Raw genomic sequence first — 56,108 nt, forward strand, 5'->3', positions numbered from 1 at the left:
CCTGGGCAGGGACGGGGCCGGCCGCGTCGCCTTCGGCGGGGTGGCGCCGAAACCCTGGCGGGTGGAGGCGGCCGAGGCCGACCTGCCGCGGGGCGCCAAGGCGGTGACCGAGCAGGTCTTCGCCGGCGCCGCGCCGACCCACGCGAACGCCTACAAGCTGACGCTCGCCGAGCGGACCCTGTCCGCGGCGCTCAACCAAGCGAGGGCCTAAAGCCATGAAGTTCGATCAGCCCGCCGGCCAAAACCCGATCGACCAGCTCAAGGTCGTCGGAAAGCCGACCGACCGGGTCGAAGGACCGCTCAAGGTCACGGGGACCGCGCCCTACGCCTACGAATGGCACGATCCGCACGCGAACCTCGCCTACGGCTTCATCGTCGGCGCCGGCATCGCCAAGGGCCGGATCGCGACCCTCGACGTGGCGCGCGCGAAGGCCGCCTCGGGCGTCGTCGCCGTCGTCACCCACGAGAATGCCGGGCCGCTCGGCCAGGGCGAGTTCTACGTCCACCGCTTCCTCGCCGCGCTCGTCGTCGACCACTACCACCAGGCCGTCGCGGTCGTCGTCGCCGAGACCTTCGAGCAGGCGCGGGCCGCCGCGGCCCTGGTCCGGGTCACGTATGTCGAGGAGCCGGGCGCCTTCGACCTCGCCGCGCAGGAGGCGACCGCGCCCGTGGCCGAGCAGGGCCCGTTCGGCGGCAAGCCCGAGACCCGCGTCGGCGACTTCGAGGCCGCGTTCGCGCGGGCACCGGTCCAGCTCGACGCGCGCTACACCACCCCCGACCAAGCCCACGCGATGATGGAGCCGCATGCCACCATCGCCGCCTGGGACGGCGACCGGCTCACCTGCCACACTTCGATCCAGCAGATGAACTGGGGCGTGCGCGACCTCGCCAGGACGCTCGGCATCCCCCGGGACAGGATCCGCCTCGTCTCGCCGTATGTCGGCGGCGGGTTCGGGGGGAAGGGCACCGTCCAGTCCGACCTCGCGCTCGCGGCGGTGGCGGCGCGGGTGGCCGGCCGGCCGGTCAAGCTCGCGCTGCAGCGTGCGATGATGTTCAACACCACCATCCACCGCCCCGCCACGATCCAGCGCATCTGGATCGGCGCGACCCGGGACGGGCGGATCACCGCGATCGGCCACGACAACCTCAACGGCAACCTCGCCGGCGGCCGGACCGAGCCGTCGACGGCGGCGACGCGCGCCTTCTACGCCGGCGCCGACCGGATGACCCGCCAGCGCCTGGCGGTGCTCGACCTCGCCGAGGGCAACGCGATGCGGGCGCCCGGCGAGGCGCCGGGCCTGATGGCCCTCGAGATCGCCATGGACGAGATGGCCGAGAAGCTCGGGATGGACCCGGTCGCGTTCCGGGCGCTCAACGACACCCAGGTCGACCCCGAGCACCCGGAGATCCCGTTCTCGACCCGGCCCTTCGTCGCGTGCCTGCGCCTCGGTGCCGAGCGCTTCGGATGGGAGCGCCGCCAGGCGCAGCCGGCCGGCTTGCGCGACGGGCGCTGGCGCGTCGGGTTCGGCATGGCCGGGGCGATCCGCGCGGCGAAGATCGCCCGGTCCGCCGCCCGCGTGCGCCTCGACGCACGCGGCGTCGTCACGGTCGAGGTCGACATGACCGACATCGGCACCGGCAGCTACACCATCGTCGCGCAGACCGCCGCCGAGATGATGGGCGTCACGCCGGATCGGGTCGTCGCGCGCCTCGGCAATTCCGATTTTCCGGAGACGCCGGGCTCCGGCGGCCAGCAGGGGGCCCCTTCCGTCACCGCGGGCGTCTACGCGGCCTGCGTCAAGCTTCGCGAGGCGGTGGCCCAGCGGCTCGGGTTCAACTCGGCCGACGTCGCCTTCGCCGAGGGCGAGGTCCGCTCCGGCAACCGCGCCGTACCGCTCGGGCGGGCGGCGGAAGCCGGCGACCTCGTCGCCGAGGACACCATCGTGTTCGGCGATCTCGCCAAGCGCTTCGCGCAGCAGACCTTCGGCGCGCACTTCGCCGAGGTCGGCGTCGACGCCGACACCGGCGAGATCCGCGTCCGCCGGATGCTGGCGGTGTGCGCGGCCGGGCGCATCATCAACCCCAAGGCCGCGCGCAGCCAGATCATCGGCGGCATGACCATGGGGATCGGCGCCGCCCTGATGGAGGAGATGGTCGTCGACATGAAGCGCGGCTTCTTCGTGAACCACGATCTCGCCGGCTACGAGGTGCCGGTGCACGCCGACGTGCCCCATCTCGAGGCGGTCTTCCTCGACGAGGTCGACCCGACCATGTCCCCGGTCAAGGCGAAGGGCGTCGGGGAGCTCGGCCATGTCGGCGTCGCCCCGGCGATCGCCAACGCGGTCTACAACGCGACCGGCGTGCGGGTGCGCGACTACCCCATCACCCTCGACAAGCTCCTCGACCGGATGCCGGACTCGGCCTGACGACGCCTCGGGATGCGGGACACGACGATCCGCGCGCCCGGTGTGCGATCGATCCGCCGGCCCGAAGCCTGGCGGCCCTTCGAGAGGCCATCCGCCAGCGGCGCTCCGGTGGCGCCCCCTCGACCGTCCATCGCGAGAACGGTGCGAAGGTCGGCCGGACGCAGGCTTTCGTGCCGGCGGCCTGGGAGCGCGGTGTGCGACCCGGGCCTATCCCCTCCCGTCAGAGGCTCGGGTGCAGGCCGCGGACCGGGCTCACGCCCTCCAGCAGCGCAGCGGCGTGCAGGATCGTCGCCTCCGCCTGCCAGCTGCCGACCAGCTGCACGCCGATCGGCAGGCCCTCGCGGCTGGTGCCGAACCGCATCGACACCCCCGGCAGGCCGGTGACGTTCAGGGGCACGGTCGCGCCCTGCAGGTAGGTCAGGTCGACGGTCTCGCCGTCGACGACGAGGTCCCGGATGCCGTGCTTGTGCGCCGGCACGGGCAGCACGGGCGTGAGGAGCACGTCGTAATCCCGGAAATAGGCGGCGTAGCCGTCCCTCAGCCGCTCGGCCGCCTGCTCGGCCGCGACGTAGTCCGCCATCGAGGTGTCGGGCAGCGACAGCATCGTCCGCGCCATCCTGTACATCCGATCCTCGTGCCCGGCGGTCGCCTCCCGGAAGGCCGGCTTCATCTCCATGACGTGGAGCTTGTTGAACACGTCGAGGGCGAAGTCGCGTTCCAGGGCCGGGATGCGGACCTCCTGCACCGGGTGTCCCTCGCCCGCGAGCGCGTCCGCCGCCGCCCGGACGGTGGCCGCGACCTCCGTGTCGATCGGCCCGAAGCCCGGCCCGACCATCCAGCCGACGCGGAGCTTGCGGCCCGGTGCGATGCCGGCTCCGGCGTCGAACGGGCCGCCGTGCGAGGCGAAGCCGTCGAGGCCGTCGGGACCGGCCAGCTGCGCGAAGGCGAGCGCGAGGTCGCGGATCGAGCGCGCCATCGGGCCGACGTGCCAGAACCGGCGCGGCGCCCGCGGCCAGATGCCGGTCATCGGCACGCGCCCGTGCGTCGGCTTCAGCGCGACGATGCTGGTCTGCGCGGCCGGGCCGCGCACCGAGATGGCGAGGTCGGTGCCGAGGCCCAAGGGCGACAGGCCCGCCGCGATCGCCGCCGACTCGCCGCCGCTCGATCCGCCGGGCGTGCGGTCGAGGTCCCACGGGTTGTTCGAGCGGCCCGAGAGCAGGTTGTCGCTCTCGATCCAGTAGGAGAACTCCGGCAGGTTGGTCTTGGCGAGCAGGATGCCGCCGGCGCTCTTCATGCGGGCGACGCTGGTGGCGTCGGCGTCCGGCCGGCGGCCCGCGAAGATCGGCGAGCCGCGCTGGGTGAGGACGCCTGCCGTGTCGATCGAATCCTTCACGGTGAAGGGCACGCCGTGCAGCGGCCTGAGCTCCTTGCCGGCCATGACCGCTTCCTCGGCCTCCCGCGCGGCGGCGAGCGCGCCCTCCGCGAGGGTGACGATAGCGTTGACCTTGGGGTCGACCGCCGCGATGCGGTCGAGATGGGCCTGCACGACCTCGACCGGCGAGACCTGGCGGGTGCGGATCAGCGCGGCGAGGCCGGTCGCGTCCGAGAAGACGATGTCGGTGGTCATGATCTGAGAGCCTTCGCGATCGCCGATGCGGGCATGGTGCCTCGGCCGGGTCATGGGGAGGGCCGTGCGGTGCGCCGGCCGTGCGATGGTCGGGGGCGGGCGCCGCGGGGGACGCCCGACCCGTCAGCGGTTCGCGAGGCGTGCGACGAGCGTTTCGGCGGCAGGACCCGAGGAGGCGGGGTTCTGGCCGGTGACGAGCAGGCCGTCGGTGACGACGAAGGGGGCCCAGTCGGCACCCTTGGCGTAGAGGCCGCCGTTGCGTGCGAGCTCGTCCTCGACCAGGAACGGAACCACCCGGGTGAGGCCGACCGCCTCCTCCTCGGTGTTCGCGAAGCCGGTGACGTTGCGGCCCGCGACCAGGGGCGTCCCGTCGCCGGCCTTGGCATGGCGCAGCACGCCGGGGGCATGGCAGACCAGGGCCACGGGCTTGCCGGCCGCCAGCGTGGTCTCGATCAGCCGGATCGAGGCCGGGTCCTCGGCGAGGTCCCAGAGGGGGCCGTGCCCGCCGGGATAGAACACGGCGTCGAAGCCGTCGTGGCCGACGCCGACGAGCCGGCCGGTCTCGGCCAGCACCGCCATCGCCGTTGCGTCCGCTTCGAAGCGGCGCGTCGTGTCGGTCTGGAAGCTCGGCTCGGCGCTCTTCGGATCGAGCGGCGGCCGGCCGCCCTTGGGCGACACCAGCACCACCTCCGCGCCCGCATCCTTGAACACGTAGTAGGGGGCGGCAAGCTCCTCCAGCCAGAAGCCGGTCTTGCGGCCGGTGTCGCCGAGCTGGTCGTGGGAGGTCAGGACCATCAGGATCTTCATGTCGTTCTCCGGATCGTTGGCTTGGGTGAGGGGAGGTTGGGCGAGGGGAGGTTGGGCGAGTGAAGGTGGGGTGCGAGGACGTCCTCGAGGGGGACTCCCCGCGCGGGGGCCGGCATGGGGCGGGCCGGCGCTACCGCGCCTTGGCGGTGCTACCGCGCCTTGGCGGCGCGTTCCGCGGCCGGGTCGCGGGCCGGGGCCGCCTGCGCGGGGCGGAGTTCCGCATTCGTGCCGCGGACCTCCTCGAACCGGGCCATGCGGACGGCGCCGATGGCCCCAGGGTGATCCGCTCCTGCGCCGTCGCGTCCGTGGTGGCGCCCGGGAGGGCCGTCAGGCCGGCGGCTGCGAGGAGGGCGGCGGCCAGCGTCTTGGTGTGGTGAGGCATCGGTTTTCTCCTTCCGGTTCGCGTTCCCCCCGCCGGCCCAGGGGAATGATGAGGATCTGAGTAGACCGGTCGTCTTGGTTTTGCGCAGCCACGCGTGCCGTTGCCGGCGCCGAGGGGATGATCAGTGCGACGCGAGGCCGAGGATGCGCCGCGTCGTGCCCAGGGCGGCCTCGAACGGGGCGTCGGTCCGCCCGATCTTCGCCATCAGGCTGGCGCCGAGCCAGACGTGATACAGGTCCTCGGCGGTCGTGTGCGGCTCGCTCGCGATCGTGAGCGAGCCCTCCGCCACGCCGGCCGCGATCGCTCGCGACAGGCGTTCGATGATCCCGGCGGTGCCTGCCTTCAGGGCGAGGCGCATGGCCTCGGACAGGTCCGAGACCTCCGCCGCGAGCTTCACCGCCAGGCACCTGCGCCGGTCGTCGATGCCCCCTTGCGTCGCCTGCCACTTCCGCCAGTAGGTCATCAGGCGGTCGGCCTGGCTCAGGCTCGGCTCGGCCAGCATCGCGTCGAGCTCGGCGAGGTAGGTGTCGAAGTAGTCCTCCAGAAGCGCCTCGCCGAACGCCTCCTTCGAGCCGAAGTAGTGGTAGAACGATCCCTTCGGCACGCCGGCCGAAGCGAGGATCTCGTTGAGCCCGACCCCGGAGAACCCCTTCGCGCCCACGAGGCCGTAGGCGGTGTCGAGGATGCCCTGGCGGGTGTCGGTCTGTGCGGTGACGCGTGCCATGACCGGGATATAGCTCGGATTAGACCGGTCGTCTAGTCGGGCCGAAAAGATTTTTCCCGGCAGGGGACGCGGCGGGCGAGACGAAGTTCGGGGCGAGCGTTCGAGGCGGGGGCCGGAAGCGTTCCGGCATCGGCTGGAGCAGGCCCGTTCGCTCCGCCGCCAAGCGAAGGTGGCCGCGCTGACCCTTCGGCAGAAGGCGGAGCGGGCTCGCAGGCACGCCGTCTCCCCTCCGGAACCGCGACCGCGGCGTACGGACCGGTCGTTGGCTGACGTCGGAACCGCCGCGCCCGCCGACGCTCCATCCCCGTCCCGACCGCCCGCATCCGAGCAGGGTTCGGCCGGCCGGATATTGCCTTCCGCCATGCGCGATCGGACTTGGCGCACCGAGGATTCCGATCGCACCCGGATTAGGAGGTTTTCGTCGGGTGCGGTATCAGAGTTCGCGGCTTCGAACTCTTCGGAGCGGCCATCGCCATGCCGGAGTGCTCCGCAGCTCCTCGTCTTGACGACCTTGAGACGGACATCAGGAGCGTATTCGATGATCGGTGACGGCAGGCCTCTCGCCATCCTCATCGCGGAGGCGGACCAGCTCGTCCGCATGGTCACCGCCGACATGCTGACCGATCTCGGCTACCGGGCCATCGAGGTCGGCACCGCCGCTGAGGCGCTGGCGGTGCTCCAGGGACCGGACACCGTCCGCATGCTGATCACGGGGCGCAGCATCGTCGGCGACGGCGTCGCCCTCGTCCATCTCGTCCACCACCGCTGGCCCGGCGTCGGCATCATCGTCACCTCGGGCGCGGGCGCGGATCTTCGCAGCGCGCTGCCGCCGGGGACGCGCCTGCTCAGCAAGCCGTACAAGTTCGCCGACCTCATCCAGGAGGTCGAAGCCGGCCTGGGGCAGGTGCGGGACGAGCCCGCGACCGCGCCCGTGCTGCCGAGCGGCGTGCCGCCCCACCGGGGATTGGAGATGGGCAACGGCGTGGGCGCCCTCGCCGCCCCCTCGACCGAGCCGGACAAGTCCTAGCCGCCGCCCGCGGGATGCCCGGTCCGGATCGCCCGCCGCAGCGAAATTTCCCACGGCAGCCCCGTGCGCGGCCCGAACAGGATGCCCGTGAGGGCAGCCCGGTGCTCGATCGGACGACGCCCGCCCTGCAGCCAACGGAACGCGCCGTTCGCCGCGGGAATGCCGGCATAGGCGGCCGTCTGGATGCCAAGGTGGCGCACCGTGCTCACCGGCTTCGTGCGACGCGACATCGATCATCGTCGGGTCGCCGATGCGGTCGATGGCCTGATGCTGCGCGGCGACCCCGGCTTGCGCGGCGGCGGCGGTCGTGACCTGATGACCAGCCGGGTGATGCGCGCTCGGCCCCTGGTCGCGGAGCGGACATGCAGGCGTCACCCACTCCCTCCGCGGGCGTCGCCGATCAGTCGCGCCGCGCCGCGGTCGCCGCCTTCATCGGCACGACCATCGAGTGGTACGACTTCTTCATCTACGGCGTCGCCGCTGCGCTGGTGTTCGGCCCGCTGTTCTTCGCGGGCGAGACCCCGTTCCTCGGCACGCTGTCCGCGTTCGGCGCCTTCGCGGTCGGCTTCCTGGCGCGGCCGGCCGGCGGCCTCATCTTCGGCCACCTCGGCGACCGCTTCGGGCGCAAGCGCGCACTCATCGCCACGCTCGTCATGATGGGGCTGGCCACCAGCGCGATCGGGCTGCTGCCGACCTACGCCTCGGCCGGCATCTGGGCTCCGGTTGCCCTGGTGCTGCTGCGCCTCTTCCAGGGCATCGCGGTCGGCGGCGAGTGGGGCGGCGCCGTGCTGCTCGCCGCCGAGCACGCCCCCCGCGGGCGTAGCACGTACTTCGCCTCCTTCGCCCAGCTCGGCAGCCCGGCCGGGCAGATCCTCTCGCTGCTGGCGTTCCGCCTGGCCGGGCTGATGGACAAGGAGGCGTTCCTCGCCTGGGGCTGGCGCCTGCCGTTCCTTGCCAGCGTCGTGCTCCTGGCGGTGGGGTTCGTCATCCGGCTCGGCGTCGCGGAATCGCCGGCGTTCCAGGCCGCGCAGGCGGCCGATCGGGAGGCGCTCGCCCGGGCGGCGCCGATCCCGGAGGTGCTGCGCACGCAGCGCGGCCCGCTGCTGATGGCGATCGCCGCCAACACCTTCGCCATCGCCTCGGTGTATCTCTACCAAGTGTTCCTGATCACCTACGCCGTGCAGTACCTGCATATCGAGCGCGCGGTGATCCTCGATGCCCTTCTGATCACCGCCGGGGTGCAGTTCGTCGTCCAGCCGGTGGCCGCGCGCGTGGCCGAGCGGCTCGGCGACGAGAGCCGCTTCCTCCAGCTCTCGCTCCTTTGGTGCATCGTCACGCCCTACCCGCTGTTCCTGTTGCTGGAGACGCGCTCGTTCGCCGCGATCACGCTGGGCCTGTGCCTGATCCAGCTCGGTATCGCGAGCTTCTACGCGGTGGTGGCCGGCTACGTCGCCGGCGCCTTCCCGACCCGGGTGCGCTACACCGCCATCTCGATCGGCTACCAGTTCAGCGGCGCGGTGGCGGGGGGCCTGACGCCGATCGTCGGCACGGTGCTGGCGGAAGCCTCGGGTGGGGCGTGGCTGCCGATCGCGCTGTTCGGCACGACGCTCGCGGGCATCTCGCTTCTCGGCATCACGCTGCTGCGGCCGCATGTCCGGGCGCTGCGTCGCTGGGGCGAGGATGAGGCGGCGACCTGATCGCGGCTTGCCGGTCCCCGTTTCGCTTCGCCGCGCCGCTCGTTCCGCAGGACCGCCACCGTGATCGTGGGCGATACGTCATGTCGTCCGGCGGCAGGCCGGCCGGCGTCGCGGGCGAGGGCGCCGGCGACCCGTGAGATCCATCGCGGGGGACTCGCCTCGATCCGGCCGGAAGGGGGCCGGCCATCCGAGCCTCGCTGTTGTCGCAGCCGGGCTCTTCGGAATGGCGGCAGGACGCCTGCGGTCAGCCTCCGAGCGCGGCGGCGCCGCGATAGGCGTGTGCGGCGTGGCGGGCGGGCAGGCGGTCGCCCTGGCCGAACAGCTTGTTTCTGAGCGAGCCCGGCGTGTAGGCGGTCTTGTACAGGCCGCGGTCCTGGAGCTCGGGGATCACGAGGTCGATGAAATCCGAGAAGCTTTCCGGCACGACGAGGCGGCTGAGGTTGAACCCGTCCACCTCGCCCTCCTCGACCCAGGATTGCAGCTCGTCGGCGATGGACGCGGCGTCGCCGGTCAGCACCGCGTAGCGGCCGCCGAGGCCCATTTCCGAGAGCAGGTCGCGCTTGGTCAGCCCGCGCTTGGCCGCCGCGGCGGTGGCCGACTGGATCGCGTTGCCCGGGGCGTAGGGGATCGGCTCGTCGAGGCCGTAGCGGGCGAAATCGATGCCGGTGGAGGCGGAGAAGTGGGCGAGCCCGGCCTCGGCGCTGGCGTAGCGCATGTACTCGGCGCGCTTGTCCTCCGCCTCGGCACGGGTGCGGCCGGGGATGGCGGCGATGCCGATGAACACCTTCACGTCCTGCGGGTCGCGCCCGGCGGCGGCGGCCTCGGCGCGGATCGCGCGGACCGAATCGCGGGCCGACGTCTTGTCGCGCGCCGAGATGAACACGCACTCGGCGTGCCGTCCGGCGAAGGCCCGGCCGCGGCCGGAGGCGCCCGCCTGGTAGAGCACGGGCGTCCGCTGGGGCGAGGGTTCGCACAGGTGGTAGCCGTCGACCGCCAGAAACTCGCCGCGATGGGAGACCGGCCGGATCAGCGCCGGATCGCTGAACACCCGCGCCTCGCGATCCCGGCGCACCGCCGCGTCGTCCCAGCTTCCTTCCCAGAGCTTGTAGAGCACCTCGAGATACTCGTCGGCGTAATCGTAGCGCCTGTCGTGCGCCGGAAGCGCCTCGCCCCGGCCGCGATGGGCGCTCTCGAGGTAGCCGGTGACGATGTTCCAGCCGACCCGCCCGCCGGTGAGATGGTCCAGCGTCGAGAGGCGCCGGGCGAAGGTGTAGGGCGCCTCCGCGAAGACGTTGAGCGTGATGCCGAAGCCGAGATGCTCCGTCACCGCGGCCATGGCCGGAACGATCAGCTTCGGGTCGTTCACCGGCAGCTGCACGGCTTCCCGCGCCGTCACGTCGATGCCGCCGCCGTAGATGTCGTAGACGCCGAGGATGTCGGCGATGAACAGCCCGTCGAACAGGCCGCGCTCCAGAAGCTTCGCCTGGTCCGTCCAGTAGCGCAGGGTGTTGTACGCGGCCGAGCGGTCGCGCGGGTGGGTCCACAGGCCGTGGTTGATGTGGCCGACGCAGTTCATGTTGAACGCGTTGAGCCGGATCTGCTTTCGGCCGTCGCTCATCGCGCCCGGAGCCTCCGCACGACGCTGTCGCCCGTGAATTGCACGAGGCAGACGAGAACGATCAGGATCGCGATCACCACCGACATCACGGTCGTGTCGAAGCGCTGGTAGCCGTAGCGGATCGCCACGTCGCCGAGCCCGCCCGCGCCGACCGCACCGGCCACGGCCGAGGCGCCGATCATCGACACGACGGTGATGGTGAAGCCGCCGACGATCCCCGGCAGGGCTTCGGGCAGCAGCACGTGGAGCAGGATGTGGCGACGGCGGCAGCCGATGGACTGGGCCGCCTCGACCAGCCCGGGATCGACCTCCCGCAGCGAGACCTCGGCGATCCGCGCGAAGAACGGCGTCGCGCTCACCGCCAGCGGCACGATGGCGGCCCAGACGCCGATCGTGGTTCCGACGACGAGCCGGGTGAACGGGATCAGCGCGACCAGCAGCACGATGAAGGGCACGGCGCGGAAGCCGTTCACGACGAGGCCGACCAAGCGGTTCGCCGGCGGCGCCGGGAAGATGCCGCCCGGCCCGGAGGTGACGAGGAACAGCGCGAGCGGGATGCCGGCGACCACCGCGATCCCCGCCGAGACCCCCACCATGAACATCGTGTCGAACGCCGCCTGCCAGAGGCGGTCAATCATCTGCGGCGACATAGCCGATCCCCTCGACGGTTTCCCCGATGGCCCTCAGCCGGGCCTCCGCCTGCATCCCCTCGGCGGCGATCAGCAGGCGGCCGACGGCATGCCCCTGGATGCGCTCGACGCCCGCCTGCAGAAGCCGCACCGATCCCCCCGTCGCCGCGACGAGGGCCGACAGGTCGGGCGCGGAACGCCCGGCATAGGTGATCCGCAGCACGGCCTGCGCGCCCGGCGCGGGATGCGACAGGAGCCGCTGCGCCAGGTCGTCCGGCACGTCGCGGGTGAGGGGCGCCAGCAGCGCCCGGGTCGCCGGGTGCTCGGGCGCGCCGAACACGCGCCAGACCGGGCCGGATTCGGCGATCCGCCCGGCTTCCAGCACGACGACGTCGGTGCAGATCTCGCGGATCACGCTCATCTCGTGGGTGATGAGGATGATGGTCAGGCCGAGCCGCCGGTTGATGTGCCGCAGCAGGCCGAGGATCGACAGGGTGGTCTCCGGGTCCAGCGCCGAGGTCGCCTCGTCGCAGAGCAGGATCTCGGGGTCGCTGACCAGGGCGCGGGCGATGCCGACGCGCTGCTTCTGCCCGCCCGAGAGGCGCGACGGATAGGTCTCGGCCTTGCCCTCCAGGCCGACGAGGCGCAGCGCCTCCGCGACCCGCCGGTCGACCTCCGCCCTGACGACGCCGGCCACCTTGAGCGGCAGGGCCACGTTCTGCCGGACGGTCTTGGCCGACAGGAGGTTGAAGTGCTGGAAGATCATGCCGATGCGGCGGCGCAGGGCCACGAGACCGTCCGTGCGCAGGGCCTCGATGGGCTCGCCGTCGACCAGCACGCGGCCCGATGTGGGCTCCTCCAGCCGGTTGACAGTCCGGAGCAGGGTCGACTTGCCGGCACCCGAGCGGCCGATGATGCCGAAGATCGCGCCGGACGAGACGTCGAGGCTGACGTCGTCGAGGGCGCGGACCTCGCCGCCCGCGGAGCAATAGGTCTTCGCGACGTTCTCGAACCGCACCGTGCCGACGCCGCGCCGGGCCGCGTCTTCCCGGGCCACCGGGACCGCGTTTGCGCCCGTCGCCTTCGGCGCGGCCGGATCGATCGATCCGAGACTGTCCAGAGCCAAGCTCGCCATCGTCAGTTCTGCCACGCGAGCAGGTACAGCTTGTCGCTGCCGGCAAAGGATTTGTCGATCTGCTGCTTCACGGCCTCGGAGTTCTGGAAGATCTGGACGAATTTCCGGATCGTCGGATCGTCCTTGCGAGCGGCCTTCGTGACGAAGCTCACCGCGAAGAGCTTGTCCTCGATCCCGGAATAGATCAGCCCGCTCGTCGGATCGAAGGCACCGGCGGCGACGATGAAATGCGGATACCCCTGCGCGAGATCGACATCGCCGGTGATCCGCACCAGTTGCGGCCCCTCGACCTCGGTGAATTTCAGCGTCCTCGGGTTCTCGACGATGTCGTCGACGGTGCCGAGGAAGCCGACATCGTCCTTGAGCTTGATGAGGCCGGCCTTCTGCAGCAGCAGCAGGCCTCGGCCCTGGTTCACCGGATCGTTGGCGATGGCGACCTTGCCCCCCACCGGGACCTGGTCGAGGCTCTTATGCTTGAGCGAGAACAGGCCGATGTTCTGCAGGATGCCGAGCCCGACGATGTCGAACCGGTAGCCCTTCTGCTTCGCGGCGTTCTCCATGAAGGGACGATGCTGGAAGAAGTTCAGATCGATGTCGCCCCCGTCGAGGGCGACGTTGGGCGTCGTCCAGTCGCTGAACTCGATCACCTTCACGTCGATGCCCTGCGCCTTGGCCTCCTTGGCGGCCGCGGTGACGGCGTCGCTGTAGGCGCCCGGCACGGTGCCGATCTTCAAGGTCTCGGCCTGGGCCGCCATCGCGCCCATGGACAAGAGAACGACGGCGAAAGTCTTCAGGAAGCGCATCGGTCGTGGACTCCTGTCGCTCGGCCCGGCGAAGCCGGGGCAGCGGGCGGGGATGAGGGGGCAGAGGGTCGATCGGTGGGCCGGAGCGGCCTCGCCTGGGCCGTGCCGGTCAGGACGGGCGGACGGGGACGACCGAGCCGCGGTAGCGTTTGCGGATGAAATCCGCGACCTCGGCCGAGGTCAGCAGGGTTCCGAGGCGCAACACGCGGGGATCCTTCGCCAGGCCCTCCGTCGTGACGAGGACGTTCGCGTAGGGGTTGCCCTCGGCCCGTTCGAGCGCCAGCGCATCCCGCGCAGGCTCCAGCCCCGCTTCCAGCGCGTAGTTGCCGTTGATGACCGCGAGCGCCACGTCGTCGAGGGAGCGCGGCAGTTGCGGGGGCGCGATCTCGACGAACCGGAAGCTCTTCGGGTTCTCGACGATGTCGTCCACCGTCGCGTTCACGTCCGCCTCCTTCGCCCGCAGCCGGATCAGGCCGTTGGCCTGAAGCAGCGACAGCCCGCGGTGGGTGTTCGAGACGTTGTTCGACAGGGAGACGACCCCGCCGGCCGGCAGGTCCGCGAGCGCCTTGGCCCGGCGGCTGTACAATCCCAGTGGCTCGACATGCACCGCCGCCACGACGGCGAAGCGCATCCCCATGGCGGCCTCCTCCGAGCGGAGGAAGGGGACGTGCTGGAAGAAGTTGGCGTCGGCGTCGCCGTCACGCAGCAGGGCGTTCGGGCGCAGATCGCCCGAGATCTCGATCACCTTCAGCGGCAGGTCGGGGGCGAGCGTGTCGCCGACGAATTCGAGGATCTCCGCATGCGGCAGCGAGGAGGCCACGACCCGCAGGGGCGCCGACGCGGCGCGGGCCGGCCCGACGCAAAGGGCCAGGGCGCCGGACAGGAAGACGCGACGGGTCGATGCAGGCACGGCGCACGCTTTTCGATGGAATTTCGATGATGAAGACTGGTCTTGGTATCTCGAAACGAAGGTCTCGCATCAAGAGCAGCGATTGCCGAATTTCGGCCCGTTCGAAGGGGATCGTCGCCGTGTTTCGCGGCGGGAGGATAGCGATGTTCTCCCGGCCCCTTGCCGCGACGGGGCTCACGCCGAAGCGGCGGCCCCCGTCGCGGCGAAGCGGCTGGCAGGGCGCGCGAGGCCGAGATGATCCCGCAGGGTGGTCCCGGCGTAGTCGCGCCGGAACAGGCCGCGCCGCTGGAGGATCGGCACGACCGCGTCCACGAAGGTCTCCAGGCCGTCCGGAAGCACGTCCGGCATCAGGTTGAAGGCGTCCGCCGCGCCGGCCCGGAACCAGGCCTCGATGTCGTCGGCGATCGCCTCCGGCGTGCCCGCGACGATGCGGTGGCCGACGCCGCCGCCCAGGGCCCGCAGGAGCTGGCGTACCGTCAGCGCGTCTCGGCGCGCGAGCGCGACGGTGCCGAGGAACATCGTGTGGTTGGCATCCGGCGGCAGCGGCAGCGGATCGGGCAGCGGCTTGTCGAGGTCGAGGCGGGCAGGATCGATCCGCAGCGTGCCCGCGAGGCGCGCGAGGCTGTACTCCACCGGCACGAGGTCCCAGAGCGCGTCCTGGCGCCGCCGCGCCTCGGCTTCGGTGGAGCCGATCACGGTGGCGAGGCCCGGCAGGACGACCAGCGCGTCGGCCCCCCGTCCGTAGCGCGCTGCCCGCGCGCGCAGGTCGCGGGCGTAGGCGGCGCCGTCCTCGATCGTCTGGGCCAGGGAGAACACCGCGTCGGCGGTGGCGGCGGCGAGCTCGCGCCCATCCTCCGAACCGCCGGCCTGGAAGGTCACCGGGCGTCCCTGCGGGCTGCGCGGCACCGTGAGCGGCCCGGCGACCGAATAGTGCGTGCCGCGATGTTTCACGGCGTGGACCTTGGCGGCGTCGACGAAGCGGCCGCTCGCCCTGTCGCCGACGAACGCGTCGTCCTCCCAGCTGTCCCACAGGGCGTGGACGAGGTCGGTGAACTCCCGCGCCCGGGCATAGCGCGCGCCGTGCGCCGAGGCGCCCGCGAAGCCGAAGTTGCGGCCGGCGGCGGCATCGGCCGTCGTCACCACGTTCCACCCGGCCCGGCCGCGGCTCACGAGGTCGAGGCTCGCGAAGCGGCGGGCGAGGTTGTAGGGCTCGTTGTAGGTCGTCGAGGCGGTGGCCACGAGGCCGACATGGCGCGTCGCCGCCGCCACGGCCGCGAGCACCACGGTCGGCTCGAGGGCGTTGAACGGCCGGTGGTCGATCCGGTCGTTGATCGCGGGCGTGTCGGCCAGGAAGATCGCGTCGAGCTTGCCGCGCTCCGCGATCCGAGCGACGCGCACGAAGTGGTCGATGTCGACGAAGGCGTCTGGCCGGCTGTCCGGCAGGCGCCAGGCGGACGGGTAGACGCCCGAATGCAGCAGGTTGACGTTGAGGTGCAGCTGGCGGCCGCTCATCGATGGTCTCCGGTTCAGCGCACGCGCGGCAGGATCTGCTCGGCGAAGCGGCGCATCTCCGCCTCGAACGGCTGGAACTGCAGCATGAACAGGTCGATGCCGGCGGCGTGGAAGGCGCGGATGCGCTCGGCCACCGTGTCGTAGCTGCCGACCAGCCCGGCGGCGGTGCCGCCATTGGTTCCGACGTGCCGCGAGGCGGCGGCATCGGTCTTGGCGAACATCACGCTCGCCTGATCGGTCCGGGCGCGGGTGTCGGCCCGCAACGGCGCGTCGCGCTCTGCGAGGGCGAGGAGGCGGGCATGCTCGGCTTGCGCCTCGGCATCGGTGTCCCTGGCGATCACGAAGGCCGAAAGCCCGTAGCGCAAGGGGCCGTTGGCGGCGGGACGCTGGCGCAGGTCGGCGATCAAGGCCGCGACGTCCCGCAGCGGTTGGCCGTTGATGAACCACACGTCGGCGTGGTCGGCCGCCAACGCCCGGGCCGGCTCGGATTCGCCGCCGAGATAGATGGTCGGCCGCGGCCGGAAGGTGCCGGCCGGGCGGAGCCGATACTCCTCGACCTGGAAGTGCGCACCCGCGAAGGTCACGGTCTCCCCGCGCATCAGCCGGTCCACGAGGCCGATCCATTCGCGGCCGTAGGCGTAGCGGTCGTCATGGGCCGGAAAGGGCAGGCCGGCCCGCTCGAACTCCGCCTTGTTCCACGCATTCACCAGGTTCAGGGCGAAGCGCCCGCCGCTGATATGCTCGATCTGCAGCGCCATCTTGGCGAGCACCACCGGGTGGTACAGTCCCGGCTTGATCGCCGCGATGATCTCGATGCGCCGGGTCAGCGCCGCGAGCGCCGCCGCTCCGGTCCAGGCCTCGAGCTGGTCGCGCCCGGAATCGTAGGGGTTCATCGTGTGCTGGGCGACCAGCACCGCGTCGAAGCCGAGCGCCTCCGCCTCGAGCACCAGGGCGCGGTTGCGCTCCCAGCCGGCATCGTCCGGCTCGTCGGGATCGTGGTGGGAGGCGCGGGAGCCGTGGACGGCGGCCCAGATGCCGAAACGGGGAGCATGGGCCACGGCGTCAGCCCCGGCCGACGGGGGGCTGGAAGATCGGCACGTCGGTGGCGTCGATCCGGCGCGGGATGAGCTTGGCCTCGTAGAACACGTCGGCGATGGCCTGCTGCTCGCCGAGCTGGGCGCGCTCCACCGGCTCGACGGCGTAGGTCCGGCGGCTGTTGGCTGCGGCGACGACCGCGGGCGGCAGGTCGCCCCAGATCGGGGCGAGCAGCGCCACGGCCGCCTCCGGGTTCGCCTTCATCCAGGCACCGGCCTCCACCAGGGAGCGGTAGACGGTCGCCACCACCTCGGGCTGTGCCGCGACGAAGCTGTCGTTCGCCAGATAATAGCGGTGGTAGCTCGTCAGCCCGCCGCCGTCGGCGATGACCCGCACCGGGCGCTTGGCCTCCGCGAAGGCCAGAAACGGGTCCCAGATCGACCAGGCGTCGAGGCTGCCCTGATCGAAGGCGACGGCTCCGTCCGGCGCCTGGAGGTAGGCGGGCTTGATGTCGGCGAACGTCAGGCCGGCGCGCCTGAGCGCGGCGGCCAGCACGTAATGGCTCCCCGAGCCGCGGGAGACGCCGACCGTCTTGCCCTTCAGTTCGGCCACGGTCCGGATCGGGGACCCGGCCGGGACGATGATCGCCTCGGCCGCGGGCGCGCCCCGCTCGCGGGCGTAGAAGGTGAGCGGCGCCTTGGCCGACTGGGTGAAGATCGGCACGGCGTCGGCGACGTCCGCATGAATATCCACGGCGCCGGCATTCATCGGCTCGATCACGCTGGTGAACAGGTGCCAGGACGGCGTGAAGCCCAGCGGGGCGAGCCGCTCGGCGAGCGTGCCCTTCACCTTCAGCACCGTGAACAGCACCGACGAGCGCTGCATGCTGATCTTCACCTCGCGCGGCGCCGCGCGTACGGCCGGCGCACCGAGCGCCAGGGCAGCGGCTCCGCCGAGCCCGGTGCGGAGGAGCGAACGGCGGGAGGGCGCGATCCGCCACGGGGTCTCGTCGGTCATCGAAGGCTCGCACATCGGCTGGAAGGCGGGAGAGAGGCCGATACGGCGGCGGCCACGCCGTCTCGGGCCCGCCCGCCGCTCGCCGGCTCGCGTATTGAAGTCGAGCGAGGGCGTCGGATCAAGAAACCACGGTTTCGATTTTCCCCGGATGCGTGGAAGCGCCTTCTTCGATCGGCTTGTCGGAGAGTATAGGTCTCCTGTCTGTTCGTGAGCGGCCGTATACGGGCAACATCGAGATCCTGCCGAGCGATCGGTCCGAGCTTGATGATCCGGATCTGGACCGGGAAACCGTCTTCTTTCCTGTCGGCACAGATCGAAACGAAATTGCCTTGCTCTCCACAAAGCCAGGGCAGACGTTCCAAAAACATGTGCTTGCACGATGCTCGGCTTGAGATCGGAGGGCAATTCATCGATTTATCGGTCGCTCTGTCGCGCAGTCGGCCGGAATCGGGAAATCGTGTTCATGTCACAGACGGATGCAGGCTGGGGTGCGGGGCCGAGCGGGCGCTACGACGAGCTCGCGGACCGGTTCCGCCCGGTCCTCGCCGAGATCCGCGCCACGGCGGTCGAGCGGGACCGCAGCCGTCGCCTGCCTCATGCCGAGATCGGCTGGTTGCGGGAAGCCAACTTCACCACCCTGCGCCTTGCGCCGGCCGAGGGCGGCCACGGCGCGAGCCTGCCCGAGCTGTTCGCCCTGCTGGTCGAGCTGTCGGCCGCGGATTCCAATGTCACCAATGCGCTCCGGGCCCATTTCGGCTTCACCGAGGATGCGCTCTGCTCGTCGTCGCCGGAATGGCGCGCGGCCTGGATCGGGCGGATCGGAGCCGGCGAGACCATCGGCAGCGGCGTCTCGGAAACGGGGCCGGCCAAGGTCGGCGCCTTCGACACGGTGGTGCGCCGGCGTGACGGCGCCCATGTGGTGGATGGCCGGAAATTCTACACGACCGGCTCGCTCTTCGCGGACTACATCCACCTCTCGGCCGAGGACGAAGCGGGCGGCCCGGTCACCGCGGCGGTGCCCGTGCGCGCGCCCGGCGTGACCATCGTCGACGATTGGGACGGATTCGGGCAGGCGCTCACCGCCAGCGGCACCGCGACCTTCGAGGGCGTGGTGCTCGATCCGGGCCTGATCAAGCCCGATCCCGCCCGCTTCCCCTATGCCATGGCGTTCTTCCAGCTCGTGCACCTGGCGACGCTGGCCGGCGTCGGCCGGGCTGCGGCCGACGACGTGGCGCGGCTGGTGGCCGAGCGGACCCGCGTCTACAGCCACGGCAATGCCGGGCGGACGGCCGACGATCCGCAGATCCAGGCGGTCGTGGGCCGCGTTCGGGCCAACGCCTACGCGGCGGGCGCGATCGTGCTCAAGGCCGCCGAGGCGCTGCAGAGGGTTTACGACGCGCACCGTGCCGGATCGCCGGATGCGGAGCGACAGGCGACGCTCGCCGATGTCGAGGTCAACCAGGCGGTCGGCGTGGTCACCGACCTGATCCTGACCGCGACGACCTGCCTGTTCGACGCGCTCGGCGCCTCCGCGGTCAAGGTCGGAACCGGGCTCGATCGCTACTGGCGCAACGCCCGCACCATCGCCTCGCACAATCCGCGGATCTACCGGGACCGCTCCGTCGGCGCCTTCGCGATCTCCGGCGCGGCGCCGCCGCGCCAATATCGCGTCGGATCGGCGTGAGGCGGCGACGGGCATGGGACGCCGCGACCGCATGCGCCTGGGCGCGTTCCTGTATCCCGGCGGACACCATGTCGCCGCAGGCGGCATCCGTCGTCGCAGGCCGATGCCGGGATCAACGCCGCCCATGACCGGCAGATCGCCCGCACGGCCGAGGCGGCGAAGTTCGACCTGATCTTCCTCGCCGACGGGGTCAGCGTCCGCGGCGACGACCTCGAGGCCCTGAGCCGGACGGCGATCCGCTATGTCGGCCAGTTCGAGCCCTTGACCCTGCTGTCTCACCTCTCGGCGGTCACGGAGCGCATCGGCCTCGTGGCGACCGCGTCCACGACCTACAACGAGCCGTTCCACGTCGCGCGCAAGTTCGCCTTCCTCGACCATCTGAGCGGCGGCCGCGCGGGCTGGAACCTCGTCACCTCCGCCGACCCGCGCGAGGCCTGGAATTTCAGCCGCGCGAGCCACCTCGCCCATGCCGACCGATCCGCCAGGGCGGAGGAGTTCGTCGATGTCGTGCGCGGCCTGTGGGATTCCTACGCGGACGACGCCTTCGTGCGCGATCGCGAATCCGGGCGCTTCTTCGATCCCGAAAAGCTGCACCTCCTCGCGCACGAGGGGGCGCATGTTTCGGTGCGCGGCCCCCTCAACGTGCCGCGTGCGCCGCAGGGGCATCCGGTCGTGGTGCAGGCCGGCTCCTCGGAAGCCGGCAAGGCGCTCGCCGCCCGCACCGCCGAGGTGATCGTCACGGCCCAGCAGGCGCTGGAGGACGCGGTCGCCGGGAGGTGCCATTCCGGACAGCCTAGGCCGCCAGCCTGCGCGCTTGCGCGGCGGTCGGATCGACCGTCAGGGCGATTTGACCCGATGGCGGGGCGGTCTGCACCGTGCTTTCGGCAGCGGGGCTGACGCCGAAGGTCGACAGCGCCGCGACGAGCTGCGACGCCTGCGTCTGGGTTCCGGGATCGATGGCGGCCGCGCCGTTCGAGACCGGCGACGGGTTCGTCCGGAACCGCAAGGCGACGTCCGCGATGTCGCCGCGAGAGCCGTCGGCCCACGTGAACCTCCCGTCGGCCAAGATCGTGTTTCCGTGATCGAGGCGACCATCCGGCGTGGCGTTCAGATCGATAGACACGATGCCCAGATCGCCCAGGGAGTGGAGCGAACCGGGGTCCGATACCGCGGTCCCGGACGCATCGACCCAGACCTTCAGGTTGCTCCAGCCCGCATCATGCGCATCGAGCACGCTGTCGTGGTTCGTATCCGCGGCTCGTAGGGCTTCGAAGGTCGGCACGAGATCGGCAGCATCGGTCGGGGTCTGGGCGCCGCTCGGAAGGTCGACGAGATAGCCTTCGCCTGGCGTTCCCCATCCTGTCTGAACCCGGCGGCCGTCGTTCCCCATGTCGAAGCGCGCGGGCGAATGGTCGGCGTTCACGGTCTGAACGCCGCCGTGGGCGAGGTCGAGGATCAGCGGGTCGCCGAAGCCACCAAAGAAACCTCCGTCGTCCCCGCCGTCCGCACCGATTGACCCGTCCGAGCCGTCCGTGCTCCCGGGGCTGATGGAGCCGTCCGACCCATCCGAGCCGTCCGCGCTGCCGGGGTTGATGGAGCCGTCCGACCCATCCGAGCCGTCCGAGTTGCCGGGGCTGGTGGAACCGTCCGAGCCGTCCGCGCTTCCGGGGTTGATGGAGCCGTCCGACCCGTCCGAGCCGTCCGCGCTTCCGGGGCTGGTGGAGCCGTCCGAGCCGCCTGGATCGTCTCCTTGACCAGCGCTGCTTGGATCATCGCCGCTATAGTATCCGTTGTCGAAAGGCGCGTTTCCTTCGTAATCGCTCATGAAGTCATCCGGAGACGTGATCTGGTCCCCCGGCGCCGATGAGTATCCGTCGCCCGTTCCGTTGAGAGACGCCTGCGTTTGGGGGCCGAAAAAGATCCCGGTGGTCTGGTGATCGATCGCATCCGAATTCTCGCGGTCATCGCTGACATTGAGTGTATCGGGATTACCGTCTGTATTTCCGACGTAGATGCGTTCGTCGGCGCCCCCGTTGATGGTGTTTCCCCCGCCATGGACGGCAATGCTGTCGCCGGTGTTGAGATTGATCGTATTACCAGAGCCGTCGATGTTCGCGGCCGAGTTGGCGGTGAGGTTGATGCCTTCACCCGATCCGCTGATGACCTCGTTCACGCCCCGGGCGCGGTGTTGACGGTCGAGCCGCTGTCGCCGAGCGTCAAGGTCTGCTGGTTGTTGATAAGGCCGACAGTGCCGCCACCGTTGACGGTTGCGGTGGTTCCGTCGCCCTGAATGTTAACATTGTTGCTGCCGCTGTCGCCGGTCACGGTCTCGCTTTGACCCGCAACACCGATTTTACTGCCAGTGTTTGGCGTTAGATCAATCGTATTGCCCGTGCCTGCAACTGTTGCTGATGATCCAGAGTTAAGCGTGAAAGAAGCATACTGTGCGTTGATCGTTCCGCTTTGCCCGTCAAATGCTAGTTGACTAGATTTTTCCACAGTTACATCATCAAAATCGCCGATCAAGCGGCCGACGATCCAGCGCTAAAATTTACCGAAGCATTGTTGGCCGTAATATTTGCATCCTGACCCGTAACAGTGACACTATTTCCGTCGTTGGCGAAACGAGACTGGACTTCGTTTACAACCTGATCATTGTTTTTCATAATTGAGTCTACATTTGTCGATCCATCGGCGTTGTAATGAAACATATCATTCATCGTAGTGTTGCTTGAGGGCATATAAGTAGTTCGGGACGCTATGTTGCCCGAACCGTCATAATTAAATGTTAGAGTCCCGACTACGGTTCCTGCGCTATCGGATAGAGTCTCTGTCATTGTGGAGCCATCGGATGATACATTTACCCCCCCACCTGTCTCCAGCAGCCTGAGCCGAGTCGATACCAGGAACCAATTCTGATCTATTGTTGTTTATAATGTAGGAAAGAGGATCATCTATTGCTTTCTGTGGAATTTTTACATTTTCTATAGATTGACCCTGGAGATCTTGCTGAGGATCGACGGATACACCAAGTTTTTGTAGGGCGTTGTTTAAGAGCGCGTAAAACAAAGGATCGTGTTTTTCGCTATCGTTTCCAAGTCCGGGCCATTTGATGTGACCGATTTCGTGAATAAGGGTGTTTAACAATGGTTTATTGTCGGGCGGATTGGAATTGAATACAATGGCCATTCCACCCTTCTTCTGATCAAAGGCCCTATATCCCCCCGAAGCAAATGCTTTCCTGTTACCATCGCTCACCGCCGGACGAGCAAGATTATCAGTAATCGTTATCGCTCCAGATAACGGAGATCCCTGCATATTCAGAAATTTCATGGCCCTAGGCAAAGAATTGAACGTGTCAACTAATGTCTGCAGAGTGTCCTGGTGAAGTGCATTGGGGTCTACAACTAAGCTAAGCTGTCCCATTTATTTCTCCAGTTCTGTTCCAAGGAAGATATAGCTAGTTTTTATGCTAATTTTTAGGAATTTTTCGACCAATTTCCTGAATATGAGCATTTATTTATTACTAGAATTAAACTACTTTTAAAGTAATAACTGCATTTTTTGTTCATAATTTGCACCTTGTATTTGTCTCTGATGGACCACTCACCCGTTTCTTCACTGCCGAGTCCGTTTCTCTCTATGAAAGCGCCGTGCACCGAACCATTTCGTGGAAAGCATATTGTTGCAGAGCTAAAATCCTCCGGGTTTAAATTGCCTATCTTCTTTTTGACCCAACACCCATTTATTCGGCTTGTGGCTTTATTTGCCGCGGAATAATTATTACCGTACGCTCGAAATGATGTAAAATTAATTGACAGTAATAGGTTTGTTGATATGAATACATTCAATAGGCGTTTTTTATTCGCGAACATCGAGGTATTGCACGTCATTGCTTATGCCTTGCTTGCATTAAATCTTTGTCAATGGGGTCGATTAGGGGCCGAATTACTTGACGGCGACTACATGTGGTGTCGGCCTACCCCGTCATCCTAGCCGAAGCACCACGTCCGTACCCTCCGTGCGGACCTGCGCGCGATCCAAGGAGCCGAGGAGACGGTAGCCCTGTCCCTCGCGGTCGCCCGACAGGCTGTAAAGTTGCGCCCGACTGATCGTCGGTAACACCTAGTAGCTTCTGTCTATTGTTTGTAGAATTGTTATATAACACGCTATAGATGCTGATAAGCAACGGAACAGGTAGATCGTTTGGGTTGTCGGTTGCAACCACATCGTTAGATCCGCGATGAGATCCGTGCTCGGTTATGACAATCGAGCGGTCGACCCAAGCATCGGTGTCGATCAGCTTATGAGCATAATTCGCCTGTGCATCTTGGTGGCTCCCGCTAACGATGATTTTGACCGGGCCGCCATCAACAGTTTGTGCCATTTTCTTCTCCTAACAATGAGGTTCAATTCATCCTGCAGAGTCGATTTATTTGATTTCTTTCAACGTCTATTCTTTTTATTTTTCCATCAGGGCTTCTTGTTGCATGAATAATAAAACTGCCTCCCACTATATCTGTCACTACTATGTATCTGCTGATGGAGGAATCATCCGGCAATTGTTCGATGTGATCATATGTTTCCATAAAAATCCCTTTGACATTCTCGACTGAATACGTCGGCTTGCCTCTGACAGTAGTTATTACAGAACTTTCATCAGAAATAAGTACTTTAAATACCTCATGTCCATCCAGCTTGTAAATGAATATGTTCTTATCTTTCTTCGGGGAAAAGCTTTTGATTTTGGATACAAATTCCTTTATGTCTGTGCATCTATCAAAGATTATTTCCGCATGCGATTTTGAATATGAGGATGATATTGTGAAATAAAACACGATGAATAACACGTGCATTGTCAACGTACGGAAATAAGCGACCTGTCCTCTGGCTCTATCGTTCATGTCCTGCCTCCGAGACGTGTTTCTCGATGGGATCGACGAGGAAGGCGATGACCCGGCGCTTGCCCGTGGCGATGTCGACCTGCGCCGTCATCCCCGGCCGCAGCGCCACCTCCGCCCCTTCCGCGCGGACCTGCACCCGACACCGAAGCCCGCAAGTGCCGCAAGGCCTCGCGCTGGCGCTCCTTGCGCAGGCTCTGGTCGGCCACCGCCACCTTCTGGAGCGCCTTCACCCGCTGGTCGGCCGCCTCCTTCAGGTGATACTGATGTCACCGATCAAAGTAATGACATCGGCGACTTGAGTATTAACGGAAGCGCCTTGATTATGGCCTGCAATCAATTTGTTTATTTGGAGATCGGCCGCTACCATACCAACCGTACCTGCTGTCAGAGGAGCTACAACAGTAAACAATTCTGCGCCCATTGCTGAAAGATGAGCGCTATTGGTCGACTGCGATAGGGTATCTGAACCAACGCTTGTGGTCGAGTCGATCCCACCAGCCGCACCGGTGATCCGACCAATGACATCAATTGATGGCATTTTGATTTTCCTGTGAGATGGGCGCTTAGATTATGATGTAGATCTTTGTTGCACGGTACTATCGTCTTCGTATTGATTTGTTTTATCATTTGGTCATAAAAAATTTTTAACAAGAACCATCATAAAAACTATGGCCGAGTTCAGAACTATGAAATATGTCATCGGCCTTTTGTTATATTCTTTCATTATGCTTGACACCAACTCTTCGTGTCTTGTCAGTATAAGCCATAGCGACGCGACAAAAGGTAGTATATCTACGCATGATAAAATGATAGATAAATCCGCATAGTAGTTTCTCTGGCCATTATTGATTTTACTGAAGTAATAAGCTGATGTAAGGAATAGTGGCATCAGAATTATGGAAGTTGTAGTTGCCAACTTTAGGACTATGAAGTTCCGCATGTGGGTCATCATTTGGACTAAGTTAAATTTATTTAAGAATCTGCTTGTGGTTTTTGCTAGATTTATTTATCGTTCATGTCCTGCCTCCGAGACGTGTTTCTCGATGGGATCGAGGAGGAAGGCGATGATCCGGCGCTTGCCCGTGGCGATGTCGACCTGCGCCGTCATTCCCGGCCGCAGCGCCACCTCCGCCCCTTCCGCGCGGACCTGCGCCCGATCCAGCGAGACGAGGAGACGGTAGCCCTGTCCCTCGCCATCGCCGGATGCGGTCGGCGCTGGCGCCTGCCCCTGCGGCTTCGGCGCGACGCTCGCCTCGCGGCTCACCAGCCGGACCGCGCCCGGCACCGTGCCGTACCGCGTGAACGGGAACGCCTCGAGCTTCGTCTCCGCCCGCTGGCCCTCGCGCACGAACCCCATCTCCCGGTGCGGCAGGAACGCCTCGACCTCCAGGCGCGCCGCGTCCGGCACGATCGTCATCAGGCTCTCGGCCGCGTTCACCACGCCGCCGAGGGTGTGCACCTTCAGGTCCTGCACCACGCCCGACACCGAAGCCCGCAAGTGCCGCAAGGCCTCGCGCTGGCGCTCCTTGCGCAGGCTCTGGTCGGCCACCGCCACCTTCTGAAGCGCCTTCACCCGCTGGTCGGCCGCCTCCTTCAGGAACTGCGCGTGCACCTGCGCCCGCTTCTGCTCCAGTCCCGCGATCTCCGCACGGAGCTGATGCGCCTGCTCGGGCAGGGATCGTTTCTCGGTCTGCTTGTCGATCAGGTCGTACTGCGCCTGCAGCAGATTGAGCTTCGAAGCGTTGCCGCGATCGTACAGGCCCTTCTGCGTCGCGTAGCGGTCCTCGGCCAGCGGGGTCAGCTCGGTGTTCCTGGCCGTCTCGAACGCCTTCGCGGCGAGGGCCGCATTCTTGTCGGCGATCTCGCTGCCGAGCTCGGCCAGGGCCGCGCGGTGCTCCCTCATCTGCAGCCGCACCTGCTCCTGCGTCGCCGCGAGCAGGGCCGGCTCCACCTCCGCCAAGGGCGCGATCACCGGCTCGGGCGTCTCGCTCAGGAGCAGGCGCGCGGCCTCCGCGTCGAGGAGCGCCTGCATCCGCTCCATGCGGGTGGCTTCCAGGTCCGCCGAGGCCTCCGTCGGGTCGAGGTCGACCAGCACCTCGCCCTCCGCGACATGCTGTCCCTCGAGCACGTGGATGCCACGCACCACGCTCGTCTCCAGCGGCTGCACCAGCTTGACCTCGCCGACCGGCACGACGCGCCCCTGCGCGGTGGCGACGATCTCGATCTCGCTGAAGCAGGCCCAGCCGACGGCGCCGGCGACCAGCGCCATCAGGACCCAGCCGGTCGCCCGCAAGGTCGGCGAGGCCGGCGTCTCCAGCAGCTCGAGGTGGGCCGGAAGGAAGGCCCGCGCCGTCGCCCTGCCGGCCTCGGGGATCGGAAAGGGGTGAACCTGGCCCATCGTCAACCTCCCGCCACGGCGACGAGGCCGGCGTAGAGCCCACCGGGCCGGGTCGCGAGATCCTGGTGCGTGCCCTCCTCGGCGAGCCGGCCGCGGTCCATCACCAGGATGCGGTCCGCCCCGCGCACCGTCGAAAGCCGATGGGCGATGATCAGCACCGTCCGCCCCCGGCAGATCGCGCGCATGTTGGCCTGGATCGCCCGCTCGCTCTCGTAGTCGAGGGCGCTCGTCGCCTCGTCGAAGATCAGGATGCGCGGATCGGTGGCCAGCGCCCGGGCGATGGCGATCCGCTGGCGCTGACCGCCCGAGAGGTTGGCGCCGCGCTCCTCCAGGACGGTGTCGTAGGCCTGGAGCAGCTCCAGGATGAAGTCGTGCGCTCCGGCGAGCTGCGCCACCGCAATCACCCGCTCCATCGGCAGCGACGGATCGGCGAGCGCGATGTTCTCGCGCACCGTGCGGGCGAACAGCACGTTCTCCTGCAGCACCACGCCGACCTGCCGCCGCAGCCAGGCCGGGTCCATCAGGGCGAGGTCGACGCCGTCGATCAGCACCTTGCCGCGCTCGGGCACGTGCAGGCGCTGGATCAGGCGCGTCAGGGTCGACTTGCCCGAGCCGGAGCGCCCGACGACGCCGACCACCTCGCCGGCCCGGATCGCGATGTCGACGGCGCGCAGGACCTCGGGGCCGTCGGGGCGGTAGCGGAAGCTCGCGCCCTCCAGCCGGATCGCGCCGCGCAGCGGCGGCAGGTCCTGGCGGGTGCCGGTGCCGGCGAGTTCCGTCGGCGTGTTCAGGATGTCGCCCAGGCGCTCGACGGAGAGGCGGAACTGCTGGAAGTCCTGCCAGAGCTGGGCCAGCCGCAGGACGGGCTGGTTGACCTGCCCGGCCAGCATGTTGAACGCGACCAGCGCCCCGATCGTGAGGGCACCGTCCATCACGTCGTGCGCACCGAACCACAGCACGATCGCCGTCGTCAGCTTGGCCACGAGCTGGATGGCCTGGCTGCCGGCGGCGGCGAGCGACACCACCCGGAACGAGGCGGCGATGTAGGCGGCCAGCCCCTCCTCGTAGCGCCGGCGCGCCTGCGGCTCGATCGCCATGGCCTTCACGGTCTCGATGCCCGCCAGGCTCTCGACGAGGAACGATTGCTGCGCGGCGCCCTGCCGGAACTTCTCGTCGACCCGTCGCCGCAGCATCGGCGTGAGAATCAGGCTCAGGGCGACGTAGAGCGGCAGCCCCAGCACGACGATCAGGGTCAGCCTCGGGCTGTAGCTGGTCATCACCGCCAGGAAGACGAACGAGAACACGAGGTCGACGGTCAGCGTCATCGCCGACGAGGTCAGGAACTGGCGCACGTTCTCCAGCTCGCGCATCCGGGCGACGGTCTGCCCGGTGGCGCGCGCGCCGAAGTACGCGATCGGCAGGTCGAGCAGGTGCCGGAACACCTGCGCGCCCAGCACGGCGTCGAGCCGGCTGGTGGTATGCGCGAAGACATGGGTCCTCAGGTAGCCGAGCACCGCCTCGAAGCCGGTGACGGCCACGAGCCCGAGCACCAGCACGTCGAGGGTGGTCAGCCCCTTGTGCACGAGCACCTTGTCGACCACGACCTGGAAGAACAGGGGGGCGGCGAGCCCGAGGAGCTGGATGACGAAGGAGACCGCCAGGATCTCGCCGAACAGGGCCTTGAACCGGGCGGCGGCCGGCAGGAAGCAGGCGAGGCTGAAGCGAGTCTCGTGCGGGCCGGGCGCCCCGTCACGGCTGGTCAACAGGACGAGCTCGCCCGACCATTCCTGCGCCAGATCCGCATCGGTCCAGACGGCGGGCGCCTCGCCGGGCCGCTGCACCAAGGTGCGATCGTCCTGCCGGCGGGCCAGCACGAAGAACCGGCCGTCGCGGGATCGGCCGATGGCCGGCAGCGGAAGCGCGGCGAGGCGGGCCGGCCGCGATCGAACCGCTCGGGCGCGGAAGTGGCTGCGCCGCGCGGCCAGGACCAGTTCCGATAGCGTCAGAGGCTGTCCCGGGCGTCCTGTCTCGTGCGCGATCCGGGACAGGTCCAGCGGTCGCCGATGAACCGCGGCGACGATGGCGAGGGCGAGGCCGCCCGTGGCGATCAGCGCGTTTTGCTGCTGTCCGGTCCGATGATCGTCGGATGAATGCGCGGCTTGATCGAGCAAAACCGATGCTCCCCCTCGTCTAGGAACGTTAGCCGGATATCTAGGAGCGCTATGGCATATGTAGGCTCTTTTTCGCAAAAGTCATGGTCATGAGTCAAGGTCGCGAGAAACTTTGTTAACGATCAGAAATAACGCCTAAATGAATGCAAGATTCTATTTCGAGGAGATTCGGATACAGGCTTCCCGCTGGCATTCGGCGCATTCCGCGACGCGCACATGGCATGCGCGCTTCTCATGTCGGCCGACGCCCATCATTCAAAAGGCATTATTCAAGTGCGGATATAAGAAAACATGCTTGACGTGGGCGGGATTCGATCCTAGCCCTTCCCGGCGGCGTGAGCTTCGATTGCTTGGATAAGGGCAGGATCCTTATGCAAATCACTGGCGCAATTGGTCGGCTGGACACTATCAACGCGGATCCCGGTAGTAGATCCTTCGTCGATACGGATACGGTCTCCGCGGTCCTCTCGATCCTCGCGGCCGCGCATCGACGCCCGATCGGCATCGCTCGCATCGGCCGCGACGACGGACGCCTCGGCCAGCCTCCTAACCTCCAGGAACGCGTCCCGGCCGCACCCTGACCAGCGACCCGGCGAGGCCCCCGACGGCCAGGAGCGCGGACGCGCTCGCGCGGGCCTGGTCCGGCGATCTCCTCCCCCTCGGCGCACGCGAGGGCACGGCGGGGGCGCCTCGATCTTACTTGGTTCCCGACCGCAACTGCTTGGTTCGAGGCGCGGTCGACGAGGTCCGATCACGCTCGACGTGCTGATCCTCGGCTTGGCCGCGTTCGCCGTCGTCGAACTCAGGTTGTCTTCCTTCGCACGAATAGGGGGCAGCGCACACAGGCATGGAGGCGTGAATCGATGGAACGATGGGAAGCGTCACTCATCGGCTGCTGGCTTGATCCGGGTTCCAAGAAACGGATGGACGTTGGGCCATAATAATAAGACGCATCGATCCAGCAGAACTCTATACTCTGATGGCGCGAGCGGTGCGCTGAAGCGGCTTAGCGTAGAGCGATGCCGTCGGGCTCCGGTACCGCCGCCCCAGCTCACGTTTCATGCGGCAGGCGACGAGCCTTGCCATTTCCTCACAACCGGGTGCGCGACATATGGCGGAGAGCAAGCATGAGCAGTAAGCATTCGTCACGCCTGAACGCGAGAAGACGGCGCGGCGCGATATATCTATGTCTTTACTTGATTTCTGCCAGTGCAACACCGGGCCGCGCAGAGGTGAGGGCAGATGACGCAACCCGGCACGAATCGATCACTCCGGAAACATTTGAAAAGGAATACGTCGAATTAAAAGAGACAAAGCATTTGAGAGCGACGCACAATTCCGAGACTTTCGATATCGTCATCGACACATATGTCAAAGAAATCTACAATAATCACAGCTATAAGATTCATATATTCAGCACCGAAGCCGAAGGTCGCAGATACATTATACCATTCGATCAGCCGGATCATTCATCAGAAGATTTCATCGGCTCTGCATTGTATGACAAATGTCAGGGAAGCGAGGTCAGATTCAAAAACTCTGATGGTCAAATTCGCATTCTTGAGATCAAGCCCATATGGTCTGATCGGCATCAAGCAAGATATGTACTAAGTCAACTTTCATTTGAGGACGGCAGTATCGCGGGCATCACAAAGATGTACTTCTCCGTCGTGGGGGAGGGGCAATTTACACACCAATGCAAAGATGAGGAATAGGCAGGAGAATTAGGCAATGTCATATATCGCAGCCATGCAGGGGCCGGTACCTCACGGGTTTATCTTTATGGGAACGGCAATGTCGACATTCTCAGTGGAGGAACGAGGGCCGCAAGAGCCTACGATCCGAACGACACCTGCGCGCCTTACGAGCCCGGCGATCCGGAGCCCGGAACGCCTTTCGATCCCGGTGTGCCTGCATTCCAGGTCTCCCGAAGCCGGGCTCCGGTTGAGCGCCGAGGATGGCAGCTACCGGATCGCGGTGGGCCCGGACGGGAGGGCGTGAACGTCGCAGCGCACACCATGCCATTGCATCCCGGAACGGCGGCCCAGACGGATACCGGAACAGGTCAACGGCCTGCGACCGCGGTCCTGTTCGATCCGATCGCGAAGCATCTCGCGGAGGCGGGCATGAGGGACAAACCTCACTGCGCCGTGAATGCTGATCGCTGATGTTTTAGACAGGCGCGAGAAGATGAGCATCATCAAAAAGTTTAATCAAGGATTCATTCTGAGTTCTATAGCGATAGTAATTCTATTTACTGTTGTATATAACTTTTACGGGCTGATCGGGTTGTTCGTGGGGACAGTCAGATCTACCGAAGACAAAACAAGAGATGCAATGTTCGATAAGGCAATCGAGCAAATTTCTGATGACAAGAGCAAAAAAATCGAACTTTACGATGTCGATCTATCGCACTATTTCGCAAATGTAAGATCCGGCCTAACCGATAAGGAGTACGAAAACTATATCGATAAGCGGCTCGGATTAAAAAGAGGTCCGACAGTATCGGAATACCTCGGATATTCACCGGTCTACCAGCTCTTTGGAGGTATCTCCGGTCTTACACTCAAATCCTACAGTCATAGGTTTTCACTAGACGAACTATTGATATTTGGTTTTTATATTCTGATCCACAATATTCAAAGTTGATAAATTCTGGAACATATCTGGTTTATACAGGCGCATTCTAGGAGAACAACGATGGCGACGATCGAGTTGTTTTTCAAGCCGGCAACGAGCTCTGGCGTATCTTCTACTGATGGCGTCGGTGTCGCGAGCCACGGGTTCCTCATTTATAGGGATGATGACGGGCAAGTTACTGGTCGAGCCACATTGCGACGCAGGTGTCGCAACTCGTTTCAGCGATGGCGGCCTTCGGTGGGAGCTCGGCCGGCATTACCAACCTGACGACCGCCACGTCGACGGCGAACACGACGCTGACCGCCGATCCGAGCCAGGCCACGCACGCGTTCCGCCACGCAGCCTGACATCTCCCCGGTCCGAGGGGGGGCGTCCCCGGACCTCACGGGGGTGAGGACGGGCCCGACGGCGAGCGCGGCATCGTTCAGCAGACGGCCCCGTTCCGGTCCGCCTGCGCGCCAGGATGGTCGATCATGGCCCCGTCCCTGCACGTATGGTCCCCGTCGGAAGTTCGGTCGCGCATCGTGGATCGATGCCTTCGTGTGGAGGATGTCCACACGGAGGCTCTCGCTGGGCCGAGGTCCCAAGCCTCCCCCACTCGGTCGCGGACTCATAAAGCTCGCAGCCTGACCCGGACGGCAGCGCGTTTGACGCTGGCGAGGGAGTTGTCGGGATCCGTGTCGTAGCGCGTGGCGACGGCGCGGGCGTGCTTGATCTTGCCGAAGAAGCGCTCGACCCGGTTGCGGTACTCGTACGGGAACGGGCTGAAGGCCAGAACCTGCTTGCGGTTGGCATCGGCACCGACCGTCACGAGGACCGGTCGGGCGCCGATATGGAGCATGACCCGCGTCCCCTTCACGCGCGCAGCGAGATCCCGCGGTGGACGCTGCCGCAGGTGATCGGTCCCGGTCTTCGGATCCTTCCAGGGACGGGCCATGCGAAGCGCCCTGTGTGAGACCGCTGTGCGTGACCGCTGTGTGAGAGTCGGCAGTCCCTAAGTCCTTGTCGAACCATAACGTCTTGCGCAGAAAGGCGAAAGGCTGGTGCCGGTGGAGAGGATCGAACTCCCGACCTTCGGTTTACAAAACCGCTGCACTACCGCTGTGCTACACCGGCGGGCATTCCGAAACCCTTGACAGACTTGAGGGTTCTGGCGCGTCAGGGGCGTCTTTGACTACGTTTGACGGCGCTTCGTCAAGGCACGGGATGCGACGCGGTCCCCGTCGCGATCCGCTCCGCCCGCCGGCCGCGACGCGCGACTCATCGTCGACTCCCCGTTCGTCGAAGCCCGCACATCGCTCGTTGCCGGACCAATCGCGGCTGGCCGGAACAGTGCCCTGCGTGCCGCGATTGGTCCGTTGCCGCGACGAGGAACGGAGGGCGCGATGCCGAAACGGAACAGCAAGGCGTGGGCGCTCGGCGTGACGGCTGCGGCCCTCGCCTGGAGCGGCGCCGCCCTCGCGCTCTCGGGCGCGGCCCCGACGCCGCCGGGCGGGCAGCTCCCGGCGACGGCACCCGGGGGCACCGAGGGCATCGCCGGCCCGCGCAACGTGGATGAGGCGATCCGCAGCGGGAATGCCTACGCGGTCCGACCCGATGGCTCTCGCAAGGTCCACCGGCGACAGCCGAGCGTCGATCCCTCCCGTCGATAGCCGGGTGGCCGACCGGCCTCGTGGTTCCGGTGGCGGTCGGCGATCCCGACGGTTGCCCCGGGGCGCCTCCGTCGGCGGAGCACTCGACGACGGAATGGAACTTGGCGAGTGAGCAGAGCTTGGCGAGGGAGCAGGGAACGCGCGCGCTGCTCGCCGCTTTGCCCGCCGACACATCCTGGGAGCGAGACGATGAGCGACGCCGACACCCCGCGACCGGGCGACGATCCGGCGCCGATCGGAGACCCGTCGCCGGGCCCCCAGGAGCCGACCGGCGATCCGATGCCCGACCTCGGCCCGACGCCGCCGATGGACGACGCGGCCGCGATCGCGCAGACCGAGGAGCAGCCGAGCTAGCGGCTCTCAGTCGACCCGCTTCCGGTATCGGTTGCCGGTCGCGTCGGTGAGGATGATCGCGGCCGTGGTCGCGGGATCGACCGCGATGGCGGCCGGCGCGGTGATGGCCTCGGCGCGGCGCATCGATTGCGCCTGATCCATCGCAACGACGCCGAGCGCCGCCACGGTGATCGCGGACCACAATCCGGCTACGGCGACGGTGGGGATCTTCGGCACGCTGGAACCCTTACGATGGATCGTAGGATGCCGGTGATCGGTTAATGAGGCCGATCCACGGCGGGCGCTCAGTCCAAAAAGACGCGGACCCCGTCGGTGTTGAGGATGTCGCGCTGGTCGGCGCACCAGCGCTCGGCGCCGACCTCCGCGATCTCCCGAGCGAGGCGCTGCCCTTCCTCGTCGATCGCAGCCTGCGCCTGCCGGTGGCCGATCGCCTTGTCGAGGGTGGGACGAACCGTCCGGAGCAGCCCGTCCGACACCGTGTCGTCGATCGTGTAGGTCTTCCGGCAGTACAGCGTGATGCCGGCCTGCGCCCCGACGATGCGCACCATCCCCTGGACCATCTCGGCCTCCTCCTCGGCCGGGGACGGCGCGGCGAGACAGGGGCCGGCGCAGAGGATCAGGGCGAAGGCGACGCGTGCGTAGGTCATCGGCGGATCCATGGCCGACGACCCTCCCTCGGCGTCGCGGCAACGTCTCAACACCCGAGGGCAACGCTCGGCTCCGTCGGCCGCCTGCGCGAGCGCCGTGACCCGACTCCGCACGCGCCGCCGGCCGAGGCGTCCCTTGCGTCGCGGCGGGGCCCGGCCGTGGATCGTCGGCCGGGCCCGGGCGGCGTATCAGAAGCGATAGGTGAAGTTGCCCTTCGCCGCATGGTCCTCGGCGCGGGACCCGACCTGCCCGGTATAGGCGATGCCGATCGTGGCGTTGGCCGAGACCCGCAGGTCGAGCCCGGCCTCGGCGACGAGGGCGTCGCGGTCGATCGGGATGCCGGCGGTCAGGAAGCTCGGTCCGGTACCGAAGGCGAGCAGCGCCTTGGGCACGACGTCGCCGAAGGCGCGGCGGTAGCCGATCAGGCCATGGGCCGAGACCGGCGTTCCGAACCCGAGGTCGAGGCTCGTCTGCGCCCGGACGCCGGCGGTGGCCGCCCCGAGGTCGTAATCGCGGGCCAAGCTCGTGAGCGCCGCGAGGCCCCCGGTCTCCACGAAGCGGTCGCGCCCGATCGAGACGTAGGCGCCCCCGACGAACGGCTCGATGTAGCTGAGCGCCTGGACCGCCGGCGCGACGGGATCCTTCGAGACCAGCGCCGAGCGGCCCTCGCCGAGGAAGATCCGGTAGCCGATCTCGCCGAAACCCTGGATCGTCGAGCCCCCGGTGCGGGCGCTCGGCGTGTCGGTCAGCCCGGCGAACAGAGCGGTGCGGCGCGTGAGCGCCGAATTGTCGGCGTAGACCGCGCCCAGCCGCAGCGAGACCGGGCCGAGCTCGTACCCGCCGTAGACGCCGCCGAAGCCGCTCTCGATCGTCGCCGATTGCAGGCGGCCGGCCGTGTCGAGGCTGGTCGTGGTGTAGCCGCCGGCCACGCCGACCCGGATGCCGTTCTCGAGGCGCACGTCGCCGCCGAGCACGAAGCCCGAGGTCTGGCGGTTGAGCCCGGCGGCGTTGCCGTCGGTCCGCGCCTGCCCGAAGGCGCCGAAGCCCTGGCCCCAGAACCCGGCGACCCGCGGATCGATCACCTGCATCGGCACCGGCGACGGCGCGACGCGGCGGCCCGGCAGGTCCGCCGTGTAGGTGGCGGGCAGGGTGCCGTAGTTCAGGCTCTCGGGCGCCCCGGGGGTGGAGCCCCAGCGCATCCGGTCGAGGATCGCCTCGCGGACGAAGAACGCGGTCTCGAACTCGGCCGAGACCGTGCTCGCGTGGATGTCGCCGGCCAGCGACCCGAAGGCGCTGCGCGCCGCCTCCGGGTTGGTGGTCATGAGGATGGTCTCGTAGAGGCGGTTGCCGGCGCCGAGGCCTTCGATGCCGGCACCGACCGCGGACTGGTTGCGCGTCGTGCCGACCGAGGCGAAGGTCGTCGCGTTGCGCGACACCGAGAGGTCGACGGCGTTGGCGCCGTAGGCGAGGTCGGTCCCGATGAAGGTGTAGCTCGGGGTCGCGAGGTCGAAGCGCCCGGCGACGCCGCCGGCCGCGGTCAGGATGGTGTAGCGCTGCCCGAGAAGGCTCCGGGCTTCGGCCGCGCTGAGTGGCGCGGCGGCGTTCTCCAGCGACACCGAGACGGTGCCGCCGGCGATCTGCGCCGTGCCGGCCGCCGCGATCCGGTCGCTGCGCCCGCCCGGCGCGACCTCGACGGCGTAGAGCGAGCCGGCCGCGAAGGTCGCGTTGCCGGCGACCGTCAGCGTCCCGATGCTGTTGCCCGGCGCGACCGTTCCGCCGCCGCGGACGTTGAGGGCGCCGACGCTGCCGCCGCCGCCGAGGGTGCCGCCCGCGTTGACGTTGGCCGTCGAGGTGATGGAGCCGTTGACCGCGAGGAGGCCGCCGTTCACCTCGGTGGTGCCGGTATAGGTGCTGGCCCCGGTCAGCTCGAGCACGCCGCCGCCGGACTTCGTCAGGCCGCCCTGGTAGGTGCGCGCGAGAAAGGCTTGGTCGCGGGCGACCCGCCATCCGTACTCGGCCTGCTCGTCGGGCGTCGCCGTCGCGGGCAGCCCGTTCGTCCAGCCGCGCGCCGCCTTCGTCTGCTCCCAGGCCGCGTGCTCGGCGCTGTCCTCGACGAAGCGCTGGCGCAGGGCCGCGTCGGAGATGTTGTTCGACCAGGTGTCGGCGACGCCGGCGCCGAGGTTGGCGTCGAAGCGGCCGAGGAACTGGCCCGGGCCGTTCATCGCGCGGCCGAGGTCGATCTTGCCCCAGCCGAAGACCTCGTTCGGCACGTCGGCGGGGCCGGTCCCGAGATGGGTGGCGGTGGTCAGCAGCACGTCGCGCGCCTGCTCGTTGGTCATGTAGGCGTAGCGCTCCATCACCAGTGCCAGGGCGCCGGAGACGTGCGGGGCCGACATCGAGGTGCCGCTCTTCACCCCGTAGCCGGCCTCGCCGGTCGTCAGGTTGACCACCGTCGAGGTGATGCTGCGGCCGGGCGCGGCGATGCACCAGTACTTGGCGACGCCGCAGCGGTTGAACTGGGTCTGGTCGGCGGCATTCAGGCCCGACGCGGCGATCCAGTCCTTCTCGAGGTCCGGCTGGAAGTAGGGCAGCGCCGCGCGGATGGTCGGGTTGTTGACCCCGGCGTTGCCGGCGGCGACGACCTGGATCACGCCGGCGCGGCCCGCATCCGCGATGGCGTTGAGCCAGCTGAGCTGGCGCGTGAAGGGGGCGTAGGCGGCCGTGAGGCCGGCCAGCGTGTTGTAGTTGTCGCGCGGCGGCGGGCTGCCCCAACTGCTGTTGATCAGCCGTGCGCCCTGCGCGACGAGGTTGCCGTAGGCGCCCTTGAAGTAGGCGTAGTCCGCGTTCGGGCCGTAGATCGACGAGTCGGTGCCGTTGGTGTTGGTCGCGATCAGCTGGGCGCCGAAGGCGACGCCGTGGGTGCCGGTGCCGTCGCGGTTGGCGACGATGGTGCCGTCGACGTGGGTGCCGTGGTCGTCGTTGACGCCGCGCACCCAGGTGCCGGGCACCGAATAGGGCTGGCCGGCGGTGAAGAAGTCCGAGCGCGTCGTGCCGCTGTCGTAGCGGAAGCTGCTCGAGGAATAGCTGCCGGTGTTGGTGATCGCCCGAGCGCGGCCGGCGAATTCCGGATGCGTCCCGAGGAACCCCGAATCCACCGAGCCGACCAGGACGCCCCTGCCGGTGATGCCGCGGGCATAGGCTTGGTCGGCGTTCATCGAGGCCTTGCCGTAATCGGCGAGGTATTCCGGGGTGCGCCAGCTTGCCGGGTCGCCGACGCGACCGGGATCCTGGTAGCCGGCCGACTGCGCCAGAGCCGCCGGGGAAACCGTCGCGCACAGGGCATAGGTCAGGCCTGCGACGCCGAGCGCGCGCGGACGAAAGGTCAAGGGCATGAATGTCACCGTATTCGAGTGAAGAACTACGGCCGATGGCGGCACCCGAAAGTGCGTGTTCTTTCCGAAGAATGCGATCGACGCATTCCTTCGGGCATTCACGATGTCTTGTCGATGCGCATCGTTCTTGAACTCAGTAACGTATGAGCCTCACGTTTCCGTGACTCAAGCTGGAAACGAATGGAAATCCCGATCGCTCGGGATTGTGGCCGGGCGGCAACATTCGCGCCGTGGAGGAGCGCCCTGCCGGCCCGGCGGGCCGGCGCGGCGACAGCCGGCGGAGGGTGCCGCGACCCAGGGACCCAGCGCCCTGGCGGGAGGCGACGAAGAGCTTATCTGCAGCCTCACGGAACGATCGTTCCCGGATGCCGCGATCCGCGGACGCGTCCGGACGCGCCGGTCCGTCGTGCGCGTCCCGAGGGTCCGGCGTCCGGTTCGTCGAGGGCAAGCACGTCGAAGCAAGATCCGGAGCGCCCGGTCCGACACGGTCGGATCGCGCTCCGCGGTCGGGGAGAGGTGCAGACCCAGCCGATGTCAGAGACCGATCCGGAAGCCAACCGCTTTTCCGCCCGCGCCAGCCGCTACGCCCGCGTCGGCGCCAATGTCGGCGGCGTCGCCGCGCGGATGGCGGGCGCACGCCTGTTCGGCAAGGAGGGCACCACCAACGCGGCGGCGCTCGCCCAGGCGCTCGGCGGCCTCAAGGGCCCGATCATGAAGGTGGCGCAGCTGCTCGCCACCGTGCCCGACCTGCTGCCGCCCGAATACGCGGCCGAGCTGCAGAAGCTGCAATCGGATGCGCCGCCGATGGGCGCGGCCTTCGTCAAGCGCCGGATGCAGGCCGAGCTCGGCGTCGGCTGGCAGGCGCGGTTCGAGCGCTTCGACCTGAAGCCCGCCGCCGCCGCCTCGCTCGGCCAGGTCCATCGCGCCACCGCGCTCGACGGCACGGCGCTCGCCTGCAAGCTGCAGTACCCGGACATGCAGTCGGCCGTGGAAGCCGACCTGAAGCAGCTCGAGGTCGCCTTCGCCCTGCACCGGCGGATGAATTCCTGGCTCGACACCCGCGAGATCGCCAAGGAGATCGGCGCCCGGGTGCGCGAGGAGCTCGACTACGCCCGCGAGGCCAAGCACGGCGCGCTCTACGGCGCCGTGCTCAAGGACATCGCGCAGGTGCGCGTGCCGGCGATCCACGAGGACCTTTCGACCAAGCGCCTGCTCACGCTCGGCTGGCTCGACGGCGAGCGCATCCTGAGCTTCACCGAGTCGCCGGTCGAGATCCGCAACCGCATCGCCCAGGCGATGTTCAAGGCGTGGTGGCACCCGTTCAGCCGCGCCGCGGTGATCCATGGCGACCCGCATCTCGGCAACTACACCGTGTTCTCGGAGGGCGGCGCGGGGGACCGGGAGCCGCAGGGCATCAACCTGCTCGATTACGGCTGCGTGCGGATCTTCCATCCGCGCTTCGTCGGCGGCGTGGTCGACCTCTACCGCGGCCTCCTCACCGACGACATGGCCCGGATCGTCCACGCCTACGAGGTCTGGGGCTTCAAGGACCTCGACAAGGAGAAGATCGAGATCCTCAACATCTGGGCGCGGTTCATCTACGGGCCGCTGCTGGAGGACCGCACCCGCACCGTCGCCGACGGGGTGAAGCCGGGCGAATACGGCCGGCGCCAGGCCTTCGAGGTGCACCAAGCCCTCAAGGCGCGGGGCCCGGTGACGGTGCCGCAGGAATTCGTGTTCATGGACCGGGCCGCCGTCGGCCTGGGCGCGGTGTTCCTGCACCTCAAGTCCGAACTGAACTACCACCGCCTGTTCGAGGCCGAGATCGAGCGCTTCAGCCTCGACGCCCTCGCCGCGCGGCAGGCCGAGGCGCTCGGCGCGGTGGGGCTGGCCCTGCCGGCCTGACCGGGGCGGCGGGCCGCGGAGGCGGTCTTCGCCTGCTCACGATCGCGTGTTCGGCGGGTGTTTTGTGCGCAAGTGAATTGAGGCCCAAGCGAAGCCGTGCGATGCCGGTTGCGGCCGATTGCGGCAGCAATAAGCTTGGGCTAAACCCGCACCCATCGAGAGTGGTAGCGTCGAGGACGAGCGCACGATGGCCGATACGAAGGGCGTTTCCGGGGTGGCCTACAGCCCCGCGATGGACGCGAAGACGCACGAGCAGACCTATCGGGGATTCGTCCGCTTCGTCGAGATCGCCACCGGGGTGGTGATCTGCTGGGTGCTCGCGCTGGCGGTCGGCGGCATCCGCGAGGCTTGGCTCACGGCGATCCTCGGCGTCGTCCTGTCGAGTGCGGCCGGCGCGCTCGGCGCCTTCGCTCCGAACATCGGCTGGCGCGCGCCTTGCGTCGTGGCCATCCTGATGGCGCTCTACCTCGCCTTCGCCTGAACGCTCGTCCTCTCCCTGAGGCCGGGACGGTCCGCGCCCCGCGCCCGGGCCTGCCATTACAATCGTAACGCTTCCGTCAGTCCGTCCGTTCAACCCGCCTCGAAAAGCCGTTCCATTTCGCGCATTCGGGAGCGGTCCATCGAGGGGAAATCCTGAATGCGCATCGCTGTCCTGTCGGAGACCGATTCCGCGGAACCGCGGGTCGCGGCGGTGCCCGAGACGGTCAAGAAGTTCCTGGCGCTCGGCGCGGACGTGACCGTGCAGTCGGGCGCTGGGCTGAAGGCCGGCATGCCGGATTCCGAGTACGAGGCCGTCGGCGCCTCGGTCGCGGCCTCGGCCGAGGAGGCCGCCCGCGACGCCGACCTGATCCTCAAGGTCCGCCGCCCCGCCGCCGAGGAGCTGAAGCTCCTGAAGCGGGGCGCCGTGGTCGTCGCGATCATGGACCCCTACGGCCGCGAGGCCGAGCTGCAGGCGATGGCCGAGGCCGGCGTCGACGGCTTCGCCATGGAGCTGATGCCGCGCATCACCCGTGCGCAGGTGATGGACGTGCTCTCGAGCCAGGCCAACCTCGCCGGCTACCGTTCGGTGGTCGACGGTGCCTCCGAGTACGGCCGCGCCATGCCGATGATGATGACGGCGGCCGGCACCGTGCCCGCCGCCCGCGTGTTCGTGATGGGCGTCGGCGTCGCCGGGCTCCAGGCGATCGCCACGGCGCGCCGCATGGGCGCGGTCGTCACCGCCACCGACGTGCGCCCCGCCACCAAGGAGCAGGTCGAGTCGCTCGGCGCGAAGTTCGTCGCCGTCGAGGACGACGAGTTCAAGCAGGCCGAGACCAAGGGCGGCTACGCCAAGGAGATGTCGGCCGAGTACCAGAAGAAACAGGCCGAGCTGGTCGCGACCCACATCGCCAAGCAGGACATCGTCATCACCACGGCGCTGATCCCCGGGCGCCCGGCGCCGAAGCTCGTCTCGGCGGCGATGGTCGCCTCGATGAAGCCCGGCTCGGTGCTGGTCGACCTCGCGGTCGAGCGCGGCGGCAACGTCGAGGGCGCTAAGCCCGGCGAGGTCGTGGTCAACGATCGCGGCGTGAAGATCGTCGGCCACCTCAATGTCGCCGGCCGCCTCGCGGCGAGCGCCTCGGCGCTCTACGCGCGCAACCTCTACGCCTTCGTCGAGACCCTGGTCGACAAGGAGTCGAAGGCTCTGGCGATCAAGTGGGACGACGAGCTCGTCAAGGCCACGAACCTGACCCACGACGGCGCCGTCGTGCACCCGTCCTTCCAGCCGAAGGCCGACGCGGCGGTCGCCGACCGCCCGCAGGACGCGCCGCAATCCGAGCAGGCCTCGGTCGGGCTGTCGAAGACCGGGGTGTCGCAGTCACCCAGCACACAGGCAACGGGCGCGGCGTAGGCCGGTCGCGAGGAGCATAACGATGGCCAACATCCCCCCCGATCAGGCGGTCGACCAGACCCGCGTCCTCGCCGACACCGCGCGCTCGGCCGCCGCCGCCGCGCGCAACGCCGCCGACCAGGCCCAGGCCATCGCCGACGGCGTCAGCCACGGTCTCAGCGCCGTGACCCACGGCGCGGTCGACGCCACCGTGTTCCAGCTCGCGATCTTCGTGCTCGCGATCTTCGTCGGCTACTACGTGGTGTGGTCGGTGACCCCGGCGCTGCACACGCCGCTGATGTCAGTCACCAACGCGATCTCGTCGGTGATCATCGTCGGCGCGATCCTGGCCGCCGGCGTGCCCCTGATCGAGAAGGGCACCGGCTGGGCCCGCGCCTTCGGGTTCATCGGCATCGTGCTGGCGAGCGTGAACATCTTCGGCGGCTTCCTGGTGACCCAGCGCATGCTCGCCATGTACAAGAAGAAGGCCTGAGACATGTCCCAGAACGTCTCCGCCCTTCTCTACATCGTCTCTGGCGTCCTGTTCATCATGGCGCTGCGGGGGCTCTCGCACCCGACGACGTCGCGGCAGGGCAACCTCTACGGCATGATCGGCATGGCGCTCGCCGTGCTCACCACCCTGGTCGGCCATCCGCCGGCCGGCGCGGCCGCCTGGCTCCTCGTCTTCCTCGGGCTCGCCATCGGCGGCGGCGCGGGTGCGGTCATCGCCAAGCGCGTGCCGATGACGGCGATGCCGCAGCTCGTGGCGGCCTTCCACTCGCTCGTCGGCCTCGCCGCCGTCGCGGGCGCGGCGGCGACCCTCTACGCGCCGCAGGCGGTGGGCATCCTCGAGAACGGCCACATCCACAAGGAGTCGCTGTTCGAGATGGCGCTCGGCGCGGCGATCGGCGCGATCACCTTCACCGGCTCGGTCATCGCCTTCGCCAAGCTCGACGGACGCATGTCCGGCAAGCCGATCATGCTGCCGAGCCGCCACCTCATCAACATCGGCCTCGCGGTGGCGCTGGTCGTGCTGATCGCGGTGTTCATCGGCGGCGAGAGCAAGGTCGTGTTCTGGCTGATCGTGCTGCTGTCGTTCGCGCTCGGCGGCCTGCTCATCATCCCGATCGGCGGCGCCGACATGCCCGTCGTCGTCTCGATGCTGAACTCGTACTCGGGCTGGGCCGCGGCCGGCATCGGCTTCACGCTCGGCAACCTCGCGCTGATCATCACCGGCGCGCTGGTCGGCTCCTCGGGCGCGATCCTGTCCTACATCATGTGCCACGCGATGAACCGCTCGTTCATCTCGGTGATCCTAGGCGGCTTCGGCGGCGACGCGGCTGCGGCCGGCGGCGGCGAGGTCGAGACCCGGCCGGTCAAGCAGGGCTCGTCGGACGACGCGGCCTACATCATGAAGAACGCCGAGCGGGTCATCATCGTGCCGGGCTACGGCATGGCGGTGGCGCAGGCCCAGCACTCGCTCCGCGAGATGGCCGACCTGCTCAAGAAGGAGGGCGTCGACGTGAAGTACGCCATCCATCCCGTCGCCGGCCGCATGCCCGGTCACATGAACGTGCTGCTCGCCGAAGCCAACGTCCCCTACGACGAGGTGTTCGAGCTGGAGGACATCAACGGCGAGTTCCCGCAGGCCGACGTGGCCTTCGTGATCGGCGCCAACGACGTCACCAACCCGGCCGCCAAGACCGACAAGACCTCGCCGATCTACGGCATGCCGATCCTCGACGTGGAGCGGGCCAAGACCGTTCTGTTCATCAAGCGCGGCATGGGCTCGGGCTACGCCGGCGTCGAGAACGAGGTGTTCTTCCGCGACAACACGATGATGCTGTTCGGCGACGCCAAGAAGGTCGTCGACCAGATCCTCAAGAACCTCTGATCCGGGCTTCCCGGGGTCGGGGTCGAAGGGCGGGCAGCGATGCCCGCCCTTTTTGCGTCGCGCAGCCCCCGCGTCCTCGGCTGCGGCCCGCGGGAATGGCGCCGGAGCGTCTTCAAGCGAGGCGGATCCCGGCTCGCGTGAAGAAAACGCGCGCTCTCAGCGCGATGGAGCATCGTCCGTGATCCCTGGATCACGGACGATGCTCCAGGCATGACAGACGTCGAGCGGGGCCCTACAACGCGCAACGCCGACCGCCGATCCGGCGCGATGGATCTCCAACCCGGGGCTGGCATGTCGCCCGAGACTTCCGATCCCGATCGACTGGCCGAGTTGGAAGCGTTCGCCGTCCTCGACACGGCACCCGAGGAAGCCTTCGACGACGCGGTGCAGATCGCCCGCACGATCTGCCTCGCCCCCGTGGCCCTGGTCAGCCTCGTCGCCGCCGACCGGCAGTGGTTCAAGGCCCGCGTCGGCTTCCCGCGCTGCGAGACCGACTTGAACGCGTCGGTCTGCAAGTACGCGCTCGGCGAGCCCGATCTCCTCGTCATCCCCGACCTGACGCTGGACCCGCGCACCCGCGACAACCCGCTGGTGACCGGCGATCCGCGGATTCGCTTCTATGCCGGGGCGCCGCTGCGCACGACGAGCGGCAGGGCGCTGGGCAGCCTCTGCGTGATCGACAACGTGCCCCGGCCCGACGGCCTCACCGAGGAGCAGGCGGACGCGCTGCGGCGGCTCGCGCGGCAGATCATGATCCTGATGCGCGAGCGGCGCCAGCTGGTCCGCCTGCGGGCGGAGGAGCGCCTGACCCGCGCCGCCTCGATCCGCCGGGCGGCCCTGATCGAGCTCGGCGACCACCTGCGCGACGTGGCCTCGGTGGCGGCGATGACCGCCAAGGCGGCGGAGATCGTCGGGCGGACGCTCGATGCGAGCCGGGCCGGCTACGGCGAGATCGACGCCAGCGGGGCGCAGGTCACCGTCCTCGAGGACTGGACCGCGTCCGGCGCCGGCAGCCTCGCCGGGACCCATCGCTTCGCCGATTTCGGCCGGCTGGGCGCCTCGATCGAGCGCGGCGACGCCCTCGTCGTCCGCGCGGTCGCGGACGATCCGCGCACCGCCGCGTTCGCGGCTCCGTTCGCGGCGCTCGCCATCGGCGCGATGCTCGACGTGCCGGTGCGGGAGCGCGGGCGCACGGTGGGGCTGTTCTTCGTCCACGCCGCCGCGCCGCGCGACTGGCTGCCGGAGGAGATCGCCTTCGCCCGCAACGTCGCGGACCGGGTCCAGGTCGGCATCGGCCGCCTGCGGGCCGAGGAGCAGCAGGCGGTGCTCAACCGCGAGCTCAGCCACCGCATGAAGAACACGCTGGCGATGGTGCAGGCCATCGCGATGCAGACCATGCGCAACGCCACCGACCTCGAAGCCGCCCGCGACGCCCTCGCCAACCGGCTGATCGCGCTCGGCAAGGCCCACGACATCCTGCTCGACGGCACCCGCGAGAGCGCCAGCCTGGAGAAGGTCGTCCACGGAGCGCTGACGATCCACGACGATGCCCAGGCGGGCCGCCTGCGGCTGTTCGGGCCGCACGTTCAGGTCGGCTCCAAGGCCGCCCTGTCGCTGTCGCTGATGATCCACGAGCTGGCGACGAACGCCGCCAAGTACGGCGCCCTCTCGACGCCCGCGGGCTTCGTGGTGGTGGACTGGTCGATCGACCCGGAGGGCCGCGAGCCGATGGTCCGGCTGCGCTGGGCCGAGAGCGGTGGGCCGCGGGTCGCGCACCCGACCCGGATGGGGTTCGGCAGCCGCCTGATCGAGCGCGGCCTCGCCGGGGCGATCGGCGGCGAGGTCCGCCTGACCTACCCGCCCGACGGCGTGCTGTGCGAGCTGGCCGTGCCCCTGGCCGGGATGGAGGCCGACGAGTAGCGCCGACGCCCGCACGCGGACCGGGATTTGGCCGCCGTTGCGGTCTATGGTGCGCCCCGTGTCAGCCCTGCTTCCAGAGTCCCGCGCCTTCCTCGGCGTCACCCGGTCCATCCTCGGGCGGCCGTGGTGGGAGCGCTGCGCCGACCCGGCCGCGCAGGCCTACGCCGCCACCATGGTCCAGGCCCATGGCCTGCCGGAGCTGCTGGCCCGCGTGCTTGCCGGGCGCGGCGTCCGGCCGGACGGGTCGGAGGCCTACCTGCGCCCGCGCCTGCGCGACCTGATGCCCGACCCCGCCTGCCTCGTCGACATGGAAGCCGCCGCCGATCGCCTCGCGCGGGCGGTGCGGCAGGGCGAGAGCGTCGCGGTGTTCGGCGATTACGACGTCGACGGCGCCGCGAGCGCGGCCCTGCTGGCCGGATACCTGCGCGCGCTCGGCGTGCCGACCCGCATCCACATCCCCGACCGGATCACCGAGGGCTACGGCCCGAACACCGCCGCGGTCGCCGCGCTGGCGGGGGAGGGGGCGACCCTGCTGGTCTGCGTCGATTGCGGCACCAGCGGGCACGGGCCCCTGGCGGAGGCGGCGCGGATCGGCCTCGACGTGCTCGTCCTCGACCACCACGGCGCCCCCGAGCTGCTGCCGCCGGTGCGCGCGCTGGTGAACCCGAACCGCCTCGACGACCTGTCGGGCCTCGGCCATCTCTGCGCCGCGGGCGTCGTGTTCCTGACGCTGGTGGCCCTGGCCCGGACGCTGCGGGCGGAGGGGGCCTTCGCCGCGCGCCCCGAGCCGTCGCTGACCGACGCCCTCGACCTGGTGGCGCTGGCCACCGTCGCCGACGTGGTGCCGCTGACCGGCCTCAACCGCGCCTTCGTGGTCCAGGGGCTGACCGTGATGCGCGCCCGCGGCCGCCACGGCCTCGCGGCGCTCCTCGATGCCGCCGCCCTCGACGGGCCGCCGGAGGCGTGGCACCTCGGCTATCTCCTCGGCCCCCGCATCAACGCCGGCGGGCGCATCGGCGACGCGGGTCTGGGCGCGCGCCTGCTCACCACCGACGACCCCGCCGAGGCCGCCCGCATCGCGGTCGAGCTCGACCGCCTGAATCGCGAGCGCCAGGCGATCGAGGCGCAGGCCGTGGCGGAGGCCGAGGCCGAGATGGACCACGCCCTCGGCCGCGACCCCGATCGCCCGGTGCTGGTCGCGGGCAGCGCCGAATGGCATCCGGGCATCGTCGGGCTGATCGCGGCGCGGCTCAAGGAGCGCTTCGGCCGGCCGGCCTTCGCCTTCGCCCTGCGGCCGGACGGGACGGCCACCGGCTCGGGGCGCTCGATCGCCGGCGCCGACCTCGGCCACGCCGTCCGCGCCGCCGTCGCGGCGGGTCTCGCGACGAAGGGCGGCGGCCACGCCATGGCCGCGGGCGTGACTCTCGCCGGCCCCGACCTGACGCGCTTTGCCGCCTTCCTCGCCGCGGACCTGGCGGACGCGGTGGCGCAGGCGCGCGCGGTCGAGGCGCTGCTCGTCGACGGCACGGTCAGCGCCGGCGGCGCCACGGCCGAGACCGTCCGCCTGATCCAGCGCGCCGGCCCGTTCGGGCAGGGGGCGCCGGAGCCGGTCTTCGCCCTGCCGCGCCACCGCATCGTCGATGCCGGCCTCGTCGGCCACGGCCATGTCCGTGCGCGCCTGCGCAGCCGCGACGGGCAGGCGGTCGGCGCGATCAGCTTCCGCAGCGCGCAATCGCCGCTCGGGCAGGCGATCCTGGCGGGCATCGGCTCGGAGTTCCACGTCGCCGGCACGCTCGCCTGCGACCGCTGGCGCGGGGCCGAGCGCGCGCAGGTCCGCATCTGCGACCTGAGCCCCGCCGCGTGATCGCCGCCGCCCCGCGCGATGCCGGTCCGTCCGCTCTCGCGACATCGTTAACGCGGCGTGGAGGCGCGCGGCCCTAAACTGCGTGCATGCGCTCCTTCCTCTCCGCCGTCGCCCTTCTCCTCGCCGCAGCGCCGGCGCTCGCCGGCGGGGCCGAGGAATTCTTCATGGGCCGCCCGCCCTCGGCCGGCGTGGTGCAGGGCGGCGTCTTCGGGGCGGGCGGCTCGGACTACCTCGGCGAGATGCGCGACGACCGGTTCGCGGCACCGCGCGCGGTGCGGCCCGCCCGGAGCGCCCGCCGCGTCGTGCACGCCGCGCGCGTCCGGCCCGGCGATGCGTCGCCGGTCGTCGCACGGCCCTACTTCAAGCCCTGACACGGTTCTCGCGCGATCGAAGGGAGGCCGGATCCGGCAAGCCCGCGAAGCCCGGATCCGCCCTCCCGAAGCCACCCGCCGGATCGTCGTGACGCGATCGTCCCGATCCGGCCCAGCGTTTCATCCGCCGTGCCGCGTGGAGCCCATCACGTCGTGAGGGTCAGGGGCGATCCATATAAGCTTGACGCAAGATCAGACCGTGCCGAACCGGCGGCCTGTATTGCTGGAAGGCGTCTTCTATCCTCATGACGTTGCGTTTCGTTGCCGTCGCGGCCGCTCTCGTCATCGGCGTTTCCGCCCCCGTCTCGCCCGCGCGCGCGTTCAGCTACGAGGCCCCCGTCGACCGCTTCGCGCCGCCGTCCCCCTCTGACGACCTGACCACGGGTTCGGTCGGGATCGGCGGCGACGGCACGCCGCGCACCGGCGGGTGCGTGCCGAGCTCGGCGAGCGAGGGCGACGCCAACCGGCAGACCCGGCCGGTGAGGCAGTACGGCTAGACCAGCGGCGGCAGCCGTTGCTGAGCGGGAAGCGGACCGGGATCGAGACCATGACGCTGTTCGACGACGCGATGATCGGCGCCTTCGTCTGCGGCCTCGTCGTCACCGCCTACGGCTCCGTCAGCGTTCCGATCGCGCTCTGACGGACGGCGCCCATCGTTCTCGCGAGCCGAAGAGGACGCGGTCCCCCTCTCCCCAGCGGGAGAGGGGCCGCGCTGAGCTTCGACGATGCATCCGCGCCCTCGGCCGGGACGCCGCGGCGCGCCGCCGGCTGCCGCCGCCCGAAGTCCAGACCGTCAGGTTTCGAACATTGGAATGTAACCAGATGTATCAAGGTTGCGAAAAACATACAAATTGACAAAGTCGCCAGCTTGACCATAAGATGATGTCGCGGCCTATGGTGATGAATTCTAGGTGAATGTCTTTTTCAGACTTGATTAAACCGCCCGGCCCTAGCACCCGTAGCCACGGCGACGGACCTGGCGTCCGCGACGCACCGGAGGCCTGAGGGCCGCGCCCGGTCGTTCGCAGGCGGTCGGGTCGCGAGGCGTCGCCCCGCTTTGCCAGGACGGCCGACGATGCACGACATCTCCGACGAACGCGGTGCCGACGACGCGATCGGGCGCGTGGCCGGCGATGCCGTGCCGACGCCCGAGCGGCGGCCGCGCGGCGGCGACCGGCGGCTCGATCCGGAGACGCGGCGCCGGATCGGGCGCAGCCTGCGGGTGCTCTACGCGGGCCTGCTCGCCCAGCCGATCCCCGAGCGGTTCGAGGCGCTCGTCGCGGAATTCGCCGCCCGGTCGGAAAAGGAGTCCGCGCGATGATCCAGGCCTGTGCCCCCGTCGGAACGCCCGCCGGCGCCGACGCCGAGATGCGCGACCTCCTGCTCGGCGCGATCCCGGCGCTGCGCGCCTTCGCCTTCTCGCTGACCTACGATTTCGACCGCACCGACGACCTCGTGCAGGACACGCTGATGCGGGCCTGGACCAAGGCCGAGAGCTTCCGCCGCGGCACCAACCTCACGGCGTGGCTGTTCACGATCCTGCGCAACCTGTTCTATTCCGAGCAGCGCAAGCGCAAGCGCGAGATCGAGGATGCCGACGGCGGCCATGCCGGGCGGCTGACCAGCCTGCCCGAGCAGGAGGTCCGCGTGGAGATGCGCGCGTTCCAGAGCGCGCTGAACCTGCTGCCGCTGGCCCAGCGCGAGGCGCTGGTCCTTGTCGGCGCGCAGAGCTTCACCTACGAGGAGGCGGCCGAGATCTGCGGGGTCGCCGTCGGCACGATCAAGAGCCGGGTCAGCCGCGCGCGCGGGCGGCTGATCGAGAGCCTCGGCATGGACGACGCCGGCGACGTCGGCACCGACGCCCGCACCCGCGCCGCCCTCGACGCCCGCTGATCGCCGCCCCGGATCGGGGAGGGTGCATGACGTCGCGGCATGTTCGCTGAGGTTCAAGTTATCGTTGAGGTTTCGGGAATATAATTCTCGGGCAGGACCATAATCGAAACGAAGGCTTTACGGATCTGCAAGACATCGCATCGTAGACCCTCCCCTTGGGAGCTCTGCGATGCGATGGAAGCTCGGCGGCGGTATCGCCGCAATTGTGATGCTCGGTGCGGTTTGCGGTCCGGCCACGAGCGGACCGGCGGCGCAGCGGGCCGCCTTGCGCGAGGCCTATGCCCCGCCTTCCGCGATCCCGTTCCCGGAGACCAATCCCTACGCCCAGGCTAAGGCGGAACTCGGCCGGAAGCTGTTCTTCGATCCGATCCTGTCGGCCGACCGCGACCGGGCCTGCGTGACCTGCCACCTGCCCGACCTCGCCTGGGCGGACGGGCGCAAGCGCGCGCCGGCCCGCAACGATTCCGACATGGACCTGCGGACGCCGAGCCTGCTCAACATCGCCTGGCAAGAGGGCCGCCTCGGCTGGGACGGCAAGTTCCGCGACCTCGAGAGCGTCGCCTTCGTCCCGATCAGCGCGCCCGGCAACATGGGCCTGCCCGCCGACGACGCGGTGGCGCGCCTGTCGGCGGATGCCGCCTATGCCGCCGCCTTCGCCGAGGCCTTCGCCGATCCCGGCGTCACCAAGGACCGGATCGAGGCGGCGCTCGCCACCTTCCAGCGCCTGATCGTGTCCGGCGTGAGCCCGTTCGACCGCTGGATCGCGGGCGACGAGACGGCGATCCCGGTCGCCGCCAAGCGCGGCTTCGACCTGTTCAACGGCCGCGCGAACTGCGCCGCCTGCCATGGCGGCTGGGCCTTCACCGACGGCTCGTTCCACGACATCGGCACGGCGACCGGCGCGGATCTCGGACGCGGGCGCTTCGTGCCGAGCTCGGAGGCCCTGCGCTACGCCTTCAAGACCCCCGGGCTGCGCGAGGTCGCCGGCCGCGGCGCCTACATGCACGACGGATCGATCGCGACGCTGGAGGCGGTGATCGATCTCTACGACCGCGGCGGCATCGCACGCCCGAGCCGCTCGCCGGAGATCCGCCCGCTGAACCTCACGAGCGCGGAGAAGGCCGACCTGCTGGCCTTCCTGCAGACGCTCACCGCGCCGGCCGGGAACGACCGCGCCCTCGCGGACCTGACCGGCGACGCGCCGAAGCCGTAACCGGGCCGGACGGCGGGCGCGGCCTCCGATGCGTCCGCGGCGGCGTCGCCGGCAGCATCGTCGCGCGCCCCTCGATCCACCTGGCTGGGGAATGCCCTAGCGGAACAGCGGCAGCCCAGCGCCGAGCAGGGCGAGGCCGGTCACCAGAAGCACGCCGCCGCAGGATTCGAAGGTGGCGGCGCGCAGGCCCGCACGCGGCGCGAAGCCGGCCAGCCCGATCCCGGCACCGAGGCTCGCGAGACTTGCCAAGCCGATCATCCGCAATCCCCCCACGCTTGGTCCGGCCGGCGATGTCGGGTTCCGGCCGCGCGAGGATCGCCGGCCAACACTGAGCGAAGTCTTGCGCGGCCGTCCGAAGAGCTGGGAATCCGCGTCCATGCTGAATGGCGCGTTGCCCGGCACGGCGCCCTAGACGGGATTCGCTTTCAGCCGATTCTACCCGGCACCCACAGCGTTAACCTTTTCGACACGGACGTTAACAAACCCTTGGCAAAATCCGGCGGCTTAGTTCTAAATGCATCGGTAAGCACTGTTCTGACCCGTTTTGACGAGGCTTCGATGCGGACCTTTGAGTGGCGTTGCTCTTCTCCGTTTCTTGCCGGCGCCCTGGCCCTTCCCGCAACCCTGCTCGCCAGCAGCGAGGCCAGCGCCCATGTGAAGTGGTTCTGCGCCTACGACGTCGCCGGCCAGCCCCGCGGCCTCGAGCAGGTGCTCTGCCTCGACTTCGAGTGGCTCGTCGGCCTGTCGGTCCTGTGCCTGATGTTCGGGTGCCTCGCCGAGGGCACCCCGCTCGGCACCGCCCTGCTCAACGCCCTGGACCGGGTCACCGCGCGGCTGCGCACCGACACCGAATTGCTGGTGCGGGCGACGCTGGGCTTCTTCTTCGTCTCGCTCTGGACGCTCGGCGGCATCATCCTCACCCCCGAGCTCAAGACCGACGCGGCCTGGATCCCGTGGTTCCAGCTCGCGCTTGCGGCCTGCCTGATCTGGCACCGCACCCTGCCGCTGGCCGGTGCCGGCATCGTCGTGCTGTTCGGCTACGCGACCTGGAGCTACGGCGCGTTCCATCTGGCCGACTACCCGGTCTTCCTCGGCGTCGCCGCCTACCTGATCCTCACCGGCCTGGACCGCACCCTCTACGGCATCCGCCCCATCGACGTGGTCCGCGCCGCCGCCGCCGTCACCCTGATGTGGGCCTCGGTCGAGAAGTGGGCCTACCCGGAATGGACCGCGCCGCTCCTGGCCGCCAAGCCCGAGATGACCTTCGGCGCCTCGCCCGAGCTGTTCATGAAGGCCGCCGGCGTCGTCGAGTTCACCCTGGCCTTCGCCCTGATCTGGACGCCCCTGGTGCGCCGCACCGCCGCGATCATCCTGGCCGCGATCTTCGTCTCCGCCGTGTTCGAGTTCGGCAAGGTCGATGCGATCGGCCATTCCGGGATCATCGTGGTGCTGATCGGCATCGCCGCCGACGACGCCCGCAGCGCCGTCCGCCGCCGCGACGTGGCGCTGGCCCCGGCCTACTACGCGGTGGCGCTAACCGGCTTCCTCACGCTCTACTACGTCGGCCATGCGGCGATGTACGGCGCGCTGTTCTCGGCGCCCGTGATCTGATCTGATCGATGCGGACGACGGGCGGGCGGCCTCCGAGAGGGGGCCGCTTTCGCATGTCCGGTGTTCGGACGGGTAGAAGGCGCGGAGGATCGGCGTGCGGTGGGGGAGGGCGGGCATGGCGCTGGCTCTGGGCGGGCTCGCGCTCGCCGGCGCCGTGCTGGTGGCGCGCGGGCCGGAGCCCGGGGGCATCGAGGACGTGTGGCTGCTGTTCGGCGCGCCCGACCGCGGCGCGGTGGACCTGCCGACCGTCTCGCGAAGCGCGGGCGACGCGCTCGCCTGCCCGCCCGGCCAGTGCCGCGCGGTCTCGGATCGCGTGCCGCCGGTGCTGCCGGTGCCGGGCGAGCGGCTGCGCGCCATCGTCGCCGCGGTGGCGGCCGAGGAGCCGCGCACCGAGCTGGCCTTCCAGGCCCGCTGGGCTGAGGAGGACCGCTACGTCGTCCGCTCGGAATGGCTGCGGCTGCCCGACACGGTCGCCGTCGCGATTCTCGGCGCCGGCGAGGGCCGATCGACCCTGGCCCTGTACGCCCGCCCGCAAATCGGGTTGCTCGATGCCGGCGGCAACCGGGCCCGCCTGGAGCGCTGGCTCGACCGGATCGAGGGTTTGGCGCGGGCCGAGGCCGCGCGGTGACGCGGACGTCTCAGCGCGCGGCGAGCAGCGGCCCGAACACGTCGATCACCCCGTTGATGGTGATCTGGGTGCCGACGCAGAGCAGCAGGAACGCGAACAGCCGGCCGAGCACCCGCGCCCCGATCGGCCCGAGCAGGCTCACCACCCGGTCGGCCGAGGCGTAGATCAGCGCCACCGTCGCGGCGACGCCGAGCGCGGCCAGCGACACGCCGACGTAGAAGCCGAGCCGGTCGGCCATCACGGCCGGACGGTTCGAGCCGAGGGTGATCGCCACCGCGATGGTGCCCGGGCCGGTGGTGAAGGGCAGGGTCAGCGGGAAGAACGCGATCTCGGACAGGGGATCGACCGATCTCTGCCCATCCGCCGGCGGCTGGGCGGGAGCGGCGGCCGCCGCCGCTCGGGGCGCGGTCGGCGCCGCCGCTTGGCTTCCGGCTTGCGCTGCCGCTTGGGTCGCTCCTTGTCCCGTCGTCGAGGAGACCTCGGCCTGCTTGCGCGCCTCGCGGGCCTCGGGCCGGTTCAGCAGCCCCCAGGCGGAGGCGCCGACGACGAGCCCGCCCGCGATGCGGAGCGCGCCGAGCGACACGCCGAAGAAGTTGAGGATCGGCGCGCCGGCCCACAGCGCCGCCAGCATGATCAGCAGCGCGTATCCGCCGATCCGGCCGGCGAGCCAGACCCGGTCGTCGTGGCTGTGCCCCGCCGTCACCTGCGCGAAGATCAGCGCCCCGCCGAGCGGGTTGACGATCGAGAACAGGCTCGAGAGCGCGAGCAGGAACTGCTGGATGGCCGCTTCGACGCTCATGGTGTCTTCGCGATCTCCGTCGAGACGGGGTTGGGCCGGGCCGCCGGCGTCGGCGTGCGGAGCGGCGGGCTTAACCCGGCGCGGGCGCCGGCACGAGCACCCGCGCGGGCGCGAGGCGGCGGGCGCGGTGGACCTGCTGCACGGTGATCGGCCGGTAGAGCTGCTTGGTGGCGTGCACCACGTGGAGGCCGGCGAAGGGGAGCGAGAGGCCCGTCCCGACCCGCTCCCAGGCGGCGGCGGTCTGCAGCATCACCCGCGAGCGCAGCGGCGGCATGTACAGCGTCTCCGCCCAGTCCTCCGGCGAGAACAGCGTGTCGCGCATCAGCCGGCTCAGCTGCGAGCGGCTGTAGGGCTGGCCGTGCCCGAACGGCGTCGCGTCGCGCCGCGCCCAGACCCCGCGCCGGTTCGGCACGACGAGGATCATCCGCCCCCCCGGCGTCAGCGTGCGCCAGACCTCCCGGAGCAGTTCCGTCGGGCTCTCCACCGCCTCGAGCGCATGCACCAGGATCACCCGGTCGATCGCCGCATCCGGCAGCGGCATCATCGTCGGGTCGGCGAGCGCCGAGCACGAGCGGCCGGCGCCGGGCCAGTTCACCACCCCTTGTGTCGCCGGCATGAAGGCCAGCGTCCGCTCGGCGATGCAGTGGACCGGGCTCAGATAAGGCACCGCGTAGCCGAGCCCGAGCACGCGCAGGCCGGAGACCGAGCCGAGGAAGCCGTGCAGGGTGCGGGCGACGATCCGGTGCGTCGTGACGCCCAGCGGCGTGGCGTAGAAGGCCCGCAGGTCGGTGACGTCGAGGCGCATGGGTCGGAGCTGGAGCGGCGTCGGGGAAGGCCGGCGTCCCGGCCCGATGGCGATTCAATGGGGCCGGGCACCCGCCGCGACAAGGCGCAGGCGGCGACTTGCAGGGCGACGCGCCGGGGAACCCCCCGGTTTCCGCATCCGTTCCCGCCCGATACGGCCGGACCGGCCGCGAGCCCGGAGACGCGTTCATGGCCACGGCCCCCGAGATCCGCACCTTCCTGTGCCGCAGCGACAACATCGGCGTGCTCATCCGCGACCCCGCCACCGGCGCCTGCGCGGCGATCGACGTGCCGGAGGCGGCGCCGGTCCTGGCGATGCTGAAGCAGACCGGCTGGCGGCTCACCGACATCCTGGTCACCCATCGCCACGGCGACCACATCGCGGGCATCCCGGAGGTCAAGCGCGCGACCGGCGCCCGCGTCACCGCCCCGGCCAAGGCCGGCCCGGCGATCCCCGACGTGGACCGCACCGTGTCGGAGGGCGACACCGTCCGGGTCGGCGACCTCTCGGCCGAGGTGTGGGAAACGCCGGGGCATTGTGCCGACCACGTCACCTACTGGTTCGCCGAGCCGGGAATCGTGTTCTCCGGCGACACCCTGTTCACCCTCGGCTGCGGCCGGGTGATGGAAAGCCCGCCCGAGACCCTGTGGCGGTCGCTCGAGCGGTTCCTGCCGCTGCCGGATGCGACACAGGTGTACAGCGGGCACGATTACGTGCTGTCGAACGCCCGCTTCGCGGTCGCAGCAGAGCCCGGCAACGCGGATCTGCACGGCCGCCTGCGCGAAGCGGAGGAGCTAAAATCCTCCGGCCGTTTCCTGGTTCCCTCTACGATGGCGGCGGAACGGGCGACCAACCCGTTCCTGCGAAGCGGCCTGCCGGCACTGAAGACGGCGGTGGGACTCGACGAAGCTGCTGACCCGGCAACGGTTTTTGTTGCACTGCGAGAATGGAAGAACCGCTTCTGACGCACAGGTTTTCAAGGAAATTTTGTTGCCTTCTCAAAGAGAAGTGAACATAGGACATTCGACAGGCGCTAAACCGTCTGATCGATAGGCTCCCGGAGGGAGGCTCGACGTCAACGGAAGCGTGTTCCCGCTTCTTTCGGTCAGATGGGGGTCCGTCTCGCCTTACCACCTCTCGTCCTCACGCCTCCCGCTTCCCTTCCTTCAACCGGATCCCGAGCCGCGTTCCGAAGAGCCCGCCGCCAAAGCGACGGCGACGGGACGGTCCCCGTCCGATGCGGACCGTCCGGCCCGCGCCCCCGCGGCCGCCCGATCCCGGGTGGCGCCGATCTCCGCCGACGTGCGGCTGCTCGGGATCGCCACCGAGCACCTGGCCCGGCTCGGCCCCAAGCGGGTCACCGTCGTCGCCGTCGCCGCCGAAGCCGGCATGACGCACGCCAACGTCTACCGCTACTTCCCCTCGAAGGACGCCCTGCTCGACGCCGTCGCCGGCCGCTGGCTGCGGGACATCGAGACCCGCCTGGCCGGCATCGCCGACGCGCCCGACCCGGCCGACGACAAGATCGAGCGGCTGCTGACCGCGCTCGCCGCCCTGCAGCGCGACGCGCTCCAGGACGAGCCGAACCTGTTCGCGGTCCATCTCGACGCCACGGTCGCCGCCAGGCCGATCGCCCGCCGCCACCGGGTCCGCCTGCGCAGCCTGGTCGAGCGGGTGATCGAGGAGGGGATGGCCACCGGCACCTTCTCGGCGCGCGACCGCGAGCGCGCCATCGCCTACATCTTCGATGCGAGCTACCGCTTCACCCATCCCCTGGCGATCCAGCACGACGCCGAGGTGCCGCGCGATCTGGTCGACGCCCGCTTCGGCGCGGTGATTCACGCGATCCAGCGGGTGCTGCGCGCGGGTATCCTCTGAGCGGAATGACAGGTTCAAAAAGTTGTCATAGCGCCGATCCCGAATTGGCAATCTCCTCCTAAAGCCCTCGAAAAGCTTAGCTTTTCGAGGGCTTTGTTTTGTGCGCCGCACATCCGCCCTGGCCCGAACCCTGCTTGGGCGATCTGCGTCGGGTTGATGGGGCGGTGCTTTTCGGCCACACAGCCGCGCAGGAAAACCGGTCGCGTCGGGCGGCGCCTCGGACGGACTTTCGACCCCCGAGTCGTCGACGCGCTCGCCTCACCCT

Annotated in this window: 49 protein-coding genes, 1 tRNA gene and 4 pseudogenes; 27 read left to right on the forward strand and 27 right to left on the reverse strand. The window is 68.8% G+C overall.

The annotated features are described in order from the left end of the window. Both MKK68_RS22995 and paoC read left to right on the forward strand, forming a co-directional pair. A pseudogene (locus MKK68_RS22995) lies at positions 1–211 on the forward strand (xanthine dehydrogenase family protein subunit M); the annotation flags it as partial. Between the two features lie 4 nt (positions 212–215). Further along, on the forward strand, positions 216–2,426 hold the full coding sequence (paoC, locus tag MKK68_RS23000; RefSeq protein ID WP_147860398.1) for an aldehyde oxidoreductase molybdenum-binding subunit PaoC: 2,211 nt from the start codon (positions 216–218) through the stop codon (positions 2,424–2,426). A 220-nt stretch (positions 2,427–2,646) separates the two neighbouring features. On the opposite strand, the gene MKK68_RS23005 is transcribed toward paoC, so the two are convergent. From MKK68_RS23005 to MKK68_RS23015, 3 genes are all read right to left on the reverse strand, one after another. Then, positions 2,647–4,053 (reverse strand): amidase, encoded by a 1,407-nt coding sequence (locus MKK68_RS23005; RefSeq protein WP_244033132.1) that lies wholly within the window; start codon positions 4,051–4,053, stop codon positions 2,647–2,649. A gap of 123 nt (positions 4,054–4,176) precedes the next feature. Beyond that, on the reverse strand, positions 4,177–4,860 hold the full coding sequence (locus MKK68_RS23010) for a type 1 glutamine amidotransferase domain-containing protein (RefSeq protein WP_147725704.1): 684 nt from the start codon (positions 4,858–4,860) through the stop codon (positions 4,177–4,179). Positions 4,861–5,363: 503 nt separating this feature from the next. After that, a complete protein-coding gene (locus tag MKK68_RS23015; RefSeq protein WP_147860048.1) occupies positions 5,364–5,966 on the reverse strand; it encodes a TetR/AcrR family transcriptional regulator in 603 nt (200 codons plus the stop codon). Positions 5,967–6,504: 538 nt separating this feature from the next. Here MKK68_RS23015 and MKK68_RS23020 point away from each other — a divergent pair. After that, a complete protein-coding gene (locus MKK68_RS23020) occupies positions 6,505–6,993 on the forward strand; it encodes a response regulator (RefSeq protein WP_187274927.1) in 489 nt (162 codons plus the stop codon). 44 nt (positions 6,994–7,037) lie between these two features. Here the strand turns inward: MKK68_RS23020 and MKK68_RS23025 are convergent. After that, positions 7,038–7,121: pseudogene (locus tag MKK68_RS23025) on the reverse strand (IS5/IS1182 family transposase); the annotation flags it as partial. Positions 7,122–7,355: 234 nt separating this feature from the next. Between MKK68_RS23025 and MKK68_RS23030 the strand changes: the two are divergent. After that, complete coding sequence (locus MKK68_RS23030; protein ID WP_147725706.1) at positions 7,356–8,690, forward strand: MFS transporter; 1,335 nt, start codon at positions 7,356–7,358, stop codon at positions 8,688–8,690. Positions 8,691–8,934: 244 nt separating this feature from the next. On the opposite strand, the gene MKK68_RS23035 is transcribed toward MKK68_RS23030, so the two are convergent. The 8 genes from MKK68_RS23035 to MKK68_RS23070 form a co-directional block, all read right to left on the reverse strand. Continuing rightward, positions 8,935–10,308, reverse strand: coding sequence for an LLM class flavin-dependent oxidoreductase (locus MKK68_RS23035; protein WP_244033033.1), 1,374 nt, complete (start codon positions 10,306–10,308; stop codon positions 8,935–8,937). Beyond that, on the reverse strand, positions 10,305–10,958 hold the full coding sequence (locus MKK68_RS23040; RefSeq protein ID WP_147725708.1) for a methionine ABC transporter permease: 654 nt from the start codon (positions 10,956–10,958) through the stop codon (positions 10,305–10,307). Before MKK68_RS23040 ends, MKK68_RS23035 begins: the two co-directional genes overlap by 4 nt. After that, a complete protein-coding gene (locus tag MKK68_RS23045; RefSeq protein WP_409567314.1) occupies positions 10,939–12,072 on the reverse strand; it encodes a methionine ABC transporter ATP-binding protein in 1,134 nt (377 codons plus the stop codon). Before MKK68_RS23045 ends, MKK68_RS23040 begins: the two co-directional genes overlap by 20 nt. Positions 12,073–12,074: 2 nt before the next feature. After that, the gene (locus MKK68_RS23050) at positions 12,075–12,875 is read right to left on the reverse strand and encodes a MetQ/NlpA family ABC transporter substrate-binding protein (RefSeq protein WP_147860045.1); all 801 of its coding nucleotides are present in this window, start codon (positions 12,873–12,875) and stop codon (positions 12,075–12,077) included. 109 nt (positions 12,876–12,984) lie between these two features. Further along, positions 12,985–13,785: a MetQ/NlpA family ABC transporter substrate-binding protein gene (locus MKK68_RS23055; RefSeq protein ID WP_243950180.1), complete on the reverse strand. Its 801-nt coding sequence runs from the start codon at positions 13,783–13,785 to the stop codon at positions 12,985–12,987. Positions 13,786–13,959: 174 nt separating this feature from the next. Beyond that, complete coding sequence (locus tag MKK68_RS23060; protein ID WP_244033035.1) at positions 13,960–15,297, reverse strand: LLM class flavin-dependent oxidoreductase; 1,338 nt, start codon at positions 15,295–15,297, stop codon at positions 13,960–13,962. Positions 15,298–15,311: 14 nt separating this feature from the next. Then, complete coding sequence (locus MKK68_RS23065; RefSeq protein ID WP_147725710.1) at positions 15,312–16,355, reverse strand: LLM class flavin-dependent oxidoreductase; 1,044 nt, start codon at positions 16,353–16,355, stop codon at positions 15,312–15,314. 4 nt (positions 16,356–16,359) lie between these two features. Next, complete coding sequence (locus MKK68_RS23070; protein WP_147725711.1) at positions 16,360–17,349, reverse strand: ABC transporter substrate-binding protein; 990 nt, start codon at positions 17,347–17,349, stop codon at positions 16,360–16,362. 463 nt (positions 17,350–17,812) lie between these two features. Here MKK68_RS23070 and MKK68_RS23075 point away from each other — a divergent pair, with 463 nt between their 5' ends. Together MKK68_RS23075 and MKK68_RS23080 are read left to right on the forward strand one after the other, a co-directional pair. Next, complete coding sequence (locus MKK68_RS23075) at positions 17,813–19,033, forward strand: monooxygenase (protein ID WP_244033036.1); 1,221 nt, start codon at positions 17,813–17,815, stop codon at positions 19,031–19,033. A gap of 31 nt (positions 19,034–19,064) precedes the next feature. Next, a pseudogene (locus MKK68_RS23080) lies at positions 19,065–19,804 on the forward strand (NtaA/DmoA family FMN-dependent monooxygenase); the annotation flags it as partial. 22 nt (positions 19,805–19,826) lie between these two features. On the opposite strand, the gene MKK68_RS23085 reads toward MKK68_RS23080, so the two are convergent. The 7 genes from MKK68_RS23085 to MKK68_RS23115 form a co-directional block, all read right to left on the reverse strand. Next, positions 19,827–21,206 (reverse strand): hypothetical protein, encoded by a 1,380-nt coding sequence (locus MKK68_RS23085; RefSeq protein ID WP_244033037.1) that lies wholly within the window; start codon positions 21,204–21,206, stop codon positions 19,827–19,829. Continuing rightward, positions 21,203–21,559: a hypothetical protein gene (locus tag MKK68_RS23090; RefSeq protein ID WP_244033038.1), complete on the reverse strand. Its 357-nt coding sequence runs from the start codon at positions 21,557–21,559 to the stop codon at positions 21,203–21,205. The genes MKK68_RS23085 and MKK68_RS23090 overlap by 4 nt, the downstream gene beginning before the upstream one ends. 288 nt (positions 21,560–21,847) lie before the next feature. Further along, the gene (locus MKK68_RS23095) at positions 21,848–22,459 is read right to left on the reverse strand and encodes a hypothetical protein (protein ID WP_244033039.1); all 612 of its coding nucleotides are present in this window, start codon (positions 22,457–22,459) and stop codon (positions 21,848–21,850) included. A gap of 983 nt (positions 22,460–23,442) precedes the next feature. Beyond that, complete coding sequence (locus MKK68_RS23100; protein WP_244033040.1) at positions 23,443–23,937, reverse strand: hypothetical protein; 495 nt, start codon at positions 23,935–23,937, stop codon at positions 23,443–23,445. Between the two features lie 250 nt (positions 23,938–24,187). Then, positions 24,188–24,475 (reverse strand): hypothetical protein, encoded by a 288-nt coding sequence (locus MKK68_RS23105; RefSeq protein WP_244033041.1) that lies wholly within the window; start codon positions 24,473–24,475, stop codon positions 24,188–24,190. Between the two features lie 468 nt (positions 24,476–24,943). Next, the gene (locus MKK68_RS23110) at positions 24,944–26,335 is read right to left on the reverse strand and encodes an HlyD family type I secretion periplasmic adaptor subunit (protein ID WP_244033042.1); all 1,392 of its coding nucleotides are present in this window, start codon (positions 26,333–26,335) and stop codon (positions 24,944–24,946) included. A 2-nt stretch (positions 26,336–26,337) separates the two neighbouring features. Continuing rightward, positions 26,338–28,506: a type I secretion system permease/ATPase gene (locus tag MKK68_RS23115; RefSeq protein WP_244033043.1), complete on the reverse strand. Its 2,169-nt coding sequence runs from the start codon at positions 28,504–28,506 to the stop codon at positions 26,338–26,340. Positions 28,507–29,633: 1,127 nt separating this feature from the next. On the opposite strand from MKK68_RS23115, the gene MKK68_RS23120 reads away from it, so the two are divergent. From MKK68_RS23120 to MKK68_RS23130, 3 genes are all read left to right on the forward strand, one after another. Next, positions 29,634–30,221, forward strand: coding sequence for a hypothetical protein (locus MKK68_RS23120; RefSeq protein WP_244033044.1), 588 nt, complete (start codon positions 29,634–29,636; stop codon positions 30,219–30,221). Positions 30,222–30,660: 439 nt separating this feature from the next. Beyond that, positions 30,661–31,155, forward strand: coding sequence for a hypothetical protein (locus MKK68_RS23125; protein WP_244033045.1), 495 nt, complete (start codon positions 30,661–30,663; stop codon positions 31,153–31,155). Between the two features lie 194 nt (positions 31,156–31,349). Further along, positions 31,350–31,493 (forward strand): hypothetical protein, encoded by a 144-nt coding sequence (locus MKK68_RS23130; protein WP_244033046.1) that lies wholly within the window; start codon positions 31,350–31,352, stop codon positions 31,491–31,493. Between the two features lie 263 nt (positions 31,494–31,756). Here MKK68_RS23130 and MKK68_RS23135 read toward each other — a convergent pair. Further along, positions 31,757–31,936: pseudogene (locus MKK68_RS23135) on the reverse strand (IS5/IS1182 family transposase); the annotation flags it as partial. A 251-nt stretch (positions 31,937–32,187) separates the two neighbouring features. Next, positions 32,188–32,262 (reverse strand) — tRNA-Thr (locus tag MKK68_RS23140). Positions 32,263–32,531: 269 nt separating this feature from the next. Here MKK68_RS23140 and MKK68_RS23145 point away from each other — a divergent pair. Together MKK68_RS23145 and MKK68_RS23150 are read left to right on the forward strand one after the other, a co-directional pair. Continuing rightward, positions 32,532–32,798 carry a hypothetical protein gene (locus MKK68_RS23145; RefSeq protein ID WP_147858906.1) on the forward strand — a complete coding sequence of 89 codons (267 nt, stop codon included), beginning with the start codon at positions 32,532–32,534 and terminating at the stop codon, positions 32,796–32,798. Positions 32,799–32,987: 189 nt separating this feature from the next. After that, positions 32,988–33,152, forward strand: a complete 165-nt coding sequence (locus MKK68_RS23150) for a hypothetical protein (RefSeq protein WP_187274755.1) — start codon at positions 32,988–32,990, stop codon at positions 33,150–33,152. Positions 33,153–33,158: 6 nt separating this feature from the next. On the opposite strand, the gene MKK68_RS23155 is transcribed toward MKK68_RS23150, so the two are convergent. The 3 genes from MKK68_RS23155 to MKK68_RS29595 form a co-directional block, all read right to left on the reverse strand. Beyond that, positions 33,159–33,368 carry a hypothetical protein gene (locus MKK68_RS23155; protein ID WP_244033047.1) on the reverse strand — a complete coding sequence of 70 codons (210 nt, stop codon included), beginning with the start codon at positions 33,366–33,368 and terminating at the stop codon, positions 33,159–33,161. Positions 33,369–33,436: 68 nt separating this feature from the next. After that, a complete protein-coding gene (locus MKK68_RS23160) occupies positions 33,437–33,799 on the reverse strand; it encodes a hypothetical protein (protein ID WP_147726540.1) in 363 nt (120 codons plus the stop codon). A gap of 189 nt (positions 33,800–33,988) precedes the next feature. Then, positions 33,989–37,192 (reverse strand): autotransporter serine protease, encoded by a 3,204-nt coding sequence (locus MKK68_RS29595; protein ID WP_279605474.1) that lies wholly within the window; start codon positions 37,190–37,192, stop codon positions 33,989–33,991. A gap of 531 nt (positions 37,193–37,723) precedes the next feature. Between MKK68_RS29595 and MKK68_RS23180 the strand changes: the two genes are divergently transcribed. From MKK68_RS23180 to MKK68_RS23235, 12 genes are all read left to right on the forward strand, one after another. After that, positions 37,724–39,097 (forward strand): ABC1 kinase family protein, encoded by a 1,374-nt coding sequence (locus MKK68_RS23180; RefSeq protein ID WP_147726542.1) that lies wholly within the window; start codon positions 37,724–37,726, stop codon positions 39,095–39,097. 187 nt (positions 39,098–39,284) lie between these two features. Continuing rightward, the gene (locus MKK68_RS23185; protein ID WP_147726543.1) at positions 39,285–39,578 is read left to right on the forward strand and encodes an aa3-type cytochrome c oxidase subunit IV; all 294 of its coding nucleotides are present in this window, start codon (positions 39,285–39,287) and stop codon (positions 39,576–39,578) included. 156 nt (positions 39,579–39,734) lie between these two features. Next, positions 39,735–40,988 (forward strand): Re/Si-specific NAD(P)(+) transhydrogenase subunit alpha, encoded by a 1,254-nt coding sequence (locus MKK68_RS23190; protein WP_147726545.1) that lies wholly within the window; start codon positions 39,735–39,737, stop codon positions 40,986–40,988. Positions 40,989–41,010: 22 nt separating this feature from the next. Beyond that, complete coding sequence (locus MKK68_RS23195; RefSeq protein WP_244033048.1) at positions 41,011–41,460, forward strand: NAD(P) transhydrogenase subunit alpha; 450 nt, start codon at positions 41,011–41,013, stop codon at positions 41,458–41,460. A gap of 3 nt (positions 41,461–41,463) precedes the next feature. Further along, a complete protein-coding gene (locus tag MKK68_RS23200; protein ID WP_147726549.1) occupies positions 41,464–42,861 on the forward strand; it encodes an NAD(P)(+) transhydrogenase (Re/Si-specific) subunit beta in 1,398 nt (465 codons plus the stop codon). Between the two features lie 267 nt (positions 42,862–43,128). Next, positions 43,129–44,781 carry a sensor histidine kinase gene (locus MKK68_RS23205; protein WP_243950900.1) on the forward strand — a complete coding sequence of 551 codons (1,653 nt, stop codon included), beginning with the start codon at positions 43,129–43,131 and terminating at the stop codon, positions 44,779–44,781. Between the two features lie 46 nt (positions 44,782–44,827). Continuing rightward, the gene (gene recJ / locus MKK68_RS23210; protein WP_244033049.1) at positions 44,828–46,645 is read left to right on the forward strand and encodes a single-stranded-DNA-specific exonuclease RecJ; all 1,818 of its coding nucleotides are present in this window, start codon (positions 44,828–44,830) and stop codon (positions 46,643–46,645) included. An 86-nt stretch (positions 46,646–46,731) separates the two neighbouring features. Continuing rightward, positions 46,732–47,016, forward strand: a complete 285-nt coding sequence (locus MKK68_RS23215) for a hypothetical protein (protein WP_244033050.1) — start codon at positions 46,732–46,734, stop codon at positions 47,014–47,016. Between the two features lie 245 nt (positions 47,017–47,261). Continuing rightward, entirely contained in the window at positions 47,262–47,513 is a 252-nt protein-coding gene (locus MKK68_RS23220) for a hypothetical protein (RefSeq protein ID WP_244033051.1), read from the forward strand. Between the two features lie 578 nt (positions 47,514–48,091). Next, positions 48,092–48,337, forward strand: coding sequence for a NepR family anti-sigma factor (locus MKK68_RS23225; RefSeq protein WP_243932787.1), 246 nt, complete (start codon positions 48,092–48,094; stop codon positions 48,335–48,337). Beyond that, complete coding sequence (locus MKK68_RS23230) at positions 48,334–48,909, forward strand: sigma-70 family RNA polymerase sigma factor (protein ID WP_147844126.1); 576 nt, start codon at positions 48,334–48,336, stop codon at positions 48,907–48,909. The genes MKK68_RS23225 and MKK68_RS23230 overlap by 4 nt, the downstream gene beginning before the upstream one ends. Positions 48,910–49,078: 169 nt before the next feature. Beyond that, the gene (locus MKK68_RS23235; protein WP_244033052.1) at positions 49,079–50,122 is read left to right on the forward strand and encodes a cytochrome-c peroxidase; all 1,044 of its coding nucleotides are present in this window, start codon (positions 49,079–49,081) and stop codon (positions 50,120–50,122) included. A 96-nt stretch (positions 50,123–50,218) separates the two neighbouring features. Here MKK68_RS23235 and MKK68_RS23240 read toward each other — a convergent pair whose 3' ends face one another. Further along, the gene (locus tag MKK68_RS23240) at positions 50,219–50,380 is read right to left on the reverse strand and encodes a hypothetical protein (protein ID WP_243988915.1); all 162 of its coding nucleotides are present in this window, start codon (positions 50,378–50,380) and stop codon (positions 50,219–50,221) included. 300 nt (positions 50,381–50,680) lie between these two features. Between MKK68_RS23240 and MKK68_RS23245 the strand changes: the two genes are divergently transcribed. Both MKK68_RS23245 and MKK68_RS23250 read left to right on the forward strand, forming a co-directional pair. Continuing rightward, entirely contained in the window at positions 50,681–51,733 is a 1,053-nt protein-coding gene (locus tag MKK68_RS23245; RefSeq protein WP_243950892.1) for a hypothetical protein, read from the forward strand. A gap of 115 nt (positions 51,734–51,848) precedes the next feature. Continuing rightward, positions 51,849–52,361: a hypothetical protein gene (locus tag MKK68_RS23250; protein ID WP_244033053.1), complete on the forward strand. Its 513-nt coding sequence runs from the start codon at positions 51,849–51,851 to the stop codon at positions 52,359–52,361. A 10-nt stretch (positions 52,362–52,371) separates the two neighbouring features. On the opposite strand, the gene MKK68_RS23255 is transcribed toward MKK68_RS23250, so the two are convergent. Together MKK68_RS23255 and MKK68_RS23260 are read right to left on the reverse strand one after the other, a co-directional pair. Then, positions 52,372–53,160, reverse strand: coding sequence for a MarC family protein (locus MKK68_RS23255; RefSeq protein WP_243934646.1), 789 nt, complete (start codon positions 53,158–53,160; stop codon positions 52,372–52,374). 70 nt (positions 53,161–53,230) lie between these two features. Continuing rightward, positions 53,231–53,965 (reverse strand): class I SAM-dependent methyltransferase, encoded by a 735-nt coding sequence (locus MKK68_RS23260; RefSeq protein WP_147727163.1) that lies wholly within the window; start codon positions 53,963–53,965, stop codon positions 53,231–53,233. A gap of 188 nt (positions 53,966–54,153) precedes the next feature. Between MKK68_RS23260 and gloB the strand changes: the two genes are divergently transcribed. Then, on the forward strand, positions 54,154–54,930 hold the full coding sequence (gloB, locus tag MKK68_RS23265; RefSeq protein WP_244033054.1) for a hydroxyacylglutathione hydrolase: 777 nt from the start codon (positions 54,154–54,156) through the stop codon (positions 54,928–54,930). A 316-nt stretch (positions 54,931–55,246) separates the two neighbouring features. Continuing rightward, positions 55,247–55,843 carry a TetR family transcriptional regulator gene (locus MKK68_RS23270; RefSeq protein ID WP_243932769.1) on the forward strand — a complete coding sequence of 199 codons (597 nt, stop codon included), beginning with the start codon at positions 55,247–55,249 and terminating at the stop codon, positions 55,841–55,843. Positions 55,844–56,108 lie beyond the last annotated feature (265 nt).

Source organism: Methylobacterium sp. E-016 (assembly GCF_022829745.1).
Taxonomy (GTDB): Bacteria; Pseudomonadota; Alphaproteobacteria; order Rhizobiales; family Beijerinckiaceae; genus Methylobacterium.

What these genes read in the sequence shown, in the direction of transcription:
- MKK68_RS23160 (WP_147726540.1), bottom strand. Translation starts at nt 33,799, where the DNA reads ATGACCTACGCACGCGTCGCCTTCGCCCTGATCCTCTGCGCCGGCCCC.
- MKK68_RS23095 (WP_244033039.1), bottom strand. Translation starts at nt 22,459, where the DNA reads ATGGGACAGCTTAGCTTAGTTGTAGACCCCAATGCACTTCACCAGGAC.
- MKK68_RS23185 (WP_147726543.1), top strand. Translation starts at nt 39,285, where the DNA reads ATGGCCGATACGAAGGGCGTTTCCGGGGTGGCCTACAGCCCCGCGATG.
- MKK68_RS23035 (WP_244033033.1), bottom strand. Translation starts at nt 10,308, where the DNA reads ATGAGCGACGGCCGAAAGCAGATCCGGCTCAACGCGTTCAACATGAAC.
- MKK68_RS23030 (WP_147725706.1), top strand. Translation starts at nt 7,356, where the DNA reads ATGCAGGCGTCACCCACTCCCTCCGCGGGCGTCGCCGATCAGTCGCGC.
- MKK68_RS23220 (WP_244033051.1), top strand. Translation starts at nt 47,262, where the DNA reads ATGACGTTGCGTTTCGTTGCCGTCGCGGCCGCTCTCGTCATCGGCGTT.
- MKK68_RS23100 (WP_244033040.1), bottom strand. Translation starts at nt 23,937, where the DNA reads ATGAACGATAGAGCCAGAGGACAGGTCGCTTATTTCCGTACGTTGACA.
- MKK68_RS23230 (WP_147844126.1), top strand. Translation starts at nt 48,334, where the DNA reads ATGATCCAGGCCTGTGCCCCCGTCGGAACGCCCGCCGGCGCCGACGCC.
- MKK68_RS23075 (WP_244033036.1), top strand. Translation starts at nt 17,813, where the DNA reads ATGTCACAGACGGATGCAGGCTGGGGTGCGGGGCCGAGCGGGCGCTAC.
- MKK68_RS23045 (WP_409567314.1), bottom strand. Translation starts at nt 12,072, where the DNA reads ATGGCGAGCTTGGCTCTGGACAGTCTCGGATCGATCGATCCGGCCGCG.
- MKK68_RS23150 (WP_187274755.1), top strand. Translation starts at nt 32,988, where the DNA reads ATGAGCGACGCCGACACCCCGCGACCGGGCGACGATCCGGCGCCGATC.
- MKK68_RS23200 (WP_147726549.1), top strand. Translation starts at nt 41,464, where the DNA reads ATGTCCCAGAACGTCTCCGCCCTTCTCTACATCGTCTCTGGCGTCCTG.
- recJ (WP_244033049.1), top strand. Translation starts at nt 44,828, where the DNA reads ATGGTGCGCCCCGTGTCAGCCCTGCTTCCAGAGTCCCGCGCCTTCCTC.
- MKK68_RS23040 (WP_147725708.1), bottom strand. Translation starts at nt 10,958, where the DNA reads ATGTCGCCGCAGATGATTGACCGCCTCTGGCAGGCGGCGTTCGACACG.
- MKK68_RS23235 (WP_244033052.1), top strand. Translation starts at nt 49,079, where the DNA reads ATGCGATGGAAGCTCGGCGGCGGTATCGCCGCAATTGTGATGCTCGGT.
- MKK68_RS23015 (WP_147860048.1), bottom strand. Translation starts at nt 5,966, where the DNA reads ATGGCACGCGTCACCGCACAGACCGACACCCGCCAGGGCATCCTCGAC.
- MKK68_RS29595 (WP_279605474.1), bottom strand. Translation starts at nt 37,192, where the DNA reads ATGCCCTTGACCTTTCGTCCGCGCGCGCTCGGCGTCGCAGGCCTGACC.
- MKK68_RS23255 (WP_243934646.1), bottom strand. Translation starts at nt 53,160, where the DNA reads ATGAGCGTCGAAGCGGCCATCCAGCAGTTCCTGCTCGCGCTCTCGAGC.
- MKK68_RS23250 (WP_244033053.1), top strand. Translation starts at nt 51,849, where the DNA reads ATGGCGCTGGCTCTGGGCGGGCTCGCGCTCGCCGGCGCCGTGCTGGTG.
- MKK68_RS23050 (WP_147860045.1), bottom strand. Translation starts at nt 12,875, where the DNA reads ATGCGCTTCCTGAAGACTTTCGCCGTCGTTCTCTTGTCCATGGGCGCG.
- paoC (WP_147860398.1), top strand. Translation starts at nt 216, where the DNA reads ATGAAGTTCGATCAGCCCGCCGGCCAAAACCCGATCGACCAGCTCAAG.
- MKK68_RS23125 (WP_244033045.1), top strand. Translation starts at nt 30,661, where the DNA reads ATGCTGATCGCTGATGTTTTAGACAGGCGCGAGAAGATGAGCATCATC.
- MKK68_RS23060 (WP_244033035.1), bottom strand. Translation starts at nt 15,297, where the DNA reads ATGAGCGGCCGCCAGCTGCACCTCAACGTCAACCTGCTGCATTCGGGC.
- MKK68_RS23225 (WP_243932787.1), top strand. Translation starts at nt 48,092, where the DNA reads ATGCACGACATCTCCGACGAACGCGGTGCCGACGACGCGATCGGGCGC.
- MKK68_RS23260 (WP_147727163.1), bottom strand. Translation starts at nt 53,965, where the DNA reads ATGCGCCTCGACGTCACCGACCTGCGGGCCTTCTACGCCACGCCGCTG.
- MKK68_RS23110 (WP_244033042.1), bottom strand. Translation starts at nt 26,335, where the DNA reads ATGGGCCAGGTTCACCCCTTTCCGATCCCCGAGGCCGGCAGGGCGACG.
- MKK68_RS23245 (WP_243950892.1), top strand. Translation starts at nt 50,681, where the DNA reads ATGCGGACCTTTGAGTGGCGTTGCTCTTCTCCGTTTCTTGCCGGCGCC.
- gloB (WP_244033054.1), top strand. Translation starts at nt 54,154, where the DNA reads ATGGCCACGGCCCCCGAGATCCGCACCTTCCTGTGCCGCAGCGACAAC.
- MKK68_RS23145 (WP_147858906.1), top strand. Translation starts at nt 32,532, where the DNA reads ATGCCGAAACGGAACAGCAAGGCGTGGGCGCTCGGCGTGACGGCTGCG.
- MKK68_RS23180 (WP_147726542.1), top strand. Translation starts at nt 37,724, where the DNA reads ATGTCAGAGACCGATCCGGAAGCCAACCGCTTTTCCGCCCGCGCCAGC.
- MKK68_RS23195 (WP_244033048.1), top strand. Translation starts at nt 41,011, where the DNA reads ATGGCCAACATCCCCCCCGATCAGGCGGTCGACCAGACCCGCGTCCTC.
- MKK68_RS23120 (WP_244033044.1), top strand. Translation starts at nt 29,634, where the DNA reads ATGAGCAGTAAGCATTCGTCACGCCTGAACGCGAGAAGACGGCGCGGC.
- MKK68_RS23020 (WP_187274927.1), top strand. Translation starts at nt 6,505, where the DNA reads ATGATCGGTGACGGCAGGCCTCTCGCCATCCTCATCGCGGAGGCGGAC.
- MKK68_RS23070 (WP_147725711.1), bottom strand. Translation starts at nt 17,349, where the DNA reads ATGACCGACGAGACCCCGTGGCGGATCGCGCCCTCCCGCCGTTCGCTC.
- MKK68_RS23190 (WP_147726545.1), top strand. Translation starts at nt 39,735, where the DNA reads ATGCGCATCGCTGTCCTGTCGGAGACCGATTCCGCGGAACCGCGGGTC.
- MKK68_RS23240 (WP_243988915.1), bottom strand. Translation starts at nt 50,380, where the DNA reads ATGATCGGCTTGGCAAGTCTCGCGAGCCTCGGTGCCGGGATCGGGCTG.
- MKK68_RS23005 (WP_244033132.1), bottom strand. Translation starts at nt 4,053, where the DNA reads ATGACCACCGACATCGTCTTCTCGGACGCGACCGGCCTCGCCGCGCTG.
- MKK68_RS23205 (WP_243950900.1), top strand. Translation starts at nt 43,129, where the DNA reads ATGGATCTCCAACCCGGGGCTGGCATGTCGCCCGAGACTTCCGATCCC.
- MKK68_RS23010 (WP_147725704.1), bottom strand. Translation starts at nt 4,860, where the DNA reads ATGAAGATCCTGATGGTCCTGACCTCCCACGACCAGCTCGGCGACACC.
- MKK68_RS23105 (WP_244033041.1), bottom strand. Translation starts at nt 24,475, where the DNA reads ATGCCATCAATTGATGTCATTGGTCGGATCACCGGTGCGGCTGGTGGG.
- MKK68_RS23215 (WP_244033050.1), top strand. Translation starts at nt 46,732, where the DNA reads ATGCGCTCCTTCCTCTCCGCCGTCGCCCTTCTCCTCGCCGCAGCGCCG.